General features: G+C 67.2%; 46 protein-coding genes and 1 CRISPR repeat array. Of the genes, 26 read left to right on the top strand and 20 right to left on the bottom strand.

Annotated elements, in window-relative coordinates:
• From cas3 to cas2e, 8 genes are all read left to right on the top strand, one after another.
• Positions 1–2,769, top strand: a 2,769-nt coding sequence (cas3, locus tag HCK04_RS35290; RefSeq protein WP_142651691.1) for a CRISPR-associated helicase Cas3', incomplete at its 5' end; no start/stop codon positions are given.
• Between the two features lie 117 nt (positions 2,770–2,886).
• Positions 2,887–4,515: a type I-E CRISPR-associated protein Cse1/CasA gene (casA, locus tag HCK04_RS35285; RefSeq protein WP_142651690.1), complete on the top strand. Its 1,629-nt coding sequence runs from the start codon at positions 2,887–2,889 to the stop codon at positions 4,513–4,515.
• A 47-nt stretch (positions 4,516–4,562) separates the two neighbouring features.
• On the top strand, positions 4,563–5,156 hold the full coding sequence (gene casB / locus HCK04_RS35280) for a type I-E CRISPR-associated protein Cse2/CasB (RefSeq protein WP_142651689.1): 594 nt from the start codon (positions 4,563–4,565) through the stop codon (positions 5,154–5,156).
• Positions 5,157–5,189: 33 nt separating this feature from the next.
• A complete protein-coding gene (cas7e, locus tag HCK04_RS35275) occupies positions 5,190–6,314 on the top strand; it encodes a type I-E CRISPR-associated protein Cas7/Cse4/CasC (protein WP_142651688.1) in 1,125 nt (374 codons plus the stop codon).
• Entirely contained in the window at positions 6,299–7,114 is an 816-nt protein-coding gene (cas5e, locus tag HCK04_RS35270) for a type I-E CRISPR-associated protein Cas5/CasD (RefSeq protein ID WP_205831110.1), read from the top strand. Before cas7e ends, cas5e begins: the two co-directional genes overlap by 16 nt.
• A gap of 6 nt (positions 7,115–7,120) precedes the next feature.
• Entirely contained in the window at positions 7,121–7,873 is a 753-nt protein-coding gene (gene cas6e, locus HCK04_RS35265) for a type I-E CRISPR-associated protein Cas6/Cse3/CasE (protein WP_142651687.1), read from the top strand.
• Positions 7,874–7,880: 7 nt separating this feature from the next.
• Entirely contained in the window at positions 7,881–8,912 is a 1,032-nt protein-coding gene (cas1e, locus tag HCK04_RS35260) for a type I-E CRISPR-associated endonuclease Cas1e (protein ID WP_142651686.1), read from the top strand.
• Positions 8,909–9,217 carry a type I-E CRISPR-associated endoribonuclease Cas2e gene (gene cas2e / locus HCK04_RS35255; RefSeq protein ID WP_142651685.1) on the top strand — a complete coding sequence of 103 codons (309 nt, stop codon included), beginning with the start codon at positions 8,909–8,911 and terminating at the stop codon, positions 9,215–9,217. The genes cas1e and cas2e overlap by 4 nt, the downstream gene beginning before the upstream one ends.
• Positions 9,218–9,235: 18 nt before the next feature.
• Positions 9,236–9,933: direct repeats of the CRISPR family, unit length 28 nt; unit sequence GTCGCCCCCGCGCCCGCGGGGATGGTCC.
• A gap of 68 nt (positions 9,934–10,001) precedes the next feature.
• Here the strand turns inward: cas2e and HCK04_RS35250 are convergent.
• Genes HCK04_RS35250 through HCK04_RS35240 form a run of 3 tightly spaced genes read right to left on the bottom strand, consistent with a single transcriptional unit; the run spans position 10,002 to position 13,992 of the window.
• A complete protein-coding gene (locus HCK04_RS35250) occupies positions 10,002–11,429 on the bottom strand; it encodes a mannitol dehydrogenase family protein (RefSeq protein WP_142651684.1) in 1,428 nt (475 codons plus the stop codon).
• A complete protein-coding gene (gene manD, locus HCK04_RS35245; protein WP_142651683.1) occupies positions 11,426–12,637 on the bottom strand; it encodes a D-mannonate dehydratase ManD in 1,212 nt (403 codons plus the stop codon). The genes HCK04_RS35250 and manD overlap by 4 nt, the downstream gene beginning before the upstream one ends.
• Before the next feature lie 14 nt (positions 12,638–12,651).
• Positions 12,652–13,992, bottom strand: a complete 1,341-nt coding sequence (locus tag HCK04_RS35240; protein WP_142651682.1) for an MFS transporter — start codon at positions 13,990–13,992, stop codon at positions 12,652–12,654.
• A 101-nt stretch (positions 13,993–14,093) separates the two neighbouring features.
• On the opposite strand from HCK04_RS35240, the gene HCK04_RS35235 reads away from it, so the two are divergent.
• Entirely contained in the window at positions 14,094–14,846 is a 753-nt protein-coding gene (locus tag HCK04_RS35235; protein ID WP_142651681.1) for a GntR family transcriptional regulator, read from the top strand.
• Between the two features lie 125 nt (positions 14,847–14,971).
• A complete protein-coding gene (locus tag HCK04_RS35230) occupies positions 14,972–15,979 on the top strand; it encodes a sugar kinase (protein WP_328855204.1) in 1,008 nt (335 codons plus the stop codon).
• A gap of 187 nt (positions 15,980–16,166) precedes the next feature.
• On the opposite strand, the gene HCK04_RS35225 is transcribed toward HCK04_RS35230, so the two are convergent.
• The 4 genes from HCK04_RS35225 to HCK04_RS35210 all read right to left on the bottom strand — a co-directional run bounded on the left by HCK04_RS35225 (position 16,167) and on the right by HCK04_RS35210 (position 18,307).
• The gene (locus HCK04_RS35225; RefSeq protein ID WP_142651680.1) at positions 16,167–16,598 is read right to left on the bottom strand and encodes a multidrug efflux SMR transporter; all 432 of its coding nucleotides are present in this window, start codon (positions 16,596–16,598) and stop codon (positions 16,167–16,169) included.
• A gap of 47 nt (positions 16,599–16,645) precedes the next feature.
• Positions 16,646–16,966, bottom strand: coding sequence for an SMR family transporter (locus tag HCK04_RS35220; protein ID WP_142651679.1), 321 nt, complete (start codon positions 16,964–16,966; stop codon positions 16,646–16,648).
• A gap of 199 nt (positions 16,967–17,165) precedes the next feature.
• The gene (locus tag HCK04_RS35215; protein ID WP_142651694.1) at positions 17,166–17,822 is read right to left on the bottom strand and encodes a DsbA family oxidoreductase; all 657 of its coding nucleotides are present in this window, start codon (positions 17,820–17,822) and stop codon (positions 17,166–17,168) included.
• A gap of 2 nt (positions 17,823–17,824) precedes the next feature.
• Positions 17,825–18,307 carry a nucleoside deaminase gene (locus HCK04_RS35210; protein WP_142651678.1) on the bottom strand — a complete coding sequence of 161 codons (483 nt, stop codon included), beginning with the start codon at positions 18,305–18,307 and terminating at the stop codon, positions 17,825–17,827.
• A 226-nt stretch (positions 18,308–18,533) separates the two neighbouring features.
• Between HCK04_RS35210 and HCK04_RS35205 the strand changes: the two genes are divergently transcribed.
• The 8 genes from HCK04_RS35205 to HCK04_RS35170 all read left to right on the top strand — a co-directional run bounded on the left by HCK04_RS35205 (position 18,534) and on the right by HCK04_RS35170 (position 25,127).
• Positions 18,534–18,980, top strand: coding sequence for a MarR family transcriptional regulator (locus HCK04_RS35205; protein WP_142651677.1), 447 nt, complete (start codon positions 18,534–18,536; stop codon positions 18,978–18,980).
• Between the two features lie 507 nt (positions 18,981–19,487).
• Positions 19,488–20,966 (top strand): AMP-binding protein, encoded by a 1,479-nt coding sequence (locus HCK04_RS35200; RefSeq protein WP_142651676.1) that lies wholly within the window; start codon positions 19,488–19,490, stop codon positions 20,964–20,966.
• Complete coding sequence (locus tag HCK04_RS35195) at positions 20,963–21,220, top strand: phosphopantetheine-binding protein (protein ID WP_142651675.1); 258 nt, start codon at positions 20,963–20,965, stop codon at positions 21,218–21,220. Before HCK04_RS35200 ends, HCK04_RS35195 begins: the two co-directional genes overlap by 4 nt.
• 96 nt (positions 21,221–21,316) lie before the next feature.
• A complete protein-coding gene (locus HCK04_RS35190) occupies positions 21,317–21,691 on the top strand; it encodes an ectoine synthase (RefSeq protein WP_142651674.1) in 375 nt (124 codons plus the stop codon).
• Between the two features lie 80 nt (positions 21,692–21,771).
• Positions 21,772–22,926 (top strand): acyl-CoA dehydrogenase family protein, encoded by a 1,155-nt coding sequence (locus tag HCK04_RS35185; RefSeq protein ID WP_142651673.1) that lies wholly within the window; start codon positions 21,772–21,774, stop codon positions 22,924–22,926.
• A gap of 25 nt (positions 22,927–22,951) precedes the next feature.
• The gene (locus HCK04_RS35180) at positions 22,952–23,638 is read left to right on the top strand and encodes a transglutaminase-like domain-containing protein (protein ID WP_142651672.1); all 687 of its coding nucleotides are present in this window, start codon (positions 22,952–22,954) and stop codon (positions 23,636–23,638) included.
• A gap of 28 nt (positions 23,639–23,666) precedes the next feature.
• Positions 23,667–24,476, top strand: a complete 810-nt coding sequence (locus HCK04_RS35175; RefSeq protein WP_142651671.1) for a maleate cis-trans isomerase — start codon at positions 23,667–23,669, stop codon at positions 24,474–24,476.
• A gap of 309 nt (positions 24,477–24,785) precedes the next feature.
• Positions 24,786–25,127 carry a YbaB/EbfC family nucleoid-associated protein gene (locus tag HCK04_RS35170; RefSeq protein ID WP_142651670.1) on the top strand — a complete coding sequence of 114 codons (342 nt, stop codon included), beginning with the start codon at positions 24,786–24,788 and terminating at the stop codon, positions 25,125–25,127.
• On the opposite strand, the gene HCK04_RS35165 is transcribed toward HCK04_RS35170, so the two are convergent.
• Both HCK04_RS35165 and HCK04_RS35160 read right to left on the bottom strand, forming a co-directional pair.
• Positions 25,120–26,055: a hypothetical protein gene (locus HCK04_RS35165; protein WP_142651669.1), complete on the bottom strand. Its 936-nt coding sequence runs from the start codon at positions 26,053–26,055 to the stop codon at positions 25,120–25,122. The genes HCK04_RS35170 and HCK04_RS35165 overlap by 8 nt on opposite strands.
• A gap of 42 nt (positions 26,056–26,097) precedes the next feature.
• The gene (locus tag HCK04_RS35160; RefSeq protein WP_142651668.1) at positions 26,098–26,514 is read right to left on the bottom strand and encodes a hypothetical protein; all 417 of its coding nucleotides are present in this window, start codon (positions 26,512–26,514) and stop codon (positions 26,098–26,100) included.
• Between the two features lie 469 nt (positions 26,515–26,983).
• On the opposite strand from HCK04_RS35160, the gene HCK04_RS35155 reads away from it, so the two are divergent.
• On the top strand, positions 26,984–27,667 hold the full coding sequence (locus HCK04_RS35155; protein WP_142651667.1) for a DUF2637 domain-containing protein: 684 nt from the start codon (positions 26,984–26,986) through the stop codon (positions 27,665–27,667).
• A gap of 108 nt (positions 27,668–27,775) precedes the next feature.
• Here HCK04_RS35155 and HCK04_RS35150 read toward each other — a convergent pair whose 3' ends face one another.
• The gene (locus HCK04_RS35150) at positions 27,776–29,434 is read right to left on the bottom strand and encodes a DUF6119 family protein (RefSeq protein WP_142651666.1); all 1,659 of its coding nucleotides are present in this window, start codon (positions 29,432–29,434) and stop codon (positions 27,776–27,778) included.
• Between the two features lie 163 nt (positions 29,435–29,597).
• On the opposite strand from HCK04_RS35150, the gene HCK04_RS35145 reads away from it, so the two are divergent.
• The 5 genes from HCK04_RS35145 (at position 29,598) to HCK04_RS35125 (ending at position 39,820) form a co-directional block, all read left to right on the top strand.
• Positions 29,598–31,673: an N-6 DNA methylase gene (locus tag HCK04_RS35145; RefSeq protein ID WP_142651665.1), complete on the top strand. Its 2,076-nt coding sequence runs from the start codon at positions 29,598–29,600 to the stop codon at positions 31,671–31,673.
• A gap of 87 nt (positions 31,674–31,760) precedes the next feature.
• On the top strand, positions 31,761–33,731 hold the full coding sequence (locus HCK04_RS35140) for a class I SAM-dependent DNA methyltransferase (protein WP_142651664.1): 1,971 nt from the start codon (positions 31,761–31,763) through the stop codon (positions 33,729–33,731).
• Positions 33,728–34,990, top strand: a complete 1,263-nt coding sequence (locus HCK04_RS35135; protein ID WP_142651663.1) for a hypothetical protein — start codon at positions 33,728–33,730, stop codon at positions 34,988–34,990. Before HCK04_RS35140 ends, HCK04_RS35135 begins: the two co-directional genes overlap by 4 nt.
• A complete protein-coding gene (locus HCK04_RS35130) occupies positions 34,990–38,175 on the top strand; it encodes a type I restriction endonuclease (protein ID WP_142651693.1) in 3,186 nt (1,061 codons plus the stop codon). Before HCK04_RS35135 ends, HCK04_RS35130 begins: the two co-directional genes overlap by 1 nt.
• A gap of 88 nt (positions 38,176–38,263) precedes the next feature.
• Positions 38,264–39,820, top strand: a complete 1,557-nt coding sequence (locus tag HCK04_RS35125) for a serine/threonine-protein kinase (protein WP_142651662.1) — start codon at positions 38,264–38,266, stop codon at positions 39,818–39,820.
• Here HCK04_RS35125 and HCK04_RS35120 read toward each other — a convergent pair.
• From HCK04_RS35120 to HCK04_RS35080, 9 genes are all read right to left on the bottom strand, one after another.
• Positions 39,787–40,968 (bottom strand): hypothetical protein, encoded by a 1,182-nt coding sequence (locus HCK04_RS35120; protein WP_185949098.1) that lies wholly within the window; start codon positions 40,966–40,968, stop codon positions 39,787–39,789. The genes HCK04_RS35125 and HCK04_RS35120 overlap by 34 nt on opposite strands.
• Complete coding sequence (locus tag HCK04_RS35115; protein ID WP_142651661.1) at positions 40,965–41,792, bottom strand: thiopeptide-type bacteriocin biosynthesis protein; 828 nt, start codon at positions 41,790–41,792, stop codon at positions 40,965–40,967. The genes HCK04_RS35120 and HCK04_RS35115 overlap by 4 nt, the downstream gene beginning before the upstream one ends.
• A gap of 18 nt (positions 41,793–41,810) precedes the next feature.
• Positions 41,811–43,046 carry a lanthionine synthetase C family protein gene (locus tag HCK04_RS35110; RefSeq protein ID WP_142651660.1) on the bottom strand — a complete coding sequence of 412 codons (1,236 nt, stop codon included), beginning with the start codon at positions 43,044–43,046 and terminating at the stop codon, positions 41,811–41,813.
• Positions 43,043–46,090, bottom strand: coding sequence for a lantibiotic dehydratase (locus tag HCK04_RS35105; RefSeq protein ID WP_142651659.1), 3,048 nt, complete (start codon positions 46,088–46,090; stop codon positions 43,043–43,045). The genes HCK04_RS35110 and HCK04_RS35105 overlap by 4 nt, the downstream gene beginning before the upstream one ends.
• An 81-nt stretch (positions 46,091–46,171) precedes the next feature.
• The gene (locus HCK04_RS35100; RefSeq protein ID WP_142567707.1) at positions 46,172–46,348 is read right to left on the bottom strand and encodes an FxLD family lanthipeptide; all 177 of its coding nucleotides are present in this window, start codon (positions 46,346–46,348) and stop codon (positions 46,172–46,174) included.
• Between the two features lie 58 nt (positions 46,349–46,406).
• Positions 46,407–47,615 (bottom strand): methyltransferase, FxLD system, encoded by a 1,209-nt coding sequence (fxlM, locus tag HCK04_RS35095; RefSeq protein ID WP_142651658.1) that lies wholly within the window; start codon positions 47,613–47,615, stop codon positions 46,407–46,409.
• Between the two features lie 239 nt (positions 47,616–47,854).
• Positions 47,855–48,103 carry a DUF397 domain-containing protein gene (locus HCK04_RS35090; RefSeq protein WP_142651657.1) on the bottom strand — a complete coding sequence of 83 codons (249 nt, stop codon included), beginning with the start codon at positions 48,101–48,103 and terminating at the stop codon, positions 47,855–47,857.
• Positions 48,104–48,248: 145 nt separating this feature from the next.
• Positions 48,249–48,584, bottom strand: a complete 336-nt coding sequence (locus HCK04_RS35085; RefSeq protein ID WP_142651656.1) for a hypothetical protein — start codon at positions 48,582–48,584, stop codon at positions 48,249–48,251.
• On the bottom strand, positions 48,581–48,760 hold the full coding sequence (locus tag HCK04_RS35080) for a hypothetical protein (RefSeq protein WP_142651655.1): 180 nt from the start codon (positions 48,758–48,760) through the stop codon (positions 48,581–48,583). The genes HCK04_RS35085 and HCK04_RS35080 overlap by 4 nt, the downstream gene beginning before the upstream one ends.
• A 920-nt stretch (positions 48,761–49,680) precedes the next feature.
• On the opposite strand from HCK04_RS35080, the gene HCK04_RS35075 reads away from it, so the two are divergent.
• Positions 49,681–50,565, top strand: coding sequence for an aminoglycoside phosphotransferase family protein (locus HCK04_RS35075; protein ID WP_260617521.1), 885 nt, complete (start codon positions 49,681–49,683; stop codon positions 50,563–50,565).
• Here the strand turns inward: HCK04_RS35075 and HCK04_RS35070 are convergent.
• Positions 50,559–51,950: a hypothetical protein gene (locus tag HCK04_RS35070; protein WP_142651654.1), complete on the bottom strand. Its 1,392-nt coding sequence runs from the start codon at positions 51,948–51,950 to the stop codon at positions 50,559–50,561. The genes HCK04_RS35075 and HCK04_RS35070 overlap by 7 nt on opposite strands.
• A gap of 605 nt (positions 51,951–52,555) precedes the next feature.
• On the opposite strand from HCK04_RS35070, the gene HCK04_RS41570 reads away from it, so the two are divergent.
• The coding region (locus tag HCK04_RS41570) for a hypothetical protein (protein ID WP_205831109.1) at positions 52,556–52,759 on the top strand (204 nt) is incomplete at its 3' end.

Here is a 52,759-nt window from a genome sequence, read left to right as displayed (position 1 = left end):
AAGTCGGCCGCGAAGGCGGCGGGACGTATGAACCTGCTGATGTGTCACCTTCTCGATACCGCTGCGGTCGCCGAGCAGATCTGGGATCACTACCTTGCCCCGTCGACCAAGGCCTGGCTGGAGGATGTGGCAGGAGGTCCTGGGCGCGGGCGCCGGTTCTTCGCCTGGATCTGCGGCATCCATGATTGCGGGAAGGCGACTCCAGCTTTTCAGCAGATGGACGAGGCGGCGGCGCGAGCAGTCAGGCAAGCAGGGCTGACCTGGATGTCCACCGGTCGGCAACGCTGGCGCCACGACCGGGCCGGCGGGAAGCTCATCCGGGATGTGCTGGGAGAAGCCGGGTGGGCCGACGACCATATCTCATGGATTTGGCCCTTGATCGCTGGGCACCACGGCAAGTTTCCTTCTTCAGGAAGCTTGATCGAACCTGTCCGTGCACGGGGTCATCTCCACGGCAAGGGCCCCGGATGGTGTCGGGTGCAGTCGGCGGTGGTCGAGGTCTTCACCCGCCAGTTGGGGTTCGAAGGGCTGAAGGAGGTTCAGCCCCTACGCGTTCCCAGTCGCGCCGATCAGCTGCATCTGAGCGGCTTGGTGGTGATGGCGGACTGGATTGCCAGCGATGAACGTCACTTCCCGGGGATCGATGATCTACGCGACGTCAGCCTGACAGTGTCCCGCGGACGCGCCGCCAAAGCGTGGGAGAAGTTGGGATTGCGAGGCGGCTGGGGGGCGCTCACAGTTCCCGGGAACGAGATGTTCCAGGACCGTTTCGGGCATGGTCCGCGTCTCTCCCAGGTGATGGTGATGGATGCCGTGCGGCGCATGGGTGGCCCAGGTCTTGTGATCGTCGAGGCGCCGATGGGGGAGGGCAAGACCAAGACCGCTTTGCTGGCGGCGGAGATCCTGGCTGCCCGATTTGGAGCAGACGGCGTGTTCGTCGGCATGCCGACCCAGGCGACCAGCGACCCGATCTTCTCCCAGGTGCGCGAGTGGGCGGGCAAGGTGGCGCCGGGTCTGGAGTCGCAGGTGGCGCTGCTGCATGGCAAGCGCCGTTTCAACCGGGAATGGCAGGCTCTGCTGGAGGAGGTCGGCGACAGCCCGGACGACATTTACGGCACCGTGGACGAGGACGCCCTGTACGGGATGTCGTCGTTCGACATCGGCGAGGTTCTTGAGCGGCGGGCGCCTGCGGAGTGGTTCTTGGGCAGCAAACGGGGGCTGCTGACCCCGCTGGTTGTGGGAACGATCGATCAGCTGCTGTTCGCCGCGACCCGCACCAAGCACGTGATGCTGCGGATGGCCGGCCTGGTCGGCAAAGTCGTGATCCTGGACGAGGTGCACGCCGCTGACGTGTACATGTCCCAGTTCCTGCTAGAGGGACTGCGTTGGCTGGGGCAGGCCCGCGTGCCGGTCGTCCTGCTCTCGGCGACGTTGCCGCCCGCCCAACGCCGTGCCCTGGTCGATGCCTACCTCGCCGGTGCCGCGTCGAGTGAGGATCCACCGGCACTCGACCTGCCCGCGCCAGGCGGTTATCCGAACGTCACCGCGGTCTGGCTGGAGGACACGGGTCCGCAGCGGCTGGTCGAGCACTGCTCTTCCTGGCGGGATGACCTCAGTGTACGGATCGAGGTGCTCTCTGAGCCCTCCCTAGCGGCCTCCGCACCAGACATGGGTACGGATGCGGTCGTCACGCTGCTGGCCGACCGTCTCGACGACGGCGGCTGTGCCCTGGTGATCCGCAACACCGTCGACCGCGCCCAACAGACCTACCAAGCCCTGCGTGCCCACTTCGGGGACGACGTCCTGCTCCTACACGGGAGATTGCACGCCGCCCATCGGGCAGACCGAACGGAGACCGCGCTCGCCCGGCTCGGGCCGTCGACCGAGCTCCGCCCCCGCACGATCCTGGTCGCGACACAGTTGGCCGAGCAGTCGTTCGATGTGGATGCCGACATCTTGGTCACGGACCTGGCCCCGATCGACCTGCTCCTGCAGCGGATCGGCCGGCTCCACCGCCACAACGACATCCCCCGGCCAGCGAAGGTTCGTGAACCCTGCGTCGTGATCACAGGATTCGACGCCCTCGGCACAGGTGCTCCGTGGATTCTCCCGGCCAGCGAAGCGATCTATGGCCGCTACCTGTTGCTACGCACCGCCGCCCTCGTCTCCGCGACCGGCACGTCATCCTGGGACATCCCCGGCGAGGTTCCCACTCTGGTCGCAGCCGTCTACGGGAACAGACCGGTCGTACCGGAGGCATGGGCGAAGGCGGAACGTGAAGCGTTCGCCAAGTGGGACTCAGATGAGAAGGCGCGCGCGGACAGTGCCCAGAAGTTCCTGCTGACGCGCTTCAGGGAACACGAGAACACGACCTTGGAGGGCCTGCACTACGCCGAGACCAAGGGCCCTGATGAAATCGTCCAGGCCATCGTCCGCGACGGCGAACCCACCATCGAAGTCGTCATCGTCCACAAGGACTCCAGCGGCTACGCCACCTGGACGGGACGGCGCCTGGGCATCAACGGGGAGGTGCCGGCTGACCTCCTTGATGAGGTTCTGGGCGGTACGGTTCGCCTGCCTGCCAAGCTCGCGACGGCAGCCGAAAATGAGCTTCAGCCGTTGGACGGCTGGCGAGACCACCCGTGGCTGCGCTACAGCCGTGCACTCAAGCTCGACCCGGCAGGACGAGCGCGTCTTGACCGCTGGAAGGTCCGTTACACCAGAGATCTCGGACTGATCGTGGGCAAGGGCAACAGTGACACGGGCTGAAGGGCCTGCGGCGCTTGGCCGGTCGCGAGCTGGAACCAAGCGAAATGTCGGTGCCCGCCTCTACGCTCACCCCTGACTTTCCTCGGTACGGCACTTCCCCCCGAAGGCAGGCCATAGATGGATCGGTTCGACCTGGTACATGACGGCTGGTTGCCGCTGCGGCGGCATGATGGCGCTCTGCTCGAGGTGGGCATCGAGAGGGCCCTGACCGAGGCGGACACCTTCACTGAGCTGGTGGTCGAGCTCGCGACGCAGGTTCCCGCGCTGCTGCGGCAGGTGCTGTTGCCGGTCGTCGCGGACTCCGTGGGCTTGCCGGCCGATCGTGCGGAGTGGCGCGGGCGTTTTGAGGCCGGGGCGTTCAGCGAGGCTGAGTGCGACCAGATCCGCACGTACCTGGCGAAGCACAGCGAGCGGTTCCAGGCGTTCGGCCAGACTCCGTTCGCGCAGGTGGGCAGCCTGGAGGCGGTCAGCGGGGAGACCAAGGGCGCCGGTCTGCTGGTGGCGACGGAGTCCACCGGCAACAATGTGCCGCTCTTCGGGGCGCGGACCGAGGCCGAGCCGCCCGCCCTGACGCCCGCGGAGGCGGTGCGGTGGCTGGTGCACGCCCACTGCTGGGACACCGCGGCGATCAAGACCGGCGCCAAGGGCGACAGCAAGGTCAAGGCCGGCAAGACAACGGGGAACCCCACGGGTCCGCTGGGCCAGCTCGGCGTGCTCATCCCTACCGGCCGCACGCTGTATGAAACCTTGCTGCTGAACCTGCCCGTCGGGCCGAGGTCGGCGTTGGGCACTCCGCACTGGCGGCGTCCCCCGGCGGGCCCGGTCTGGGCCGCCGCTGGCTATCCCGATGGGCTGCTTGATCTATGGACGTGGCAGTCGCGCCGGATCCGGCTGATCCCGGAGGACACGCCGCAGGGAGTGCGGGTCAGGCGGGTGATCGTGGCGGCGGGGGACCGCATGCGGGAGCTTCCGGAGTGGGAGCCGCACACCGCCTGGAAGTACGACAAGCCGGCGGCGAAGGCCAAGGCCGCCGATCGCAAACCGCGCCGGCACATGCCCGGCAAGACGATCTGGCGCGGTCTGGAAGCGCTGCTGGCCGTCCACCACAGTGACCTGGACGGCGGGTCGGTGGAGACGAGCAGCCTGCTGAGGCAGGCCGCCGATCTGCGAGCTGTTGGAGCGCTCCAGGAGGACTACCCGCTGCGCGTCGAGGCGTTCGGGATCATGTATGGCAATCAGTCGGCCGTCATCGAGGACGTCTACCACGATCTGATCCCGTTGCCGGTGGCCGCGCTGCAGGCGGACGCCGAGTTGTACGGGGTGCTGGTGGAGATGACCAGCCAGGCAGAGCAGCTCGCCCGGGCGATCAACCACCTGTCGGCGGACCTGCGCCGGGCCGCGGGACTGGACCCGATCCCGTGGGACAAGGGGCAGCGCCCCGGGGAGCAGCTGCTGCACCGCCTCGACCCCGTGGTGCGCCGTGTCCTTGGCCACGTGGGCGGCCTCGACGATGAACAACTGGAGAAGGTGCTGCTGGCCTGGGAGCAGGTCGCCTACCGGATCACCCGCCAGATCGCCGACGAGGTGTTCGCTGCGGTGCCGGAGTCGGTGTTCGCCCCGCGTCGCGGCAGCAGCGATCAGGAGGGGCCGGCCGCCAAAACCGGGCTCGGCCATGTCGAGGGCAAGCTGCGACGCGATCTTTCGGCCATTTTGCCGCGCGCCGCCGAGCACCGGCGTGCCGCCTGACCTCCTCCCCCAAACCCCCATTCAGCCTGTTGGAGCGTGATATCGCGATGGCGACCCCGTACTGGAATCGTGCAGCCGCCGACGGGACCTGGCTGACCGACACGCGAAGCCGGCGCCCGCTCGGCCCGCCACCGGGGGAGGACCTGGCCGCGATGCGGGCCGGTCTTGGCCGCGGCTTCGGCGAGGTCCCCAAGCTGTGGCCGTACTACACCGTCGAGATCGACGATGAACTGGCGCGCCGCGGCCAGGCATCAGTCGAGCAGAAGGCCGAGCATGCCGCCCTCGCCCTGTACGGGCTGCACCAGCAGTCCAAGAGCATCTCGATGCACCGCCCGGACGTGCGGCTCGGCACCGCGCTGGCGCGCTTGCGGGCCAGCGACCGGTTCAGCGAGAAGGCGATCGACGATCGCGTGGAAGCGGCGGCTACGACCACGACCCCCGAAGCGCTGCTGATCCGGCTGCGGGGCCTGGTCGATCTGCTCCGGGTCGTCAACCAGCCGCTCGACTACACCCGCCTGATGCGGCTCATCCGCGACTGGCACTACGACGACCGCCGCCGCGCCGCCCGCCGTGCCTGGGCCCTGGACTACCAGGTCTGGAGACAGACCGCACCGCAGGACGAGCCCCCGGCCGCGTTCTGACCTATCCCCCAACCGAGCTGATCGGAGACGACGATGTCCAAGCGCCAGTACGTGGACTTCCACATCATCCAGACGGTTCCCCCGGCGAACCTGAACCGGGACGACCAGGGCAATCCGAAAGAGGCCCGGTTCGGCGGGGTGCGCCGTGCACGGGTGTCGTCGCAGGCGTGGAAGCGCGCCACCAGGCGTGCCTTCGACGACAAGCTGCCCGAGGCCGACCACAGCACCCGCACCAAGCGCATCGCCGGGCAGTTGACCGAGCGCATCGCATCACGCACCGGTGTCGAGGCTGAGGCAGCGGCGCGGATCGCCGGGGCGCTGCTGGAACCGCTGGGAATCAAGGCTGGCAAGAAGGCAGGAGACACCGCCTACCTGCTGTTCTTCGGCTACCGGCAGCTGGACGACATCGTCGACCTGATCGCCGACGAGGCCAAGACCCTGGCCGGACTGGACGACGAGCAGCTGAAGGCGGCAACGAAGGACCTGCCGGTAGCCGACCGGCTCAAGAGCGGCCACCCGATGGGCGTGGCTCTGTTCGGCAGAATGGTCGCCGACATCCCCTCGTTGAATGTGGACGCCGCCACCCAGGTCGCCCACGCCATCTCCACACATGCGGTCGAGATCGAATCCGACTACTACACCGCCGTCGACGACGAGAACGAGGCCGACGAGTCCGGCGCAGGGATGATCGGCAACGTCGGGTTCAACGCCGCCACCCTGTACCGGTACGCCACGGTCGGCGTGCACCAGCTCGCCGACAACCTCGGCAGCGTGGAGGTCGCGATCGAGGCGGTTAGTCGGTTCGCCGAGGCGTTCGCGTTGTCGATGCCGACGGGGCACATCAACTCCTTCGCCCACCGCACCCGCCCCAGCCTGGTCGCGGTCGTGGTCCGCGACGACCAGCCGGTCAACCTTGTCTCCGCTTTCGAACGGCCCATCCGCAACGCCGATGGGATCGCCGCCGCCTCCGCCGCCCGCCTGGCCGAGGAGTACGAGCGCTCCAGCCGTCAGTGGGGTGACACGCCCGTGCATGTCGCGGTCTCGCACGCCTTCGACAACGACAGTGATTTCACCGCAGCGTTCGGCGCCAACCAGCCCTTCAGCCGGCTGCTGTCGGGCCTGAACGAGGCCCTGACCACCTCGTGGAAGACGAACTGATGGCCGAACCCCGCCACGAACAGGCCGTTTTGCTGCTGCGGCTGGCCGGGCCGCTGCAGTCCTGGGGCGACCAAAGCGCTTTCAATCGGCGCGACACCCGGCCGCAGCCGACCAAGTCCGGCGTGATCGGGCTGCTCGCCGCCGCCACCGGCCACCCCCGCCACGAACCCCTCGGCGACCTGCTCGGACTGAGCATGGGGGTGCGCGTCGATCAGGAGGGCACGCTGCTGCGTGACTACCACACCGTCAGCGACTACCAGGGCCGCCCGCTGCCCCAGGCCGGGGTCTCGGCCAAAGGCGTGCAGAAGCCGACCTCGCCCGCCAAATACACCCACATCACCCAGCGCTTCTACCTCCAGGACGCGGTGTTCGTCGCCGCCGTCGCCGGTCCCAAACCGTTGATGGAATCGCTGGCCGAGGCCGTCACCCACCCCGCGTTCCCGCTGGCGCTCGGGCGGCGCTCTTGCGTCCCCTCCCAGCCCATCCTGCTCGGCCTCACCAGTGAGCCGATCCTGGACGCGCTGACCACCCAGCCATGGCAGGCCGGCGAGTACGCCCGCGCCGAGTTCGAACGACAGCACGGGCGGCAGGCGTTCATCGATCGGATGGTGACCGTCGAGGCCGTCGACGGCGACCAGATCCTGCACGACGAACCGCTCTCGTTCGATCCGCGCGACCGCCGCTACGCCACCCGGCGCGTCACCCACCTCTGGCGCTCCATCCCCACCGGGTTCGACAACCCGGTCCCGCCGTCCGACGCTCCCTCCGCACATGATCCGTTCGCCCTGCTGGGCTGGTGACCACCGATGACCTACCTGTCCCGCATCAGAATCAACCCGCTGCGCGCCCAAAGCCGCGCCATGCTCGCCAGCCCCCGCGTCATGCACGCCTACGTCTGCGCCGGCATCCCCGGCACCCCCGACAGCGAGCGCATCTTGTGGCGGCTGGATGTCGACAACCCGCACCGGCCCCTGCTGTTCGTCCTCACCCAGTCCAAACCCGACTGGACCCACATCGTCGAGGCCGCCGGCTGGCCCGACGCCGACGACGAACACTTCGCCATCGGCGACTACACCCCTCTGCTCGCCCGTATCGCTCCTGGCCGCGAGTTCGCCTTCCGGCTGACCGCCAGCCCCGTGCAGAACACCAACCGCCCCGACAAACCGACCCCCACCCAAGCCGCGCGGATCGCCGCGGGGGACCGCCGCTCCTTCCGGCTCGCTCACCGCACCGCGACCGCCCAACTCGGCTGGCTCCTGGACCGCACAACCCGGCACGGCTTCGACATCCCGCCGGCGCATACCGACCCCGCCGTCCCCGGCCCCGCCGACGACAAGGCCCTACCTGCACCGGACGTTCGGCTCATCGCCCGCAACCGGCACGAATTCAGCAAAGGCGACCGGGGCAGGCGCATCACCCTGCACACCGCGACCTTCGAAGGCCGCCTGCGCGTCACCGACACCGCCCTGCTCACCGACGCACTGCTGGGAGGCATCGGCCCGTCCAAGGCCTACGGATGCGGACTGCTCACCCTCGCCCTGCTCCCCGGCGGTCAGTGAGCGGCAGATGGCTGACATCTGGTGGAAAGCCCACCCGCACGACCTGCACCGTGTCGCCGACCGTGTCTCCAGCGTCTATGTCGAACGCAGCCACATCGACCGGGACGAGAACGCCGTCGTCATCATCAACAAACGCGAGACCGTCCGCGTCCCCGCCGCGATGGTCGCAGTCATGCTGATGGGCCCCGGAACCCGCGTCACCCACGGCGCGATCCGCCTGCTCGCCGACTCCGGCACCACCGTGTGCTGGGTCGGCGAACAAGGCGTCCGCATGTACGCAGCCGGCCTTGGCCCCGCACGGGGTGCCAACCTCCTGCACCGCCAAGCTTGGCTCGTCACCCGTACCAAGGAACGCCTGAACGTCGCCCGCGCCATGTACGCGATGCGCTTTCCCGGTGAGGACGTCTCGACCGCGACCATGCAGCAGCTTCGCGGACGTGAAGGAGCACGCGTCCGCAAGCTCTACCAAGCGCATTCCCAGCGGACCGGCGTCGCCTGGAACCGCCGCGAATACCGCGCCGGTGACGCCCATGCCGCCGGCGACGACCTCAACCGCCTCCTGTCGGCCGCCAACGCCGCCCTGTACGGGATCTGTCATGCGGTGATCGTCGGCATCGGTGCCAGTCCAGGTCTCGGCTTCGTCCACACCGGATCGGCCATTTCCTTCGTTCTGGACATCGCCGACCTCTACAAAGCCGACTTCACCATCCCCCTGGCCTTTGATCTCGCCGCCAAGGGACTCACCGAAGAACGCGACGCCCGCATCGGCCTTCGCGACCGCATTGCCCAGACCCGCCTCCTGGATCGGATCGTCACCGACATCAAGAACCTCCTCGCCCCCGGCGAACCAGATGCGCTGGACGACGACCTGAACCAGCTCTGGGACGAACGGCTCGGCACCGTCGCGGGCGGCATCAACTGGGCCGACGAGTCCGACCTGGCCATCAACCTCGGCCTCAACCTTGTCCAGCCGAGTATGGGTGAAGACCACATCGCCGTCATCGGCCCCGAATTCGACACCCCCGGCCTCACGCCATGACCGTTGTCGTCCTCATCGCCGCTCCCGAAGGTCTCCGCGGCCATCTCACACGATGGATGGTCGAGGTCAACGCCGGAGTCTTTGTCGGCAACCCGAGCCGCCGTATCCGCGACCGCCTATGGCATCTGCTTGCCACCCGAATCGGAGACGGCCAGGCCATCCTGGTCGAACCCGCCAACAACGAACAAGGATGGACCGTCCGCACCGCAGGCAAAGATCGCTGGCACCCCACCGACTTCGACGGCCTCATCCTGTCGGCCCGCCGCCGAACCCAACCGAATGAAAACCGCCCCCAGGCCAGATAAACGTGCAGCTCAGCAAGTGTCGCCCCCGCGCCCGCGGGGATGGTCCCACGATCGTGCCGTACGCGCTCCGGTCGGCGAAGTCGCCCCCGCGCCCGCGGGGATGGTCCGTATCCATACTGCCGGGCTCCGGTCGCGCCACAGTCGCCCCCGCGCCCGCGGGGATGGTCCCCCGGCGTGGATCTCGGCGGCGCTGCCGGTTTCGTCGCCCCCGCGCCCGCGGGGATGGTCCCACCAGGTGCCGCAGGAACGGGGTTGCGCATCGGTCGCCCCCGCGCCCGCGGGGATGGTCCGTCGTCTAGCCAGATGTTGACGGCGCTCTGCTCGTCGCCCCCGCGCCCGCGGGGATGGTCCCGTCCCGACCCGCACGCCCGAGCAGGTGCGTAAGTCGCCCCCGAGCCCGCGGGGATGGTCCGAGCTCGCCGGGCGGCTGCACGCCCTGCTGAAAGTCGCCCCCGCGCCCGCGGGGATGGTCCTGAGTGCCAGTGCGAGCCGTGGGAGCGGCGCGAGTCGCCCCGCGCCCGCGGGGATGGTCCCCCTCGCCTGTATGTCGCGCGCCGAGTATGGTGGTCGCCCCCGCGCCCGCGGGGATGGTCCGGCGAACGGGCAGCTCGGCGTGTCCGACAAGCAGTCGCCCCCGCGCCCGCGGGGATGGTCCGAGCATGGCCGAGGCGTGGGACACGTACACCACGTCGCCCCCGCGCCCGCGGGGATGGGCCGCGGATCACGATCCGGAAGCCGGAGTCGTGGAGGCGCGCCAGGATGGCGGCGAGACGGAGCCGTCTACCTACGGAACAGACCCGAGCCGCGGCGGGTCGGCCAGGTGCGCGGCGACGGCGGCGGTGAGGGAGTCGTCCTCGGCGAGGTCGTCGGCGCCGATGACCGACAGCAGGGCTCGTACGGCGTCGGCGCCCCGCCGGTCGGCCCACGCCTGGCTCAGCCGCGCCGCGGCGGGGTCGTCGGGCTCGCCGTCACGGGTGTGCCTGGCCCACGCGGCCAGCGCGAGCTCCAGCATCGGCGTCTGCGCGCCCGCCGCGCGTAGCTCGCGCAGCGGGGCCAGCCAGCGCTCGGGCACCTTGAGCGAGCCGTCGGCGGCGATCTGGCGCAGCCTGTGCCGCATGGCGTGGTTGGCGAAGCGCTCGATCAGGGCGTCGGTGTACGCCTCGGAGGAAAGGCCGCCGGTCAGCGTCGCCGCCACCTCGGCCGTGTAGGCGCGTACGACCGGCTCGCCCCACGGCGTGTCCATGACGTCGGCCACGGTCTCGCACCCCGCGGCCAGCCCCAGGTAGGCCATGAGCGAGTGGGCGCCGTTCAGCAGCCGCAGCTTCATCATCTGGTACGGGCGGACGTCGGGCACGAAGGTGACGCCGGCGGCCTCCCAGCGGGGCCGGTCGGAGGCGAAGGCGTCCTGGACGATCCACTGGCTGAACGGCTCGCCCACCACCGCCCCCTCGTCCCGCAGGCCCAGCGCCAGCGCGGCCGTACGGAGGTCGGCGTCGGTGGTGGCGGGCACGATGCGGTCCACGACGGTCGAGGGGAAGGCGACCGTGGAGTCGATCCAGTCGAGCAGGCGATCGCGCTCCGGCCAGCCGCTCGCGGCGGCGTATTCGCGGACGAGCCGCCCGGTGATCTCGCCGTTGCCGACCATGTTGTCGCACGACACGACGGAGATGGGAGCCCCCACCCGCATCCGCGCACGCAGTCCGGCGACGAGCTGTCCTACCACGGTGGCCGGCGTGGGCGCCCCCGCCAGGTCGGCTCGCACCAGCGGATCGCCGACGGCGAGGCCACCGGTCGCCGGATCCCACCGATAACCCTTCTCCGTCACCGTGATCGTGACCACGGCCACGTCGGGGCTGGCCAGCAACGCCGCCAGCCGGTGCCCGTCGTCGACCGCGTGCAGCACCTCGACGACGGACCCGACGACCTGGACGGCGGGTCCGCCGAGCTCCCGCCGCGCCAGGGAGTAGAGGCCGTCCTGCGGGCGAAGCCGGTCCACGACCGTACGGCTGCGCTGGGTGACGCCCGCGATGCCCCAGCCGCCACCATGCGCGGCCTCGGCCGCCTCGGTGTAGACGGCCTGGTGGGCCCTGTGGAAGGCGCCGATGCCGAGGTGGACCAGGCGTGGTCGCAGCGAAGCGGGGTCGACCGCGGGGCGCGACGGCTCGGGCACCCGGGACAGCGTGGCTCGGGAGAGCCGGTCGGTGGTGCTCACCAGTCGTGCACCGAACCGTCGGCCCTGCGGCTGACCGGCAGATACTTCGGCTCGTACGGGAAGTGGGCGGCGGCCTCCTCGTCCATCTCCACGCCCAGGCCCGGCGCCGTGGAGGGGTGGAGGGCGCCGTCGCGCAGCTCGTACGTAGGGCGGAACACCTCGTGGGTGACCGGTTCGTGCTCCATGTACTCCTGGACGCCGAAGTTGGGGACGGTCACGTCCAGGTGCACGGCCGCCGCCATGCTGACGGGCGACAGGTCGGTGGCGCCGTGCGAGCCGGTGCGCACCTGGTACAGCTCTGCCAGGTTGAAGATCCGGCGGACGTGGGTGATGCCGCCGGCGTGTACGACGGAGACCCGGATGTAGTCGATGAGCCGCTCCGTAATGAGCTGCTGGCAGTCCCAGATGGAGTTGAAGACCTCCCCGACGGCTATCGGCGTCGTGGTGGCCTGGCGGATCTGACGGAAGGACTCCTGCAGCTCGGCGGGGGTGGGGTCCTCCATCCAGAACAGCCGCAGGTCCTCAAGACGCCGCCCGAGCCGCCCCGCCTCGGTGGGGGTGAGCCGGTGATGCACGTCGTGCAGCAGGTGGAAGTCGAAGCCGAACCGTTCGCGCACCGCCGCGAGGTAGCCGGGGGCGAAGTCCAGATATGCCTCGGTCGACCACATCTGCTCGTCCGGCAGCGAGGCGTTGGCCGGTTCGTACACTCCCCGGCCGTGCCTGACGCCGTAGCTGCCGGGGGTGCCGGGCACGGCGGCCTGGGCGCGGATCGCCTGGTAGCCGAGATCTCTGAAGCGCGCGATGTCGTCCAGCAGTTCGGCGACGTCGCCGCCGCTGGCGTGGCCGTACACCATGGCGCCCTCGCGGGCCTTGCCGCCGAGCAGCTCGTAGAGCGGCAGCCCGGCCACCTTGCCCTTGATGTCCCACAGGGCGGTGTCGACGGCGGCGATGGCGGTCATGGTCACGGGACCGCGGCGCCAGTAGGCGCCCTTGTAGAGGTACTGCCAGGTGTCCTCGATGCGGGCGGGGTCGCGGCCTATCAGCAGCGGCACGACGTGGTCGCGCAGGTAGCCGGCGACGGCCAGCTCGCGGCCGTTGAGGGTGGCGTCTCCCAGGCCGGTCACGCCGTCCGAGGTCGTGATCTTCAACGTCACGAAGTTGCGCCCCGGCGAGGTGACGATGACCCTCGCGTCGGTAATGGTCGCCATATATCCCGCTCCCCTCAGGCGCCCGTGGTCTGGACGGCGCGGGGCTGGTCGGCGTACTCCTTGCCGGCCAGGCGGCCGGGCGCCGTCTCGGGCATGAAGAACAGCGCGATGACGCTGATCAGCACGAGAGCGCCGACGTACACCGCCACCCAGCCGAAGGAGCCGCCACCGGCGATCAGCAGAGCGGCCGCGACCACCGTGAAGGGGCCGGAGGCGATCATCGAGCCGAACTGCCAGACGAGCGAGACGCCGCTGTAGCGGACCGCGGCCGGGAACAGCTCGGGGAAGTAGGACGCCTGCGGCGCATAGGTCCCCGCGTGGCCCAGCGCCAGACCGGCGACGAGGAGCAGCACGATGACGGCCATGTTTCCGGTCTCGATGGCCTTGAACGCGGGCACGATCAGCACCAGGTTCAGCACGGCGGCGGCCAGGTAGACCGGGCGGCGGCCGATCCGATCGGTGAGGCGGCCGATCAGCGGGATCGTGATGAGCTCGCACACGATCGCGATGATGACCGCGTTGAGCACCATGGAGTCGTCCACGCCGTGCTGCTTGCCGTACGAGACGAGGAAGACGGTGTAGAAGGGGAACACCGCGGCCTCGACGAACTTCGTGAACAGCCCGCCGAACACCTCCTTGCGGTGGTTGCGCATCAACAGGGGCAGCGGGGCGCTTTCCGCCTGCTTCTTCCTCCTCGCGGCCTTGAAGACCTCCGACTCGTCGATGCGCAGGCGGACGAACAGGCCGATGACCACGACGACGGCACTGAGCAGGAACGGCACCCGCCAGCCCCACGAGAGGAACGACTCTTCGGAAAGGGAACCGGTCAGCACCGCGAACAGCGCGCTGGGCACCAGGTAGGCGGCGGGGCTGCCGAGCTGCACGAAGCTCGCGTACCAGCCGCGGCGGGCGGGCGGCGCCGCCTCCATGGTGAGCAACACGGCGCCGCCCTGCTCGCCGCCCACCCCGAACCCCTGCACGAGGCGGACGAGCACCAGGATCGCCGTCGCCCACATCCCGATCTGCTGGTACGTGGGCAGCAGGCCGATGGCGAAGGTCCCCAGGCCGGTCAGCAGCAGCGTCGAGACCAGCGCCCGCTTGCGGCCGATCCGGTCACCGATGTGGCCCCAGACCAGGCCCCCGAGCGGCCGGGCGAAGAACCCCACGGCGTACGTCGAGAAGGCCGCCAGCGTCCCGACGGCGGGATCGACCTCGGGGAAGAAGATCTTGTTGAAGGCGAGCGCGGACGCGGTGCCGTAGATGAAGAAGTCGTAATACTCCGCCACGGTTCCGACGACGGACGCTCCGACGGTCCGCCGCAGGTCCCTCGGCGCGACTGCATCTCCATCGTTCATGAACGGCCTCCTCGCAGACGACTCAGATTACGTACTCGTTACGTGGTCGACTACCATACAAGTGCACCAGACACTTTTGTCTAGTGGTAAGAAGGACTCCTATGGCATCGAAGGAAGGACTGCAGGCCGCTCGCGCTCGCGGCAGGAACACCCGCCAGCTCGTGCACGAACTGCTACGGACCCAGATCATCAATCTCGAGCTGGAGCCGGGCGCGGCCCTGTCGGAAAACGACCTCGCCGCTGAGCTGAACGTCAGCAGGACCCCCGTGCGGGAGAGCCTGATCCTGCTGACCGACGAGGGGCTCGTCGATGTCTATCCACAGATGGGCACGTTCGTGGCGCGCATCAAGTTCAGCGACATCGCCTCGGCGCAGTTCATCAGGGAGGCTCTGGAGATGGCCGCGTTGCGCGAGGCGGTGACGCGGGTCACCGACCGCGACGTGGCCGACCTGCGCACCCTGCTCTCCGCGCAACGCGACGCGGAAGAGCGCGCGGACACCGAGGCCTTCTTCCAGCTCGACGAGGAGTTCCACGCGCGGCTCATGGCGGTCAGCGGCCACGGCGACGCCTGGCGCGTCGTCGGTCAGGCCAAGGCGCAGCTCGACCGGGCCAGGCGGCTGTCGCTACCGCTCACCCAGCAGCTCCACCTGCTGATCCGCCAGCACACCGACGTGGTCGACCGGCTGGAGGACCGCGACCTGGAGCTCGCCGAGGAGGCGCTGCGGCGGCATCTGCGCCTGGTGCTGAGCGACGTGGAGAAGATCAGGGCCCGGCATCCCGAGCTGTTCAGCGACGACGACGTGCCGGTCCGCCCGCGCCGCGAGACCCGGCGCTCCTCTGCCCAACCCCGATGAGCCCGACCCCGATGAGCCCAACCCCAATGAGCCCGAACCCCGATGAGCCCGAACCCCGATGAGCCCGACCCCGATGAGCCCGAACCCGATGAGCCCGTGAATCCACCGCGACGAGAGGAACGCATGTGAGCACCGCAGCGCCGGGGGAGGAACGGCTCCCTCTCGGAGGGCCGTCCATGAGCGAGCGGACCGGGGGGCTCGTCACCGTGGGAGAGACCATGGCCCGGCTCACCGCCGGGCGCGTCGGGCCGTTGCGGCACTCCTCCGACATGGCCGTCGGCATCGGCGGCGCCGAGAGCAACGTGGCGATCGCGGTGCGGCGGCTCGGTGGTTCCGCCACCTGGATCGGCCGCGTGGGGGCGGACGGCTTCGGCGACCTGGTGCTGCGAGAGCTGCGGGCCGAGGGCCTGGAGGTGCGCGGCCTCGTCGACGACCAGGCGCCGACCGGGCTGATGGTGAAGGAACGGCGCACCAGTAGTTCGCTCAGCGTCTGGTACTACCGGGCGGGCAGCGCCGGATCGCGGCTGCGGCCCGCCGATGTGTCCGAGGAGGCCATCGCACGGGCCTCGCTCCTGCATGTCACCGGCATCACCCCCGCACTGTCGGACTCGGCCGCCGATGCCGTACGCCATGCGGTGAGGCTGGCCCGGCACCATGGCCTGATCGTCTCCTTCGACGTCAACTACCGCTCACGGCTGTGGACGCCCGAGCAGGCCGGCAAGGGACTGATCGACATCCTGCGTGACAGCGACGTGGTCTTCGCCGGCGTCGAGGAGGCCGAGCTGTTCGTGTCGGCCACGGACGACCCCCTCGACCTGGCTGCCCGGCTCGCCGATCTCGGCCCCTCCCAGGTGATCGTCAAGCTGGGCGCGCGGGGCTGCGCCGCCGTCATCGACGGGCGCCGCCTGACGCGTGCCGCCGTACCGGTGGATGTCCTCGACCCGGTAGGGGCGGGGGACGCCTTCGTCGGCGGCTACTTGGCCGACCTGCTCGCCGGTGAGCCACCAGAGGTCCGGCTGGACACCGCCGTCACCGTCGGCGCGTTCGCCTGTACGGTCTCCGGCGACTGGGAGGGCCTGCCCACCCGGGCCGAGCTCGGTCTCCTCGCCCGCCGGGAGGACGTGACGCGCTGAGCAAGGCCCGGAGAGCCGCCAAGCGGTCCTCACTCCCGGCGTTGATCGCGGCGGTTGTCACTGGCACCCCGTTCGAGGCTTGGACCCTGACCATGCTCCCGACCGCAGGCAGTGCCTGGATCAGTGACCCGGCCCGGAGCGACCGCTGTTGTGGACAGTGGTTCGGCGGACGTGGGCTGAATCGCCCTCAGAGTTGCGCGCCGTGGGTCTTCTGCTTGCCGGCGAGGATGCCCTGGGCGTCCTGCGGCCCGGCCGAAGGCTCCCGGCTGTTCTCAGGCCTGTCGGCGAGCTTGAGCCAGACCACTCCGGCGATGATGATGGCCAACCACAGGGCCTTGACCGGGGTGAGGGTCTCGTCGAAGAAGATGGGACCCAGCAGCGCCGCACCGGCCGCCCCGATTCCTGCCCAGACGGCGTAGCCGATACCGACGTCGATGGTGCGCAGCGCGACGCTCAGCGCCCAGAGCGTCAGAAGGAAGAACACGACGGCGACCAGCGACCACTGCAGGCGCGTGAAGCCGTGGCTGCCACCGACGGAGAGCGCGTACCCGATTTCGAACCCTCCGGCGAGGAGGAGCGTGAGCCAGGAGCTGGCCGATGAGCGGCTGTTGTCGGACATGTACGCGATTCCTTTCGCGAGGATGGGGTCAGAGGCTGGCGGGATCTCTAGGCGACACCACTGAGCTGGAGGCCGACGACCCCGATGATGATGACGGCGATGCCCACCGCCTTGCGCCAGGTCAGGCGCTGGCCGAAGAGCAGCACGCCGAGCAGGGTGATGCCGACACCGGCGACGGACGTCCAGATGGCGTAGCCGACGCCCACGTCGAAGGTCAGCAGAGCCTGGCTGAGGAAATAGGTCGCGATGGCACCGCTGAGCAGGGTCGCGATGGTCCACTTGCGGTTCTTGAAGCCTTCGGCCTTTCCGGCCGCGATGGCGACGGTGATCTCGAAGATGGTCGCGATGGCGAGGTAGACCCACTGCATGAGCAGTCCTTTCGTTGATGGGGGCCGGTTGTGAGGCCGGCCGCCATGAGTTCGCCGTTCCATGTGAACGTGGTGGCACGGCAGAGCGCTGGTGCGCCAGGAGGTCGGGCGGAGTCGGGGTGGTCCGGTCGTCGGTGTCACCGTGAGCCGGTCGCACAGTCGGGCGCTGCGAACCCGGCCAGTTGAACGCCGGGTCGTGTCAGCACCCGTCGATGCCGCAGGCGGCGCCTTGGGCGACCGCCTGTTCGGCCTGGGCGTCGAGCACGGCCTTGCGGATCTGGGCTGCGGTGGGGACGCCTTCGATGCGGTGGCGCCCGCCGATGATGATCGTGGGAACGACGGAGATGCGGTGCGCCTCGGCGGTCCGCAGTGCCTCCTGGTGGGTCTCCGTGTACGTCCCGGATTCCAGCGCCTTGATGAAACCGGCCTTGTCGAGGCTCAGTTCTGAGGCGATGTCGGCGAGGACATCCAGTTGACCGATATCCCGGTTCTCCTGGAAGAAGGCCCGCAGCACGCGCGGAGTGTATTCCGCGGCCTTGCCGTGCTCGGCCGCGTACTGGTAGCCCTCGAACGCCAGCCGGGTGTAGGGCTGCGGTGAGACCGTGGGCAGAGTGATGTCCACGCCCATCCGCCGGGCCATGGGATAGACCGATCGTTCCCAGATCGCCGGCAGGTACTCGTCCTCCGGCCGCAACGTCGGGGTCGGGTAGGGCCGCAATTCGTACGGCATCCATTCGACCTCGACGTCGAGGTCGTGGGTGGCCTCGTGCAGTGGCCCCTCGGCCAGCATGCAGAACGGACAGACATAATCCGACCAGACTTTGATACCGACCTTGCTGGTCTGCGTATCGGTCATCTTCACCTCCGGTCCATGGCGAGGAATTCTTCGAACGGCTTGGTCCCCTCGGGGATCTGCAGCGAAGTGACCTTGATCGGCCAGGCCGCCGGGTCCTTGGCGAAGATCGAGTACGACCCCGAGTAGTCGAAGCCGTACCTGGCGGCCGTCTCGCGGTCGGCCGCGTGGACGATGTGGCCGACGTTGAAATACAGCGCAACCATGTAGCACAGCGCGCAGGGCTCTCCGGAGGCGATCAGCGTGGCCCCCGCGGTGGCGTGCAGCCCATACTTGGCGGCGGCCTCACGCAGCGCGACCACCTCCGCGTGCGCGGTGGGGTCGTTGTCCTCGCGTACCCGGTTGAAGCCCATGCCGAGGACACGACCGTCGTTGACCACCACTCCGGAAAACGGGATGCCGCCCTTGGCGACGTGCTCGCGGCTGATCCGTACCGCCGCACGGACGTATTCGATCAGCTCGCTCTCTGGGATCTCGGTATGGGACATGTTCGCTTCCCGTCTCAGGCCGTGGTCCGGCTCCGCCGGACGGCACCGCCGACGGTGGAGGCCAGGGACCACGGGCGGTCAGAGTCCCCGGCAACCTGCCGAACATTTGCTTGTACGTGCATGTTCGTAGCCTTCATGGGTCCCCCTGCGTGAGTCAAGCGAGTGGGTTAAGCTTGCATGAACATGTATCTTTGTGTCAACGCGCTGCCCGAGATGGAGCTGCTTCATGACTACGATCTCTCAGGCGCCGGCCGCCTCGTCCGACCAGGCCGTGTGGGGGAGGGTCCTCACCCTGCACGCGCAGGTGGAGCGTCAGCTCACCCAGGCCCTGCAGCGCAGGCATGGAATAGGGCTCTCCGAATTCCGTGCCCTGGAGTGTCTCGTCCAGGCCAAGGACGGCGAGCTGCGCATGCAGGAGCTCGCTGACAAGGTCGGGCTCGGGCAGAGCTCGGTGACCCGGCTGGTCGGCCGGCTCTTCTCGGCCGGCTTCGCCGTCCGGGACGTGTGTCCCGACGACAAGCGCGGCGTCTACGCCGTCATCGTCGATGCCGGCAGGCAGCGCTACGCCGAGGCGCGTGGCACCTACTCCGAGGTCCTCAGCGCGGCGCTCAACACCGCCGGTGCCACCCCGGAGCTGGGCAGCACGGTCCAGGCGCTGCGCGGCGCGGTCTGAGCGGCATCGTTTCCCCTTTCCGGGTTGAGCCCCCGGACGAATCGCCCGCCGAAAGCCGTCCCCCGGGACGGCTTTCGGCGTTTTCGTGCGTGGGGCGGGCGAAGATGACCGGTTTCGGTCAGCGGGGCGTTTCAGTCGCGCATTGAGGGCGCGCATTGAGGGCGCGCATTGAGGGCTTGCCGGCCGGCGCTCCGGTCTGGTCGCCACACCGAGCCGGAAGGCCCGCACCCGTGAAACCGGTGCGACCTCATCGTGCAGCCCGACCGTAAACATGCGCAGTCAAGTACCTCCGGACGGTTGACGAATCGGATCAAAATACATGCTTGACTATGCATTGATCGTAGGTACAGTTGATCACGGCTCGATCACAGGGTCGTGATGCCGGGTCGTGATGCCGGGTCGGTCGCGCTATGGCCGCAGGCACCGAGAGTTCTTTGGCGACTCGATCGCCGTCCGCCTCCGCTGTAATCGCTTCTCTCATGAACAGATGCAGGAATGGGGGAAACCGTGCCATCACCACGCCTTCTTGATGCGCTGGCCGCGCACGCCCGAGGCCGGCCCGACCAGGTGGCCCTGATCCGGGGCGAGCAGCAGGTGACGTACCGCCAGTTGGCCGGCGTCGCCGAGGACCTGTGCGGTGTCCTGAACAGTCTCGGGCTCGACCGGAGGCAGCCGCTGTGCGTGCCCGCGCACAAGACGCCCGCGACGATCGCCCTGCTCATCGGCGCCTTCCGGGCCGGCTACGCGGTCCTTGCGCCCTCGCCCGAACTGGGCTCCACCGCCCGTGCGGCGCTCGCCGCGCAGGCCCGGTGCTCCCGGGTGCTGACCGTGGATGACCAGGGGGTCCTTGCCACCGCCCCGGTCGTGCCGGACGAGCAGGCCGCACGGGACTTCGACGCCGTGGACCCCGCCACCGCACCGCTGCTGCTCACCACCTCCGGTTCCACTGGTACGCCGAAAATCGTCCCCATCCCTGGCGATGCCTTCGACCGGTTCGCCGACTGGGCGACCGGCCGGTTCCGCCTGACCCAGAAGGACACGCTGCTGAGTTACGCCCCCCTGAACTTCGACCTCTCCCTGCTGGATGTGTGGACCCCGCTATGGCTGGGCGCCCGAGCCGTTCTCGTCGAACAGGAGTTCAGCGCGGACGCCCGTCACCTGCAGGAACTGGTCACCCGGCACAAGGTCACCTTCGTCCAGGGCGTGCCCATGCTGCACCGGCTGCTCACCCAGGACGGCGCGATCCATCCGGCGGTCCGCACAGTGATCTTCACCGGGGACGCGCTGCCGCAGGCGCTGCTGCGGCAGCTTGGCACCGCCTTCCCCCACGCCGGCTTCCACAACGTCTTCGGATGCACAGAGACCAACGACAGCTTCATCTACGACGCCGACCCTGCGGAGGCCGGTGAGCGGATCCCCATCGGCCGGCCGCTGCCCGGGGTGCGGGCCCTGCTGCTCGACGACGAGGGCCAGGTCCTTCACGGTCCCGGTACGGGTGAACTTCTCGTGAGCACGCCGTTCCAGACCTCCGGATACCTGCAACGCTCCCGCAACGAAGGGGTGTTCGTGCCTGCTCCCGACGGCGGCGACGAGGTCTTCTACCGCACCGGCGACCTCGTCACCCGGGACGCCGACGGCCTGTACTGGCTGAAGGGGCGCACCGACTTCCAGGTCAAGGTCCGCGGGGTGCGGACCAACATGCAGGAGGTCGAGAACGTCCTGGCGGCTCACCCCGACGTCGCCGAGGCCGCCGTGGTGGCGATCCCCGACCCCGAGGCCGGCTACCGGCTGCATGCCCAGGTGACCCGTCGGCCCGGCACTTCGCTCACCTCGTTGCGACTGCGCCTGCACAGCGCCGAGCGCCTGCCCCGCCATGCCATCCCGTCCTCCGTGCACGTGGGTGACGCCCCGCTGCCGCGCACATCCACCGGAAAACCCGACCGCAATCTCATCAAGTCAGCACGACAGAAGGAGAACCGCGCATGACCTCCCTGGTTGACGAAATACGGGGATACATCGTCGCCGAGTTCCTCGACGGAGAGGACACGGCGGAGCTGACCTCGGACTTCGATCTCATCAACAGCGGTGTCGTCGACAGCCTGGGCGTGGTCCGGATCGTTTCGCACATTTCCCGGACCTACTCGATCCCGACCGACGACATCCCTTTGACCCCGGACGGCTTCCGCAGCATCGGCGCCATTTCGGCGTTCGTCGAGAACGCGACGAAGACCGCCGCCTGAGCCGGCGTCCGGATTCGGGCGGAAGACCGGAAGACGCTCCTGGAGCATCTCCCGAACATTTTCCGGAAGGCAACCAACCTCAATAAGGAGACTGCCATGATTGTCCGCAGCAGCAGTGAGATCGTCCCCGTCGAGTGGGGAAACGGCACCAGCTACCGCCTGCTCACCGAGGCCGACGGCATGGGCTTCACGGTGTGCGAGACCTCGGTCCGCAAGGGCACCACGAGCGCCCTGCAGTACCGCCGTCACCTCGAGGCCTGCTACTGCACCGGCGGCTCCGGCGAGATCGTCACCGTGTCCGGTGAACGCTTCAAGATCACCGAGGGCACCTTATACGCCCTCAACGAGCACGACGCCCACTACCTCGTGGCCTCCGATTATGAGGATCTGAGGCTGGTTTCCGTGTTCACCCCGGCCCTGCGCGGTGACGAGAAGCACACGCTGTCTTCCGACGGCTTCTCCCAGTACTGAGATTCCGCGATCCGGTCCGCCCCGCCGGCAGCGGGGCGGACCCGGCCCCGACCAGCGACGTACCGGAAGGCGGCACACCTATGACGTCCGCACCGTCGGCACCGCGCACCGCCGGCATCGAATGGGACCCGTACACCCTCACCGCCCCCTGGGCGGACGAACTCAACCAAGATGTCGAGGAGTGGGACGCCCGCGCGGAGTTCCCCTGGGAGAAGTGGAAGATAATCCAGCGCTCTGGACTGCTCGCCGTACCGTTCGCGACGCAGTACGGCGGCCGCGGCGGCACCCTGACCGACACGATGCGCGCCCTGGAGGGCCTCGGGCGCACCTGCCGCGACATCGGCCTCGGCTTCTCCGCCTCCACCCAGATCGTCAGCGTCGGCGTCCCGCTGCAGGCGTTCGGCGCCGAGGAGCTCAAGTCCCGTTTCCTGCCCGGGATCGTCACGGGCGATCTGGTCACCGCGCACGCCATCACCGAGCCGGGCAACGGCTCGGACGCCCTGAACATCTCCACCACGGCGACCCGCGACGGCGACGACTACGTCATCGACGGCGGCAAGATGTTCATCACCAATGCCCCGATAGCCGATCTCTTCCTGCTGTACGTACGGACCGCCGAGCCCGGCCCGTTCGGCCTGAGTGTCTTCCTGGTCGAGCGAGACACCCCCGGTCTCCGGGTAGGCGAGCCGCTCGACAAGATGGGGCTGCGCACCTCCCCGCTGAGCGAGGTGACGTTCGAGGGGATGCGTGTGCCCGCCGCACGGCGCATCGGCCAGGAGGGCGCCGGCTTCCTGATCCTCGACTATGTGATGAAGCGGGAGATCCTTTTCTCCTTTTCCCTCACGCTCGGCGAGATGGAACACCGTCTGGAGCGGGTGCTCGGGTACGCCAGGTCCCGCCGCCAGTTCGGCGCACCGATCGGTGCCTTCCAAGGTGTCGCTCACAAGATCGCGGACATGAAGATCGCGGTGGAGACCGCCCGCAAGTGGCTCACCGACACCGGCGCCAAGGTGGAAGCCGGCCAGGACGCCACGCTCGACATCGCCGCGACCAAGATCGTGGTCAGCGAGGCCAACAAGCGCACGGCGCTCGACGCCGTCCAGATCTTCGGCGGCCAGGGCTATCTCACCGCCACCGGCATCGAGCGGGACGTCCGCAACGCGATCGGCGGGACCATCTACTCCGGCACCAGCGAGATCCAGCGCAACCGCATTGCCTCCCTCCTCGGTCTGTGAGCCGAAAGCCGACGAAAGGGTGACCATGAACGCAGCGACTTCGGGCGACCTCCGACGGCTCACCGCGCCCACCGGCTTCCTCGACTACGAGAGCGACTCAGTCCAGTCGTTCATCGACGAGGCGGTCAGCGACCGCGGCGCGGACAAGCGCCGGCTGGCCGTCGAGCTCTACTACGCCGTCCGAGACGACGTCCTCTACGAGGTGTACGGGGCCGATCTGTCCCCGCAGGGACTGCGGGCCAGCCACACCGCGTCCGTCCGCGAGGGCTTCTGCCTGCACAAGTCGACGCTGTACGCGGCGGCCTGCCGGGCCGTGGGCATTCCCGCCCGGGTCCACTACGGCGATGTGCGCAACCATCTCGCCTCCGACCGGCTGCGCGCCCACGTCGGCGGGGATGTCTTCTTCCACGCTCTCAACTCCGTCTACGTGGACGGCAGATGGGTCAAGGCCACCCCGGTCTTCAACAAGATCCTGTGCCGCCTGTACGGGATGAAGCCGCTGGAGTTCGACGGCACCGCCGACAGCCTGTACCACCCCTTCGACGACCAAGGCCGCCAGAGCATGGAGTTCCTGGCCGACCACGGCGGCTTCGACGACGTTCCCTACGAGTTCGTGATGGAGAACATGCGCCGCAAGCACCCCAACTTCCTGAGCGCCGCCGGCACCGGCACGGTCCGTGGCGGCTCGCTGGCCGCCGAGGCGCCCGCCTGACCCGGCCCGACGACGAGGAGACGCCGAGATGAACACTATCCGAGCACAGAAGGACGGCTGGGAGGCCCGGGCGCGCATCGGCCTGGTCGTACCGCACGCGGACGTGGGCCCGGAGTCGGAGTTTCAGGTGATCGCGCCCGAGGACGTGTTCCTGCACGGCTCGCGCGTCCACTTCGGCGCCATGCGAGCCGGCGGCGAGATGGACCCGAAGATTCCGCACGACCCGGTGCGGGCCTTCGTCGAGCCGCCGCACATCGACCACGCGGTGGAGTTGCTGGCCGCCTCCCCGCTCGACGTGATCGCGCTGGGCTTCACCAGCTCCGCCTACGTCCTCGGAGCGAGCGGTGAGAAAGAGCTGTTCGACCGGCTGGGGCGCCACACCCGCGGCATCCCGCTGACCGGCACCACCGCTGCGGCCGTGACCGGCTTCGCCGCACTCGGCGCCCGCAAGGTGGCGATCGTCAATCCGCCGTGGTTCGACGACCGGCTCTCCGGGCTCGGCGCCGGCTACTTCACCGAGCAGGGCTTCACGGTCGTCCACCACGGCCCGTGCGGCCTGCCCAGCAACCAGAAGCTGATCACCCCGCACGCCCTGGCGGACTGGATTCGCACCACCGTCGCGGGGCACCGGCCCGACGCCGTCCTGGTCGCCGGGAACGGCATCCGCGCGGTCGGCGTCATCGACGCCCTGGAGCAGGAGCTGGACTTCGCCGTCCTGACCGCCAACCAGGTGCTGTTCTGGCACGCCCTGCACCTGGCCGGGGCCGGCGAGATCGCCCGGGGGATCACCGGCTACGGGCGGCTGTTCGAAACGGCGCCCGGGAGCGGTGCGTCATGAGCATGCTGCCCGCCCTGGCGACGAGTCCAGGCTCACCTTCCCGCTGCCAGAGCACCACGACCCTCCCCTGAGGGGGCCCGAGGTCGGCGGCCCGATCGTGCGGCCACCGAGGCGCACGACTGATCATGTCGATGTCCGGCGAGATCAGTGAAGGTGCGCGAAACCGGATCAAGGTCCGGGTCACGAGCTCGACGGCGCCCGCTCGCCCAGGTCCAAGGCGCTACCTGGGCGAGCGGTCGCCCGCCGTACGCGCATCACCCGGCTGACCCCTCGCTCAGGGTTTCACCAGAAGGCAGGTAAGAATGCCTCATGGCAGATCTTCTTTCTGGCGATCCCGAGTTCGATCGGATCAAGGCGGAGTTCCAGGCGACATCGCGAGAGCTCTCCGATGTCATGAACAGGATCGGAGAGGTGGTCGGCGAGGCGACGAGCCGGGACGAGAAGATCAGGGTGCGGGTGTCGGGCTCGGGGCAGTTGATCGGGCTTCGGATCGATCCCCGGGCCATGAGAACAGGCTCGCAGGAGCTGGCTGACACGATCATGGAAACGTCGCGGCGGGCGGTCGAGGACGCGGAGCGGAAGCTGCTCGAGGTGGCGCGCCCGTACTTCGGGGAAGAGCGCGCGCAGGAGGATCGCCGCCGCTTCACCTGATCCGCGGGATCAGGCTGCGGGTGCCGTGGACGATGAACTTCTGGTACATCTGGTCCTCCGTGAGCCCGGTCTCGCTGCCCGGCAGCGGGTTGTCGCCATGCTGCACGTCCAGGGTCATCGAGTACGCGGTCGAACCGGCCATGCGGGGGATGAACGAGCCGGTGTTCAGTTCGGCCCCGTTCGGCAAGGTGATGGGCGCGGCCAGCGACTTCAGGCCCGGGATATTCCGCATCACGGCCGCCGTCCCGTCGGCGACTCCGTTGAAGGCCACGTTCGCGACGAAGTTCTCACGGTAGGCGGTCGCGTTGTAGTCGAGCGATCGGACATCGGCGCCGGACATGTCGGTCTTGATGCCGGCCACAGTGTTGAACGCCAGCGGGATCGCCACCTCACCCACCGGATACAACAGGCTGTCCGTCACCCAGTACGCCAGGGTGGCGAGAGCCGGTAAAAGGAGGATCACCCACTTGTTCGAGAGTGAGATGAGCAGATTCGCCTGCTTCCGCATGATCGCCTGGTAGAGCTTCCAGGTGATCGGCTGGTAGGCGATGGTCCACATCATGACCATCGTCGAGTACGCGCAGTAGCATGCGATGAAGTAGTTGATCGTCTCGATGACCTCGGCGTAGGCCCGGCACGCGTTGGCCGCCTGCCGGACCTTGACAGAGGTCATGAGCACCGCCTTGCCGTAGTCGTCGTTCCAGAACCTCCGGAACGCCGCAGCCGCGTCGTCGGTGCTGGTTTGCCAGACTTTCTGGGCGGATTCGTGCGCCTGCTGGAAGTGCTTGTCGATCGCATCGGCGATCATGTCCAGTCGGTCGGCCGCCTCGCGGATCTTGTCGGGATCCCCGTCGAGGTATGAGACGCCGAACAGCGTCTCGGGCGAGAGCGCGCCGGACAGGCCTCCCGCCGCGCCGGCGGCGCCCATGGCGCCGAGGGTCACTTTCGCCGTGATTCCGAAGGCCATGGCTCAGTCGAGCTTCACAGACGTGGTGGGCGTGCTGATGTCGTCCGTGCGCTCGGCGTACTCCACCAGTTTCCGGATGGCCGCGTTCTTGTCCGCCATGCTCGCGTAGTCGGCCGCCTTGACGTTCGTACTCATCTGCCTGACGGACGAGCCGATCGCCTCGTACGACTTGCTCATGTTGGTCAGCGCCTCTGTCATGCTCTCGAGGGCGCTCTCGAAGCCGGGTTTCCCTTCCGCGCCACGGCGGAAGAGCCGAGCCGCTTCGTCACTGCCGAAATAGGGCAGCAGCGCGGCGAGCTCTTTCTGGAGAGGGGCGATCTCATCGAGGAGCTCCCCGCCCTGGCTGTAGATGGCCTGGCCACTCTCCTTCATGCTGGAGTGATCCATTTCCATCCCCTGGCCTGGCTGATCGGCGTCCACGCGTTCCTCCTCCAGTGTTTCTGTCTGAACAGGATCTACCTCCCTGGTTACCGCCAGATGTCCTATTCATTGAAAGTTGTGCACTGCCCCGGTTTTGATGGAGGCTCGATCAGAGGGGAAGATCGAGCTCAGGGCGTGGAAATCCTGCGCTGACCGCCGGAAATCTGCCGGAGAAAGGTGTGTCAGGTCGTCGCCGCGCCCTGGGCGACAAGGGCGACCACCCGCGCAACGTCTACCTGCCTGAGGACGCCGTCCTCCGGCGCGTCGACAGCCGGCTGTGCCAGGCGTCCGCGCCGCGGCGCCGGGGGCATCGTGTCGCCCATCCCTGGGCAAAGCAAAAGTGAGGGCCGAGGTGAATCTCAGCCCTCACATGATGAAAAGGTTCGTGTCCGAGGGGGGTCTGGAACCAAATCACTATGCGCGGATCGCTGCCGCTGACCTCTCCCTGGACGAGGAGGCCTGAGCAGCGATGGCCCCGAACTCCCTTGCGGTACGCCGCATCCAGCGTACGACGATCGCCGGTGTTTTCCTCCTGGCGGCGATCGCTGCGGTCGTCTCGTTCCGCCACATGCACGAGCTGTGCCTGCGTCACGGTGAGGATCGCCTGGCGGCGGTGCTCATCCCGATCGCCGTCGACGGCCTGATCGTCGTCGCCTCAATGTCCATCCTCTTGGCCAACCGGTCCGGCTTCCGTGGCGGCCTCCTGGCCTGGAGCCTGCTCGTGGTCGGCAGTCTGGCCAGCCTCGGAGCGAACGTCTCCATCGCGGAACCCAGCCTGATCGGCCGAATCATCGCCGCCTGGCCATCCCTGGCCTTGATAGGCAGCTACGAGCTCCTGATGTCCCAAATCCGCCGTTGTGCGGGAAGACAGGCACAAGTTGAAGATCTTCCTGCTCTCGACTCCGAGTCCGTCGCTGATCAAGACGCTGATCCTGCGGAGCAACAAGATGATCACGAGGAAGACGCCGCCTTGCCCGTTGGGATCAATGGGAACAGCCGGGTGCTTCAGAGAGAGGCCTGGCGGTGGGCCCAGCAGAAGCGCCAGGCCGACGGCGACTTTCCCAGCGGTATCGCGATCGCCCAGGCCTTCGCCCGCAGCCCCCGCTGGGGCCGCCTCGTCAAGAAGGCAGGTCTTGCTGGCGAGCTGAATTGACGTGAGCTGGACCGAGGTGCGCGGTCAGGGGGTGCATGACCGACCGGGCCGAGGAGCGCGGGTGGGTGCTCTCCTGTCGGAGGACTTGCCCCCAACAGGAGAGCGCAGCTACGCGGCCTTCTTGCTACGTGCGGGTTCGGCAGGGATACCGACAACCTCGACGGTCACACCATGCTCCCGCCCGAGCGTGTCGGCCATGCTCACGAGCGCGACCTGCGCGAACGGGTAGAGCGAATCGGGGGTCAGCTCCTTGCCCTTGAGGAGGATAGCCAGGACGATCTTGTTAGGAAGGAAGTCCTCCGGCACGGTCAGCCGGCCGCCGCTGAACTTCGCGACCTTGGCCCTGAACGCCGCGCGTGCCTCCGGCTGAAAGAACAGCGCCTGGGTCGAGACGAGGGCCTGGGTGAACTGATGGCTCAGCGGCTCAGAGCTGTCCGCCGCCTTGACGTGGACCAAGGTGTGCTTGTCGGTGAATCCGTCGCAAGCCTCGAATCCCCTACCCCGCCGATGCTGCGGCGTCCTGATGAACTTCCGGTCGAGGCACACGTACTTGTCCGACCCGAGGCGGTCCTGGACCCGGAGGTTGTAGTCCTTCTCCTCCTCCTCGCCGAGCCGCCACGGCGGCATCTCAAGCTCCGGCTTGTCCGTGATGAGCTCGTGCAGCCGCTGCCTGATCGACTCCACGTAAGTGGCGCCGCACTCATACCACTCGCCGTCACTGAGCTGGTAGATGCACGACCCGATCGACACCGTGGCCTCGATCCACCGGATGGCCTTGGCGCCGGCAATCCGTTCCTTGCCGTCACGGTCGGCGCACATCTCGACGCGCCCATCGCGCAGCGCGGTGACAGGGTCCAGGCAGTACTGCACCCTGCACCGGTACCGCAGGTCGTCGAGATCAAGGTCCTCCCTGACGATCGCGGTACTGCCGATCTTGATGCGGTACGAGCGCATCTCGTGACGCCGATCGGCAAGGTCGACCGGGACCACAACCTGAAGACGCAGGTCGCCGTGGCCACGAAGGCCGTCGCTCAACAGGGCATTGAGCCTGTCCCGCAGCTCACCAGGGGGCACGGGCTGGATCGCCTCGAGGCGCTTGAAGTCGGGCGGTACTTCCCGCTCGCTGATCTCGGTCAGCTGGCGCAGAAGGGCGAGGAACATCTTCGGATCCACGGGGATGGACAGGCGCAGGCCGTCCGCACCCTCGATGGAGACCGTCTTGCGATGGGAGAGACCGAGGTCAGACGCCCGGATCATTCCGCCGAGCCTCTTGACCAGTTCAGCATGATCGTGCAGGCCGATGCCGCCGATGGGGATGCCGCCGGGGACGAGGGTGGAGTCCTGCCGAGAGACACCACCAAGAGCCCGACGGACGACATCCCCGACTTCAAGAGGGTCGATGGCGCGCAGCGCGCAGCGAAGCCCGAAACCCGTCTCCTTGGCATCGCTGATCGACAGATATCCCTGCCCGAATCCGATGCCGTAGACGTGCTCGTCCACGCCGACGATGAGCACGGCTTCGGCGTCCTGCCTGTTGAGATCGAGCGGAATGCCGGTGAGCTGGGACAGGCTGGCGCACCAGCCGGTCTTGGTCGTCGGGAGCTGCCGGGAGTAGAGGAGCGCCGGGGCTCCGGCGATGTCGATCTGCACGACGTCGACTCCGGGTTCTGCGAGGCGGTCGACGGACGTGGCGTCGAACATCGCGTCTGCAGTCGGCGTAATGCCGGTGAGCCGGTACACGGTGGCAGGCAGGGTCGTGGGTGCCATCTGTTCCTCCACGGGGGTGGGGTAGCGGAAGCGGCTGGCCGCTTCCTGAGGGAGAGGTGCTTGCAGTTAGTATGACTGAAAGCACCGTTAGATAGTTCCCTCTTGGCAAACGAAGCTTCAAGTTGATACCGTCGGGACGGTTGCTTAGCGAGAGGGAGGTGCCGTGTCTCAGCCGTCCGTGCACGTAACCGCAGCTGAGATCGCACGTTTCGCCGGCGTCACGCGAGCGACTGTCAGTAACTGGCGGCGGCGCCACCCTGACTTCCCTGGCCCTGTTGCTGGTTCTGAAGCGAGCCCTCTCTACGACCTCACCGCCATACGCGCCTGGCTGAAGTCGCGCGGGCAGACGCCCACGGTCACGCCGATCGAGGAACTCCGGAACCTTCTGCGCCTGCGCATAGGCACGCCGGTCGCGACGCGGCTGCTCCCATTCGTGTACGCCACAGCCCGACTTGACTCAGCCGAGCAGGCCAAGCTGGCGAAACTGACCGACAACGACCTGGCCATCGCGGCGACCCGTGCAGTCACTGCTCACGCCGCCGATCTGCCCGTCACCCAGGGTGAAGACTTCGGCCCTGACGATGCTGAATTGCTGCGGGCCGTACTGAACGGCCTCCTTGCCGAAGGTGGTCAGGCGGTCCTCGACGTTTTGGCCGAGCGGGAACTGACAGACACCCACTCGATCGGCGCCTACCGCACCCCACAGCCGCTCGCCGATCTCATGGCACAGTTCCTCCATACCGACAACGGCTCTTACCCGGCAATAGTGTTCGATCCGGCCTGTGGCACCGGGAGCCTCCTGGAGGCGGCAGGCCGGCAAGGTGCGATTCGGCTCCTAGGCCAGGATCTGCTCGAGGTTCAAGCCCTACGTAGCGCTGTCCGCCTCAAGATCGCCCTGCCTGGCCGACACACGGTGATCCAAGCTGGGGACAGCATCCGCGCAGACGCTTTCGCTGACTTGCAAGCCGATGCAGTTCTGTGTAGCCCGCCTTTCGCTGATCGGGATCGGGGCCATGACACACTGATCTACGACCCACGCTGGACATATGGCGTGCCACCCCGCGGCGAGAGCGAGCTGGCCTGGGTACAGCATGCGCTGGCCCATCTGGCTCCAGGTGGGTATGCCGTACTGCTCCTGCCACCGGGGACGGGCTTCCGTTCCCCCGGAAGATCGATCCGGACTGAATTGCTCAAGGCGGGAGCATTGCGTGCGGTCATCGCCCTGCCGCCGGGCATCGTCGTCCCGCTGCACATTGGTCTCCACCTGTGGGTGCTACGCCGCCCCGACCAGAACCCGCCCACGGACTCGATCCTGATGATGGACCTGAGTCGCCAGTCGGACCGCCGTGAGACGATTGACTGGACCTCCCTAACCGATACGGTTCTTGCATCTTGGCGCTCCTATCTGGGTGACCCTGCACACTTTGAGCCCGTTCCTGAGTTGGCTCGGGCCGTGCCGGTGGTCGAGTTGTTCGGTGACAACGTCGACCTCACCCCCGTCCGGCATTTACACCGAACGAAGCTGGACCCCGCCGAGGCCTCTCGTCAGGCGCGTGCGCTGCTCGAGCAGCTTCATCGGAGCCTTGGCGATTTTTCGGCTGCGATAGATGCCCAGAGCTGGGCCGACAGCGAAACCGAGGGCAAGACATGGCGTACTGCCACTGTGAGTGATCTCGCTAAAGGCGGGATGCTCGTTGTCCGGCGCACGGTACGTGACACCTCTGACACTCCTCTATCAGAGGAACACCGCACCCGGCCCGTTCTCAGGAGCCGGGATGTCGCAACAAGCAGCCGCGCTACCGGCGTGGCTGACGAGGACCGAGCCGCGCCGCCGATTGTTGTAGAGACCGGTGATGTGCTACTGCCCAGGGTCGCCGCGCGTGAGCAGATAGCTTGCCGAGTCGCTGATGAGGATGATGCGGGCTGCCTGCTCGGACCCAACCTCACCGTGCTTCGCGTTGATCCGACCCGCATCGATCCGTGGTTCCTTGCCGGATTCCTGCTGTCCGAGGAGAACCTCGTCGCCGCCACAGGTTTGCGGCAGGACGTCTCTCTCGAACCCAGCAGACTCAAGGTGCCGCTGTTGCCGTTGCATGAACAACACAGGTACGGCAGAGCCTTTTACAACCTGAACTGGCTGGAACACGCTGCCCGTAAGGCCCGGAATCTGGCTTTTAACACTGCGCGGACGATCTCCGATGGCCTGACTCGGGGTGCGCTCGCGCCCCCGGACTCCTGATTTCGCAATCCGGTGGACACACTCGTGCGTCTCCAATAGGAACCAGACGTTGAAGAACACCCTCTGACAAGCAAAGAGAAGGACCCCTTGGACCTCGGCAAGCACTCTCAGCTGTCCAACCACGCCTGGGCCGTCGCCGACCTGCTGCGCGGTGACTTCAAACGGCACGAGTACGGCAACGTCATCCTGCCGTTCACGGTCCTGCGCCGCCTCGAATGCGTCCTGGAACCGACCCGAGACAAGGTCGCCGACGCTTACGAGGGCGGGGAGCGGCGGGAGTTCTTCCTGCGCCGGGCGTCCGGGCACAGCTTCTACAACACCAGCCGCTACACACTGAAGAAGATCGCCAGCGACCCTCAGCATGCCGCCGCCAACCTGGGCAAGTACGTGGCGGCTTTCTCCGAGAACGCCCGCGAGGTGCTGGAGAAGTACGACTTCGCCCAGCAGGTCAAGAAGCTCGACGAGGCGAAGCTCGTCTATCAGATCGTCGGCAAGTTCGCCGACCTCGACCTGCGGCCTGAGATGGTCGCAAACCAGCAGATGGGCTACGTCTTTGAGGACCTGATCCGGCGCTTCGCGGAAGCCTCCAACGAGACTGCTGGTGAGCACTTCACCCCGCGCGAGGTGATCGAGCTGATGGTGAATCTCCTCATCGCCCCCGACGCCGACCTGCTGCGCGAGAGCGGCGTCGTCCGCACCGTGCTCGACCCGGCATGTGGCACCGGCGGCATGCTCAGCGCCGCCGAGGAGCACATCACCGCCTTCAACCCTGGAGCCACGGTCAAGGTGTTCGGGCAGGAGCTCAACCCCGAATCGTGGGCGATCTGCCGATCCGATCTGATGATCAAGGGGCAGGACCCGGACAACATCGCCTTCGGCAATTCCTTCACTGATGACGGTCACCGGCGCGAGAAGTTCGACTACCTGCTCGCCAACCCGCCGTTCGGCGTTGAATGGAAGAAGATCAAGGACCAGATCGAGACCGAGCACAAGACCGAACCCGACGGCAAGTTCCGGGCCGGCCTGCCTCGCATCAACGACGGCTCGTTCCTGTTTCTGCAGCACATGATCTCGAAGATGAAGGCTCCCGCCGTCGGCGGCAGCCGCATCGCGATCGTCTTCAATGGCTCCCCGCTGTTCACCGGCGCGGCCGGCTCAGGTGAGTCGGAGATCCGCCGCTGGATCCTGGAGAACGACTGGCTGGAGGCGATCGTCGCGCTGCCGGACCAGCTCTTCTACAACACCGGGATTTCCACCTATTTCTGGATCCTCACCAACCGCAAGACCCCCGATCACCGCGGCAAGGTCGTCCTGCTGGACGCCCGGGACTACTGGCAGAAGATGCGCAAGTCCCTCGGCGACAAGCGCAAGGAGATCAGTAAGGACCACATCAAGGAGATCACCCGCCTGTACGGCGAAGCCCTCACAGTGGCCGACGACCCCGATCATCCGTTGCACAGCAAGGTCAGGGTTTTCCGCAACGAAGACTTCGGCTATCGCCGGATCACCGTCGAGCGCCCACTCAAGCTCCGCTTCGAACTCACCGAGGAGACCATCGAAGCGATCCGCAAGTCTGCCAAGCTCGACACTTACCTCGACGCCTGGAAGCTGGCCGATGCTCTACAGCCCCTCGTCGGGACCACGTGGGCGACGAAGGAGGAGGCATTTGGCGCCATCGAGAAGGCCGCGGTCGCGGTCGATCTGAAGTGGCCGGCCAAGGCGCCGTTCCTGGCGACACTGCGAGACCTCGTCGGCGTCCGCGACCCACAGGGCGAGGTCCAGTACAAGAAGAAGGACGTGATCGAGCCCGATCCGGAGTTGCGTGACTATGAGAACGTCCCGCTGGAGGAGGACGTCGAGGAGTACCTCAAGCGGGAGGTCCACCCGCATGTCCCCGATGCGTGGATCGATCATGACAAGACGAAGATCGGCTACGAGATCCCCTTCACCCGCCACTTCTACGTCTACACCCCTCCACGTCCGCTCGCTGAGATTGACGCTGAACTGAAGTCCCTCGAGGCCGAGATCCAGACTCTCCTCAGCGAGGTGACCGAATGAACTTCCCGAAATCTTGGGATATCCGTCGTTCCCGTTTCTGTGTTTCTTTGCGGGACGTGCGCGGAGAGGAAGCTCCCCTCGCGTCGGCAACAAAGGATGGCGTATTTCTCCGTGATGATCTGGAGATCTCGGTATGGAATCCGCTCTCGAATACCAGTAACTATAAGCTGGTAGAGTCAGATGATTTTGTAATCGGCTTGCGCTCATTCCAGCACGGAATTTCTCATTCTAAGGTCCGCGGAAACGTCAGTCCCGCATACACGGTCCTCCGCCCTGGGGCTGACGTCTACGCCGGGTACCTCAAGTACTACTTTAGGTCGAGCCTCCTTATCTCACAGCTCGCGAACATCACGCAGGGAATCCGTCAGGGGCAGGCGATCGACATTGAGGCCTTCCGTAATCTTCTCCTCCCAGTCCCTCCGTTGTGGGAGCAGCGGCGGATCGCGGACTTCCTCGACGCCGAGGCCACGCGTATCGACCGCTTGATAGAGCTACGGCAGCGACAATTAGTGATTCTCGCCGACCGCTATGCTTCTTCCATATCTGAGATCACCACTCCAGGGATTAGTGCATCCCGGGACCGGAACGCCAAGTGGCCGTGGCTTCCAGTTTCGCTCCAGACCGCGCGGCTCGGCTACTTGGCTCGGGTTCAGTCAGGCGTTACGGTGCACGAAGCGCGGGAACGGTCCGGCGAGGATGCTGAGTTCCCATACCTTCGGGTAGCCAACGTCCAGGGTGAGAGAATTGACCTCAGCGAGGTCAAGTCAATTACGATTCCTGTTTCTATGGCGAGGCGATCGATGCTACAGCCAGGCGACTTGGTTATGACGGAGGCGAACGGGAATCCAGACAATTTGGGGCGCGGAGCGGTTTGGCACGGAGAACTCCCCAACATGGTTCATCAGAACCATGTCTTTGCCATTCGCGTCAATCGAGAGTATCTGATTCCTGAATACGTTTCGGCTCTTCTTGCGGCGGCTCATGGGCGTCGATACTTCCGGTTCACAGCCACACAGGTCGGAATCGCGACGACCAGCAGTAGCAAAGTCTTGGATTTCCCTGTCCCCGTTCTATCGCTCGACGCCCAAAGGCATGTCGTTGCAGAGTGCGATCGAGTGCGGGCGAGCGTAGACCGCGCCAAGGCAGCGCTGATCCGGCAGGTGGATTTGCTTGCAGAACGCAAGCGGGCGCTGGTTACAGCGGCGGTGACGGGGCAGTTCGACGTAGCTTCGGCGAGTGGGCGTGGGGTGGGGGCGTGATGGGGGCGAATCACAAGGAGGAGGCGTTTCGGGAGGCGATTCTCGCGGGGATGCGCGAGCGGGGCTGGGAGGTCGGGCAGCCGTCGGACTACCGGGCCGACCTCGGCTTGGCTACCGATGAGCTGTTCACGTTCATCGGGGCCACACAGATCGACGCATGGAACGAGCTACTGGCGCTCTACGGCGATGACGCCGAGGCGGCCCAGCAGGGTTTTGTACGGCGGTTGAACCAGGCGATTGCTGCCGAGGGCGTCCTTGAGGTGTTTCGTAACGGGGTGAAGGATCGTGGGGTGCGGATCCGGCTGGCGTACTTCAAGCCGAACCTGGTCGAGTCCGACGATGTGCTGACCAACTACAGGGCGAACCGGCTGACGGTCATCCGGGAGGTCGCCTACGCGACGAAGAAGGCCGACCAGGGGCATCGGCTGGACTTGGTGCTGTTCGTCAACGGGATCCCGGTGGCCACGGCGGAGCTGAAGAATCCGCTGACCGGTCAGGGCGTGGAGCAGGCCAAGAAGCAGTACCGAGACGAGCGTGACCCGACCGAGCTGATCTTCACGCAGCGGGTGGTGGCGAATTTCGCGGTCGACCCGGATTTGGTGTTCGTCGCGCCGAAGCTGCGCGGCCGGAACACGCAGTTCCTGCCCTTCAACACCGGATCGGAGGGACCGGGCGAGTCCGGCGGCGCGGGGAACCCGGTGCCGGCCGAGCCGGGCAAATATCCGACCTCCTACCTGTGGGAGCAGGTGTGGGAGCGGGACAACTGGCTGGACCTGCTGGAGCGCTTCGTTCACCTGCACAAGGAGAAGAAGAGCACCGCCGGCTCGATCCTCTTCCCGCGGTTCCATCAGTGGGATGCGGTCAAGAAGCTGACCGCGCATGCCGTACGGCACGGAGCCGGGCAGAACTATCTGGTCATGCACTCGGCCGGGTCGGGCAAGTCGAACACGATCGCCTGGCTGGCGCACCGGCTGAGCGCCCTGCACACGTCCACCGACGTCCGGGAGCTCGACCCGGGCGCGGTCGCCCGAGGCCTCAAGCCCGGGGTGCCGGTCTTCGACAAGACCATCATCATCACCGACCGGCGGAACCTCGACGCCCAGCTGCGGGAGACCGTGGGGAGCTTCGAGCAGACCGCTGGGCTGGTCGTGAAGATCGACGAGAAGCGGGGGGCGAAGTCCACGCAGCTTGGCGCCGCGCTGTCGAGCGAGACCGGAAAGATCATCACGGTGACGCTGGCCACGTTCCCGGTGCTGGTGGAGTATCTGAAGGAGAACCCGACCGAGATCAAGGGGCGTACGTTCGCCATCATCGTGGACGAGGCGCACTCGTCCCAGTCAGGGGAGGCTGCCAAGGCGGTCCGGGCCGCGCTGCGGGATCTCGGCCTGGACGCCGAGGACGAGGAGGCGGGCGCCACCTCGGTCACGGCGGATACGGCCAAGACGGACACGACGGTCAAGGCGAAGCTGGAGCGCAGCGCCGCCGACCGTGGCAGGGCGGCCAACATCTCCTACTTCGCGTTCACCGCGACGCCGAAGGCGAAGACCCTGGAGCTGTTCGGCACCCCGGTCAAGGTCGGCGGCGAGCTGAAGTACAAGCCGTTCCACACGTACGCGATGCGGCAGGCGATCGAGGAGAAGTTCATCCTCGACCCGCTGCGTAACTACGTCACGTACGACACGTACTGGAAGCTCGTCAACAACAACCCCGACGACCGAGAGGTCGAGAAGTCCAAGGCCAGCCCAATGCTGGCCAAGTATGCCCTCACCCACGACGCGACCGTCGCCCAGCAGGCAACCGTCATCGTCGAGCACTTCCTCGCGCACACGCGTCGCCGGATGGGCGGGCGAGCCAAGGCGATGGTGGTCACCGCTTCCCGGCTGAGCGCGGTGCTGATGTCGCGCGCCATCAAGGAGGAGTTGGAGATCCGGAAGGCCGGCGTCGGGGTGCTCGTGGCCTTCTCTGGCACCCTTGACCTCGGTGATGAGAAGGACATCACCGAGGTCAAGGAGAACGGTGGCCTGTCTGAGGACGCTCTGCCCAAGGCGTTCGCCTACACGCGGGCCGACGACAAGGCGGTGAAGGCCGGCGGCAAGGGGCGTCCGGAGTACCGAATCTTGGTCGTCGCGGAGAAGTATCAGACTGGCTTCGATGAGCCGCTGCTCACGACGATGTACGTCAACAAGAAGCTGTCGGGCATCGCCGCCGTACAGACCCTGTCCCGGCTGAACAGAACCGCCGAACGCCAAGGCAAGTCACAGACGGACCTGGCCGTCATCGACTTCGTCAACGACGCGGAGCAGATCAAGGAGTCGTTCCGGCCGTACTTCGAAGAGGCCATGACGTTGCCGTCCGACCCCAACCTGCTCTACACGGCGCAGAGCAAGGTGATGTCGGCTGAGCTGCTGTACCGGCAGGAGATGCTGGCATTCGCCGCGGCGCTGCTGGAGGCCGACGAGGTGAAGCTCTCTGCTGAGAAGCTGCACGCAGAGCTCTACCGGTTGCTCGCCCCGGCGGTCGGCCGATTCAAGGATCTGCTCGACAGCGACGACGAGCACGACCGCGCCCACGCGGAGACCTTCCGGAGCGACCTGGACGGCTACGTCAGCAAGTACGGCTTCCTCTCCCAGGTCATTCCGTACCGGGATGTCGACCTGGAGCTGCTGTACGTGTACGGCCGCTATCTGCTGGCTCGTCTGCCTCACGGGGCCAAGGGCGACGTGGACCTCGGCGAAGTCGACCTCACCCATGTGCGGACCGAGCAGACCGGTGTGCACGATCTTCGTCTCACTCCGGAAGGCGCAGCTGACCTCAAGGGGTTCGGTGACGGATCTGGTCAGGCCAAGGATGAGGAAAAGTCTCTTTTGTCGGATCTGATCGAGCGATTCAATCAGAAGTTCGGCACGGACTTTACCGAACAGGACCTTATTGTCCCATTCAACGAAGCCGTTGCCGACCCGAAGGTGCGGCAGGCCGCGGTCGCCAATGTCGACCCCGAGAACTTCGGCCATGTCTTTAACGACATCTTCGAAGGTAAGGTCGCCGACCACGTCGACAACCTGCGCACCCTGGGGGACAAGTTCTTCGACAAGGATCCGACTTTCCGCGAGGCCCTTACCAAGACGGCGCGCCGGGCAGCGTGGCGTCTGATCCGTGCGCAGGAAGGGCTTGACGACGTGGCCTGATTTTGGCGTATCGCCCTCGCTGGACAGTCTTGATCCGCTTAGAGCACACTGCTGATGGAGGGTGTCCAGCGAGGCTTGCGGAGTGAGATTGCCGACTGAATCTGTCGCCGGTCGATACGAGCTGATTAAGAAAATCAGCACCGGGGGAATGGGAACAGTCTGGCGAGCCTATGACTCCGTCCTCGATCGCGAGGTCGCCGTGAAGGTGATCCGTACGGACGTCATCACGTCTACACGCGATGCTAAGGAGCTTGCGGATCGCTTTCGCCGAGAGGCCCGCATCACCGCCCGAATCCGTCACCAGGGCGTCCCGCAGGTATACGACGCGGTGCTCACGGAGCCCTATGACCAGCTCTATCTGGTCATGGAGTACATCCACGGCACCAGTCTCCGCACCTACATTCGCCCCGGCACTCTCCTGCCGGTGCCCTGGGCAGCCGCGATAGCCGCACAGATTGCTACCGTCCTGTCCCACGCCCATGCCGTCCCGGTCGTTCATCGCGACCTCAAACCGGACAACGTCCTGGTTACCGCAGACGGCACGGTCAAAGTGCTCGACTTCGGTATCGCCGCGATCCTACGGCCCGATGCTCCCCGACTGACCAGGCTCGGCATCCCGATGGGGACCAGCCGCTACATGTCTCCTGAGCAGACCAGAGCGAGCCAAGTCACTCCGCAAAGCGATCTCTACGCGCTCGGATGCCTGCTCCATGAGCTGCTCTCCGGCCAGCCTGTGTTCCCTGGCCCGACCGAGGAACTCTTCTGGGAACAGCACCGGCAGGCCCAGCCGAGGCCGCTTCGCGCGCTGCGACCCGATATACCGGAGGATTTAGAGAAACTCGTCCTTGAACTGCTGGCTAAGAGACCGGAGCAGCGCCCAGCCGACGCCTACGCGGTCTACAACAGCTTGCTGCCATTCCTACCGCCCCCAGGCTCGGCAGCACCGGAGGCGGATCATAGTTTGGGCAGCTGCCCAGACCCGACCCGTATGTATCGGCGACCGAACGCGCCACGCTCTCCCGACGTTCCCGCTGACAGCCCCAGCTCCACGCTCGCCCCCAGCCTGGGTGCCGTGATCGACACGAGGATGCAGGCCAGCATCACGGAGGTCAACCGCCAGGTCGAGGCTCTCCTCCGAGAGGAGCGCTTCATTCAGGCGGCGGATGCCCTTGAGTCACTCATCAGATCGATATCACTGACGCTCGGCGTTCGACACCAACGCGTACTAGGTCTGCGGGCGAGACGGGCGGCGATCCTCTTCGTAGGTGGCGACTATCGACGGTCTCTGCCGGAGTTCGATGATCTTGCAAGCGTTTACGAAAGAAGTGAAGGGCCGACGGGGAAAAACGTGATCATCTGCCGTCACCAAGCAGCCGCCTGCCGCGCGGAGCTCGGCGACGTCACGCTCGCGCTCGGCCAGTATCACGAGGTGCTGGACCTGGTCCGGGCTAAGGAAAGCGACACATCCGAGACAGCAAGGGAGATCCGCCGCAGCATCGGCGCTCTGCTGGCCGTCAAGGGGGATGACCAGGAGGCGAGAGAAGTCCTCGCACCCCTGCTGGAGGACCTGCTCCTTCTCTTAGGCCCAGACAATCCCGAAACTCAAGAAGTTCAGGAGATGCTCCGCCGCCTGGACGAGGACTGACGAGCCACGAACTTCCTCCTGAGTGTCGGGATCAAAAGCCCGTCAAGCTCACTCACCAGGAGCACGGTTCTTCCTATCGCTGAGCTACTCGTTGCCAGCGCAGCTACGAGCTTGCTCATGAGCGCCTCCGGTAGCCGTCCGCGTCCCAGCCCGCTCATGTTGAGTATGTGGGTAAGAGCAACGGTGTCATCCTCTCCTAGCGACGTCGCGAACCCGGGGTGTCCGAGCAGTTCCCGGGCGGCATAGCCATCCTGGGACGCCACCACCCACGTAGTCAGTCCGTTGGCCAGCCCACGTACCTCTGGACATTCCATGCCGCCGACAGCGTCGATTATTGATAAGCCCAGCCGGGTACGGAACACGACCAGGCCGGGCGCAGCGTGGTCGAGCCTCCGATAGCGTTCCAGCAGCGTGGAGAGGACCTCGCTCTCCGAACCTTGAGGTCGGCAGAGCACGGCCAGGCATGCGGTTACGGCGTCCTCCCAAGGCTCGCCGGGCTGGGTGACCTCCAGCAGGTCCCTCGCTGCGACGAGTTCGCCCGCCAACGCGTGTGCGATGACGGCGACCTGGCGGCCGTCGAGCATGCGCTGGCCGATGCCGTTGTGGTGGCGCAGGTGATCGAGGGCGTCCTGCCATCGGGCTGCGGACGTCAGGGCCCGAGTGCCGTCGGCGAGATGGACGGTCCACAGCCATCGGAGGAGCTCCTGGTGATCGTCCGCGGTGGCGGTGAGCTCGGACACGGGCACAGTTAGCCCATCAATGACGGTGTCGGTGCTCGTCGCGACCGCTTCGTACAGGCTGTTGAGCATCTCGAACGCGCCGGTGCCGTCGCCGGCGCGGATGCGCAGACGGACGAGGTTGACGAGGGGTTCGAGAGCATAGCGGGCGGCGGTGCCGTCGAGGGGGCGCACACGCAGGTAGATGGCCGCGTGCTGGTGGCACCAGTCCCGGGCCAGTTCGGGGAGGCCGAGGTCGCTGGCCAGGAGGGCGGCCTGGTTGAAGACGGCCGAGGCCGTCGATCGATCGCTGCTGCGTTCGGCTGAGCAGGCTAGATCGCACAGGTGGCGTACGCGTGCTTCGAGTGGGGCGCAGGCCGGACGAGGCCGGGCGACGAGCGGAAACCGCGCGAAGGTCTCTGTGAGATTCATCCGTGCCAACCCCCGTCTTGAGAGAACCTGCTGAACACCGTGTGGATCGCGAGCGCGGCGATGGCTGACTGATCGCTGTTCGGAAGTCCCGCCCGGTTCGCATGGAAGATCACATGGTGGGCGAGGACAGCGCGGAGCCCGCGCAGCAGCCGGCCCTGAGCGGCGAGGTCGGCCAGGGCTTGGCCGGCATCCTCGAAGGCGGACACCCACGAGCGGTAGGCGGCCAGTGGAGCGCCCTCGGCATCACACATGGCCCGCACATCCACGGTCAGTAGGCGGCGCATGGCCCGGGACAGTTCGGCCTCGCGTTCCGGCGGCCAGACAGTCTCGCCGGGCCGGTGCTCGGCGACCTTGGCCCAGACGTCGCCCTGCTCGTACCAGTCGAGGCCGGCGGCGCGCATCAGCACGGCGGACAGCAGAATCGCCGTCTCCCGCCGTCCGAGCGCGGAGGAGGGGTAGGCGGCGCGAGCCAGTACGTGGCGGCTGTCGCGGTGGAACAGCTCGTGGGCGACCTGCATGGCCTCTGGGCCGCCGAAGGCATGCGTTTCCGGTTCGTAAACGAGGTGCCTGACGTCGTCGATGTGTCGCTTGCTCTTGAGGTCCTCAAGACGACGACGCAAGTGGGCATCCGCCTGAGCAGTGTTACGGCCAGGCAGGTAGCGCACGCGCCAACAGGGTGCCTTGCGGATGAAGAACCAGGCCGTGATGAATCCTTCGGTCTCCGCCTCGGTCATCAAGGGAGCGAGGTGTGCCACGGCCGTCTGCTCGGCTGTGGTCCAGTTCGGGAAGGTGACGTTGACCTGACGCCAGGGGCAGGGGTCCATCGGGGTCAGCTCCTGTGTTCAGGCCAGCAAGAGGAAGGCGTCCCAGTCCGACGCGACGGCGTCGAAGCCGATGGTGTGCAGGGCGAGTGCGGCCCCCGCGGCACCGTCCAGGAGTTCGGGGTCGGTCTGGGGACGGCTCAACTGTGCGGCGAGCTGGGTGGCCAGGCGGGGGAGTTCGGCAGCGATGTCTGGGGTGCCGGCGTCGGTGGCCATCCGCCAGGCGGCTTGGAGTAGTCCGGCCTTCCCGTGACAGAGCCCGATCTCGGGAAGCAGACCGAGCTGTGTGGGACTACGGAGCGCGGCGAGCATCGCGTCCTCCGCGGTCTGTTGTCGCTCGGTGTCTCCGAGCGCCATGCCGGCCAGCTGCTGAGCGCGGGCCGTACCGGCGATTCCGTAGCACCAGGAGGGCCGGGGCCGCAGCGACGGCCTAATGTGCTGCTCGCGGACCTGGTCCATGGTGATGAAGCCGGGCCACCACGGTCCCGCATCGTCCTGCTGTCGCCAGAGATCGGTCCACGCGCAGATCCGCTCGATCGCGTCGGTCATCCCCGCCACGGGCATGTTGCGCAGCACGGCCAGCGACAGCAGGGCCAGGACCGAGCCGATGCCGTGGGATAGGCCGAAGTTCCCGTGTCCTTGCGGGTATTCCGGGCTCGGCTCGCCGTTGGGCGCGACGTTCGTCCACCACGGCGGAAGCTCAGTCCCCGAGGGCAGCGGTTCGGTCAGACGCACCAGGTAGGACAGTACATCGTGGCTGATCGGGTGGTCCGGGTGGCATCGCAGGTGGTAGGTGCCCAGGCCGGTCAGCCCGCGGATCAGGTCGAACTCCTTCATCACGGGCTGGTCGCCTCGGTCGATGCGTGCGTGCGCCGCCGCCAGGCGCGTACGGGTGATCGTGATGACCGCCTCGTCCAGGGTGGTCAGTGCGTGGCGGTATCTGCCCGACGAGCCGGCGGCTGTGTGCGTGACGAAGGCGAGGGCCGGGGCGCCGAAGAACAAGCCTGCGTTGGCCGCCGCGGTCAGCTCTCCGGAGGCGGCCAGCGACAGCCAGGCGTGGGCGGTGCTCCAGTCGCCGACGCCGGAACGCGCGCGTTCGATGTGCAGCAGGGCGATGCCCGCCGCGCCGCCGGCCAGCGACTGCGGCCATGCCCGTCCTCCGATTGGAGGGGAAGTGGTCCACATGTTGCGTGGGTCGGACAGCGCGTCGGCTATGGCCTCGCCCACGGCCATAACGTCGGACAGGGTTCCGATCATGATCCTCTCCTTGATCGGGCTGTCCAGCTCAGAGCTGCGGCACGGGCCAGATGTAGGCAGACGCGTTCGTCCTTCAGGGAGGTTCCGGCCATGCGGACGTGGTGCAGATGCAGAAGCTCGGGCAGCAGAACGGCCGTTGGGCTCGTTCCGGTTTCCTCGAGTGCGCGCCGGTAGGCGGCCAGCGCTTGCCGTCGCCGGGACCAGCAGGAGACGAGCTGTACGCCTCCGGGCTGAGCATCCAGGTCCCGGTGATCGTAGGGGTTGGCCAGCGCGAGGGCCTGGTCGTAGAGCGCGCGGGGCGGGGCAGAGGGCTCAGCCGTGGCGTGTTCGATCAGCCAGCGCAGGGACTTGGCAGTGTCGCCGATCATGGCGGTGACGATGTCGAACATGCTCGCCGCTGTCAGAGCGCGTACGTCGGGGCCGCCTCTCTCGGCGCTGGCGGTGAGTTGCGCGAGGGCCGCGGCCGAGTCCGCGGCGAAGTACGTCTCGGCCTCGGCCAGTGCCGCTTGACCGCCGAAACGGGCCGTCTCGGGGAAGTCGGTGTCCCACTGCACCCGCGCGATCAGGCCGGCGCGACGAAGCGTACGAGTCCATTCGCCTACAAGCGCGAAGCGATCGGCGGGCACCGTCAGCCGCAGGCGCAGATGCTCTTCAGGGTCCTGGTAGCGCAGGAACCACCACTGGGCCCGGTCACCCAGCTCTTCGAGCAGGCGCGGCAGGTGGTGAATGAGGATTCTGCTTTGACGGTCCGGATGGCCGTACAGCTTGAGGTAGAGATGTCCCTCGCAGCCGGGCAGGTGCCCGTGGTTGCGAGTGACCACCTCTGCTCTGCCGAGCCATTCCGGCGTCCTCGCGGGCTTCCGGGCGGAGACCAGCGGCACGACGATCTCGTGCACGTGACCGCCGATCCATCCCGCCGCGTCGGTGCCGGGGGTTGCGCGTAGCACCGCGGTGCCAGTTCGCCCCAGTTGGGCGCGCAGCAGTGACCGGTGGGCGGGTTCGCACAGGTCCAGGCCAAGGCGTTGATCGCCATCGCCGAGGTAAACCCTCTGCGGCAGGCCGACCTCGTCCCGCCAGACGGCCAGAGCCGCCTCCCACTCCTGCCCTCCGTGCAGGTCGGCGGTTGTGAGTAGCCAGCGGGCGGGGGACAGGATCGTACGTCCGTAGCGCAGCGCTGGGAGGAACGGCAGGCCGGCGGCGGCTCCCCAGTCGAACGAGACGCACGGAACACTGAGCGCGTTCGTTACCTCGGTCAGGAACCGGACCAGCGGATGAGTGCGCTTGACCGGCTCAACCGCGTTGAGCACGAAAGGTTCCACCGGGCGACGCTGACAGCGAGAGACAAGGTAGAGGCGGTGTATGTCCGCGGTGAGGGCGAGGTCCTCCAGCGCTATGAGCCCTTCGCCGCCGTCGTGGTACTCGCCCATAGGGAGCAGGTGCGTTGCGACGCGAGGGGCGCGGGCCACGTTCTCTGTCTCTATGTGCAGAGCGGGAGAAGAGATCTGCGCTCTGAGCGCGCCGCGGACCGCAGTGGGGAGCTCCGCGTAGAGCGCGGACATCCGCGCGCCTGCCTCGTCGTCGAACAGGTGCAAGAACCGCCCGGTCGTGGTGCCGGTCGTTCGCGACACCCCGATGATCGCGAGCGTGAACGCCCCTTCGCTGAGAGAGCGAACGCTTGGGGCGTGGACGCGAATGGTCAGTTCGGTGGTGGGCTGATTCGGTGCCTCAGAACCCGCGACCTCCAGATCTGCCACCGTCGTCTCATCCAGCAGGATCTCGCGCTGGCCACGAAGCGCGGCCTTCTGCGCCAGCGCCAGCAGCTTCACGTCCCGCTCAGACAGCGCGGCCGAAGGCGGCGACGGTGCGCCGAGGTAGCCGGCCGGGTATCCGAGTCCGATATCCGGATCGACGGCGTCGAGGACGGGCACCAGGGCCCGCGGCCCGTAGCGCTCCAGGAAGCGGCCATGCCAGGCGACCCAGCCGGCGCCGAGGTCTGAGCGACGGGCGAGCCGTACGAGCACGCCGGCGGCCTTCGCCGCCTCGGCGGCCACCGACTCCGGAACCGCAAGGTCCAGGTCGACCCGCAGATCGACCGCGAGCGCGGACCCCGTTACGGGCGAAATGGCGGCCATGTCGGCTGCAAGGCGCGCGCGACGGCTGCGCGCTATCGCTGAGGTGGGAGCGTCGTCATGCTGGGCAAATTCCTGAGCGATCCGGCGTAGACGGCCGACGGTCTCGGCCACCCCAGCGAGCTCCACGCCTGCCGTCTCCTCGAGTTCAGACAGGAGATGGCCGAGGGGGTCGGCTGCGGTCATCGGGGGGCGCAAGCTTGTGACGAGCAGGCGTTGCGCCGCCAGGTCCGCCAGCAGGCGGTCTATGACAGCGGCAGGGACGCCCGGGAAGTCGGCCGCGAGCTTCTCTGCCAGCTCCCCCAGCCGGATCGGGCTCTGTGACAGGCTCATAGCCGTCCGGATCGGCGCGGTGGCGCGTACGCTCACGTGAGTCGGCTGGTCGCGAGTCGCCCCGGCGGGACGGTGCTCCAACACCAGCTGGCCGTCACGCTCGAACACGAGATTGTTGGCCATCACCTTCAGATGCGGTCGCAGCGCCGGTTCGGCTTCCAGACGCTCGATGACACTCGCCAGCCACGTGGCGTCGACCCTGGTTACAGCGCGGTGGCCGCTACCGATATGGGTCGTGGGCAGGGTGGCGATACGAGCCGGGGCGACACCGGCGAACAGGCCGAACGGCGTCGCGCGTCCTGAAGCACGAAGCAGGTAGCGCATGACCGAGAGCACCGCCCGGCGCATGGCAGGCTCAGAGACGTCCCGCCCTTCACAGATCTCGCACACTCGGTGCGTCAGAACGGGGCTGGCCTGCTCCAACGCGGCCAGGAAGCCGGGCATCCGCATGGTCTCTCGCAGCCACTGCCGCCAGGAGTCCGGTTCGGCCGCTTTCCCGCTCAACTCTGGCCAGGATCTGGGCGTTCTGTGCGCCGACCAGACGGCTGCTCGCACGACGACAGCGTCGAGATACTCGTACATGTGCCGCTCCCGGAGACGGAAAGCGCCCGGCCGGCGCGGCGACCGGGCGCCCGGGGTTTCAGAGGGTCGGGGCGTCAGCGCCTACGGGCAGGTGGTCGAGCAGGCGGACTGGCAGGTCGTTCCGCAGCCGTCGTCGGTCATCCGGATGAGCTTGTCCGCGGCCGGGCCGGACTCGACGATCGAGACGTCCAGGTCCCACTCCCCGAAGTCCTCCTCTCCGGCCTGCGTCGCCGGTGCGTTCTCGATCTGAATGGACATGAGAACCTCCTTGGTGGTAGTGCAGGATTCCCGGTTCTCCCTGTTGGAGCCGGGCGCTTCAGGGCCAGGAGACGACGACGGCTCCGTGCCGCTTGCTGATGAGCCCTCGGGAGGGGAGGCTCGTCGGGGCGGTCTTCGGGACGTACTGGATGCGCGCGGCGCCGCGACGGCGGTAGTCGCTCGCCCATCGCCGCAGCAGTTCCACGTACTCCGCCGTGACGGCCTCGGCTTCCGGGCCGTGAGCGAAGACCCCGCTCTCGAAACCGCCCGTCTCCTCGTTCGGCCGTTTCGTCCGGTAGGCGAAGCTGCCGCCGCTGATGAGGGCAGGAACGCCCCTCGTCACCGAGGGGGCGAAACGCCCCTGTGCAACGAGTTCCTCGCTGGCGTGCAGCATGGCGACCTGCGGCGCGTTGGTGAGGAGGAACAGCTCCAGCTCGTCGGGGAGGTCGAAGGCTGCCCCTGACCAGCGTTCCAGCCTGGGGGAGTCGAGTGCCTGCCCCAGCGCCTCGACGTCGAACCGCTGTGGCTCTTCGTCGACCTGCAGCACGACCCCTTCGGCGAGCGGCACGATGTGCTCGCTGAACGAACCCGACCCCTGCATCGGTACGAAGGCCGACAGGCAGTAGCTGCGGCTCACCAGGATGTCGTCGCTGCGGTCGAAGGCGATGGTGCGGGTCCGCCCTCTCACCCGCAGCGGGACGACGATCCTGCCGACTATGGAGAGTTGGTCCACCCATGCCGGGGGAATGTCCCAGGCCCCCGCGGTGACGATGATCCGGTCGTACGGCGCTTGCTCCGGCACACCGTTCTCGGCGTCGGCCAGCACCACCTCGACACGGTCGTAGCCGGCTGTCTTGAGGCAGGTGCGGGCGCGCTCGACGATGTCGGGGTCGATGTCGACCGAAACGACTTTTCCCTCGGCTCCGACGAGTTCCTGAATCAGAGCGGCGTTGTAACCACCCGAGCCGATCTCCAGAACCCGCATGCCGGGTTCGATCTCGGCCTGCTCCAACATGACCGCCTGGATGTGGGCGGCCGACAGAGAGCTCAGAGCCAGGCCGCTCGCGTCCCTCTTGATCACCAGGGCGCTGTTCGCGGCGTACGCCGCCTCCAGCGGCTCCCCCAGGGCGAACAGATGCCTGGGTACGGTGGCGAGGGCCGCGGCCACGGGCTCGGATATGACCGCGTCCATCTCGCGCAGCTCGCGCACCATGGCGGCCCGCAGCGAGGCTGCGTTATCGGCCGCGTCCATGGGCGGTGTAGTCATCAGCGCTTCCTTCACAGGTTGACGGGCGGCGGGCTCGCCGCCCCGGTGATCGTGGTCCCTTGGCACAGGCCATGTGGCCTTCTCGCCAAACCTTGAGGCCGTACGCGGCCGGTCTTGCGGGGGCGCCGGTACGACGTTCGCCGTCCTCGCGGGCGAGGGGCAGCAACGGTGTTCGGAAAAAGCTTCCTCGTTTGCGCTGGCCATGGGCCCGCAAGTCGGATAACGGTCACAGCCAGGCGCTACACGAGCGAAGACGGAACCTGGGCGGTCACCGCCAGTCGTTCCCGATCGAACACGCCGTCCCGGACACCGCTGATGAAGGCATCCCACTCGACGGCGGTGAAGACGAGGGCGGGGCCATCCTGGTCCTTGCTGTCCCTTACGGCGATGTTGCCGTCGGTGAGCAGCGCGACTTCCACACAGGCGCAGTTGTTGGCGCTGTGCGGGCTCTTGTTCCAGCCTGCGCCAGGCAAGTCGGTCGAGAGCATGTGTTTCCTCCTTGTCTGAAAGGTCTTCCACGGCCCGGCCCAGGCGTTGCATGCGGGTACGTTCTGGGCCGGGCCGGATGCTCGACGGTGCGGGAGACGGGGGCTGCCCCTGTGGGCGAGGGGCACTCGACCGCGCCGCCGAGGGCTATGGGGTGGCTATTTCGCTCGTCGGGGCTCGGCTGGATATCGACGCGATGTCGACGTTCACGCCGGCGAACTCCCAGCCAGTGTCGATGAGCTCCTGCACGCGCATGTCACACCACTGCATCGGGAGGTCGTCCATGAGGGCGGCTCCGTCATGGAGTACGTCGTCGCCCTGTGTCCAGTGTTCGCGTGCGCCGGTATCGGCGATACTCAGCCGGTACTCCTGCGGCTGGCCGTCGGCGCCCACCCGTCGGAACCGCAGCGTCGTGGTGGCACCCGGCCGAGGTGGCCAGATGCCCTTGAGGCACAGCACAAGCCAGAACAGCGACACGTTCACCCGATCCGTACCGCGTGAAGGCCCACGTGCCCGCGAAGTTCCCGGTAGCGCTGGGCGATCTTGCTGGCCGCCTGCGCGGTCTCGTGCAGGAGGAAGGCGGCCGTCTTGGGCTTGCCGTCCGCACCGAGCTCTCCAGTGCTCCAGGAGATCTTCCCCGCACGGAACCAGACGGACAAGTCGCCGAGGCGGAGGAGCGCGACCCCTCGGTACGTGTGGATCTGCCCGCCACGGATGTTGTGCGTGGCTGCGAGGTGGGTGTCCAACTGCCGAGCGGCGGACTCTTCACGCCCCGGTGGTCTCGAGGCAGTCAGGTATGCCATGTAGTTCTCCTGAACAGGTACGGGCGGACGAGGCGGGGCCTTCGGGGGAGTCGGCTCCTGGTGTGCCGCCGGTGTTTCGGCCGACCTCGGCGAGGACGTGTTCGATGCGATCGGCCGCGGCGGGGATGTCGTCGACAGCAGCGATGAGCGCCGGCCACGGGAACCAGTAGTGCCAGGCTCCGTCCGAATCGGGCTTGGCGAGAACCTGCTCCGTAAGCGCCGGAGCCGCGGGGTTTATCACCTGAAGCCGGGGAATGCGATTGAGAGAGGCGACGACTCGGGCGGAGAAGTTCCGGCTTCGCAACTCCTCAGCCAGTGCCTCCAAGGGCTCCGCCGCGGGGTGGGATGTTGACATAGACGATCTCCGATGGACGTGTCAGACGCCGGGACAGGCTCTGCTCCCATCAGGCCGAAGGGTGCGGATGGCGACGGGCCGGCTGAGCCCACCGCGTGAACGGCAGGGGTGGTGCCTCGTCGTTCTCGTTCAGCAGCGAACTGCTGTGCGTGTTGTCCATGACCGACAGCCAACCGCGTGGGAAGGGCGTCCGGGAGCGCTCAGCGACTCTGCATCTGTGCAAACCGATGTGCATTCGAGCTGCCCGCCACCAGGGCCTTACTGCAGGGACGGAGCCCCAACTACGCTGCGGCCTATGGAGCGTCAGCCCGACACTAGGGCTCGCCGACGTCATCGATATGGCTGGCGTCTCCCACCTCGGCCTGGCCAGTCGCCGCGGGCAGTGCGTGCGGTGAGCGGAACGAAGGAAAGCATTTGATGGGTGGTCGCCCTGTTGTTCGCTGATATCGCTGTCGAGGCCGCGCGTGAGGCTGCCCGGCGTGCCGGTATTGATGATCAAAAACCAGAGGTTGTCCGTATCGGCGATCGCGCCGTGTTGCGGCTGGCCGACGGACACATCATCGCCCGCGTCGCCAGGAGCCTCGATCGCCTGGATTCGTCTCGCCGTGAGGTTGAGGTCGCTCGGTGGCTGACGGCTGAGGGGCTCACGGTTACTCGGCCCCTGGAGGGTGAGCAACCGTACATCGCAGCCGGAACGGTGGTGTCTCTGTGGCACGCGGTGGAGGGCGACTGGACTGTCCCGGCTGACCTCGCCGCGGTGTTGCGACGCTTACACGCCCTTCGGCCTCCGCCCGACCTCGCGTTGCCCGAGTTGGAACCGTTCGAGCGACTGGATGAGCGAATAGAGTCCGCGCCTGCCCTCACGGCGGTCGACCGTCTGACCTTGCGGACGCTGACCCGTACTCTGCGCGAGGATCTCGCCGACGTGACGTACGTGCTACCGCGAGCGGTGATTCACGGCGACGCCAACATCGGCAATGTGCTGAAGACGTCTTCCGCCGAGGTGGTGCTGTTCGACCTGGAAGGGCTGTGCTGGGGACCGCCCGAATGGGACCTGGCGATCACGGCCGTTTACCGGGATCTGGGGTGGCACACCGACGCCGAGTACGAGCGGTTCTGCGAGGTGTACGGATTCGACGTGACGCGACTGCCTCGGTACCAGGTGCTGCGCGCTGTCCGAGAACTGCGGATGACATGCTGGCTGGCGCAGAAGGCCGGCGACAGCGAAGAAATCGCTGCTGAGGTACGCCGCAGGATCGCCGACCTGAAGGAGCCGGACAGGCCGCGGCACTGGCACCCTTACTGAGCTGCGCGGAGCCGACGACCTCGCAGCACAGGCCGGGCCTGCTCGGTGAAGTCGATGACCGCTGGATGATCACTGTGAGCACCCATGCGGTTATGCAGGTCACGAAGGTACGCAGTACAGCGGACCGACGCCGTTTCTTGAATCCGGGGCAGGACCCGTACGGCGATGTGGCATGCCTGCTCCACGTCACCCTGATCGACGAGACTGGTGGCGAGCACGATCCGCGAGAAGATCCGGCTCCGTGCATAGCCTCCGGCGGCTGGACTGGTTTCGGAGACGGACAGGCAGTGGGTGGCATGACGGTATGACTCCCTGGCGTCCCCCAGGTCCCGGAAGCAGTGCGCGAACTCGTCGGCCAGCTCGGACTCGTCGAAGTACGCGATCCACTCAGGCTCCTCGCCGGGCTTATGCTCGTTGAACGCCCTGGCGGCGGTATCGAGAGCCGTGAGGCACTCCCCGGCCCCGTCGGGGAGATTGGCGGCGGCGCGGGCTTCCATCGCGGCGAACTGCGCTCTGAGTAGTGCGGGAGCTCGGCCTTTCACATCGTGCTGTGCAGCGCGAGCAAGATGGAGGGCCTCTCGGTATTCGCCCAGGTAAGTGGCCTGATGGGACATCGCGGACAGAATGCTGGCACCGAGCATCCGGTCGTCGGCGTGATGGGCCAGAGATAGCGCCTGCAGGAAGTAGCGGCGGGCGAGGCCGTGCCAGCCGCTGTCGTAGGCCATCCACGCCACGGACAGGCAGAATTCGGCAACCGCGCTGAACAGTGACCGCCCGACGGCGGAAGTGTACGTGCCGTTCAGCAGCGGGACGATTTGGTCGAGCAGGTATTGAAGGGCGGCCGAGCGAGCGTGCGCGCCGCCGAAACGGTTGTCCAGATCGGCGAACATGGTCGTGGTGGAGCGGATCGCTTCGACGTCGCTCATCCCCACCCTGCGACCCGCCGATCCACTCGGTGGCTGGGCCGGAGTGGACAGTAGCCATCCGAAGGCCGCCTGGGTGAGGGCCCCTACATTTACCGTGCTTCGCAGGAATTCTCGCCGCTGTGCGTCAGCGGTAACCAACTGAGCCAGCGTGTCGACGAGGTCGGCGGGGACGTCAGAGAAGTTGAGCCCGATCTCCGGTGAGGTGGTGCTGCCCTCCAGCCCGATGTCCGCCAGGGTGACCCGGCGACCCAGCTTGCGGCTGAGTGCTTCAGCGATCAGAGCAGCGGTGACGCCTCGTGGCTTCTGGCCTTCGATCCATCGTGCGATCTGCGTATGGGAGGGCCGTACAGGCACGCGCCATTCCTTTGCGACCTGGCCGATACGGCTGGCCAGGCCGAGGTGGGAGACACCGGCCTGGTCGATGACGTCCGCGAGCCGGGTATTGGGCTGACGCTCCATATAGCGCAGCGTAGTTGTGCAAGGTCTTTGCGGTAAGGCCATGACGGTCAGCAGGGCGGAATGCACAGCGGTTTGCACAGATGCAGACCCAGTGAGCGCTCCCCTGCGGCGTCGCCGCGCAGTTGGCTGTCGCTCATGGACGGCATGGGCAGTAGCGCTCCTGGACAGGCACGGCAGGCGTGCTGGCCCTGCTGTTCACGCCACCGCCTCGGCCCCACGCCATCAGCGCCCAGGACCTGAGCGCCGAGAGTGACCTCGAACCCACTGTTTCTCGGGCACAGAGGCAGATGCATGATAGTTGACGGCATCGGCCGATAAGGGCATTTTCCCTGGTAGGGGTCGCTCGCTGCGGCTACCTCAATGTGTCCTACTGGTTAGTTCTCTCCTCTGGCCTCGATGAAATTCGCCATCTAGCCTGTAGCTCTCTGCAACGATCTAATTGCTTTGAGTAAAGGGCTCTGGTGGTGGCGACAGTCTGTCGATATTCGAAACGGCTCACGCTGGTCGTTCTCGCGCTATCGACTTCGGCTTGTGCGGCAGACGAGGGGGCACTGCCGCAGCCGTCTCCCACGGCTTCGGCGACCATCTCGCCGCAGCCGGGCGCTATGCCTAGCGAAAAGGCGGAGGAGGCGGTGCTTGCCGCATACAAGGGCATCTACTCCGCGGGTCGGCGTGCCGAACACGCCCCTGACGGGCAGCGCAAGCCGATCATCGCCCCGTTCGCGACCGAACCCCTGCTGAGCAGAATGCTCCGCGGCATCGTCGCCCTTCGGGCCGGCGGAAGATTCACGTGGGGGATGCCGGTGTTC

This window comes from Microbispora sp. CL1-1 (genome assembly GCF_012034195.1).
Lineage (GTDB): Bacteria > Actinomycetota > Actinomycetes > Streptosporangiales > Streptosporangiaceae > Microbispora.
This window is presented reverse-complemented; position numbering and strand designations above follow the sequence as displayed.

Coding starts and splice junctions, on each gene's coding strand:
- HCK04_RS35110 (WP_142651660.1), bottom strand. CDS start 43,046: ATGATCGGAACCCTGTCCGACGTTATGGCCGTGGGCGAGGCCATAGCC.
- cas6e (WP_142651687.1), top strand. CDS start 7,121: ATGACCTACCTGTCCCGCATCAGAATCAACCCGCTGCGCGCCCAAAGC.
- HCK04_RS35070 (WP_142651654.1), bottom strand. CDS start 51,950: ATGGAGCGTCAGCCCAATACCCGGCTCGCGGACGTCATCGACCAGGCC.
- HCK04_RS35215 (WP_142651694.1), bottom strand. CDS start 17,822: ATGACCGATACGCAGACCAGCAAGGTCGGTATCAAAGTCTGGTCGGAT.
- HCK04_RS35240 (WP_142651682.1), bottom strand. CDS start 13,992: ATGAACGATGGAGATGCAGTCGCGCCGAGGGACCTGCGGCGGACCGTC.
- fxlM (WP_142651658.1), bottom strand. CDS start 47,615: ATGACTACACCGCCCATGGACGCGGCCGATAACGCAGCCTCGCTGCGG.
- manD (WP_142651683.1), bottom strand. CDS start 12,637: ATGGCGACCATTACCGACGCGAGGGTCATCGTCACCTCGCCGGGGCGC.
- HCK04_RS35190 (WP_142651674.1), top strand. CDS start 21,317: ATGATTGTCCGCAGCAGCAGTGAGATCGTCCCCGTCGAGTGGGGAAAC.
- HCK04_RS35180 (WP_142651672.1), top strand. CDS start 22,952: ATGAACGCAGCGACTTCGGGCGACCTCCGACGGCTCACCGCGCCCACC.
- HCK04_RS35175 (WP_142651671.1), top strand. CDS start 23,667: ATGAACACTATCCGAGCACAGAAGGACGGCTGGGAGGCCCGGGCGCGC.
- HCK04_RS35210 (WP_142651678.1), bottom strand. CDS start 18,307: ATGTCCCATACCGAGATCCCAGAGAGCGAGCTGATCGAATACGTCCGT.
- cas2e (WP_142651685.1), top strand. CDS start 8,909: ATGACCGTTGTCGTCCTCATCGCCGCTCCCGAAGGTCTCCGCGGCCAT.
- HCK04_RS35235 (WP_142651681.1), top strand. CDS start 14,094: ATGGCATCGAAGGAAGGACTGCAGGCCGCTCGCGCTCGCGGCAGGAAC.
- casA (WP_142651690.1), top strand. CDS start 2,887: ATGGATCGGTTCGACCTGGTACATGACGGCTGGTTGCCGCTGCGGCGG.
- HCK04_RS35165 (WP_142651669.1), bottom strand. CDS start 26,055: ATGGGCGCCGCCGGCGCGGCGGGAGGCCTGTCCGGCGCGCTCTCGCCC.
- HCK04_RS35195 (WP_142651675.1), top strand. CDS start 20,963: ATGACCTCCCTGGTTGACGAAATACGGGGATACATCGTCGCCGAGTTC.
- HCK04_RS35090 (WP_142651657.1), bottom strand. CDS start 48,103: ATGCTCTCGACCGACTTGCCTGGCGCAGGCTGGAACAAGAGCCCGCAC.
- HCK04_RS35100 (WP_142567707.1), bottom strand. CDS start 46,348: ATGTCCATTCAGATCGAGAACGCACCGGCGACGCAGGCCGGAGAGGAG.
- HCK04_RS35130 (WP_142651693.1), top strand. CDS start 34,990: ATGGGGGCGAATCACAAGGAGGAGGCGTTTCGGGAGGCGATTCTCGCG.
- HCK04_RS35105 (WP_142651659.1), bottom strand. CDS start 46,090: ATGTACGAGTATCTCGACGCTGTCGTCGTGCGAGCAGCCGTCTGGTCG.
- casB (WP_142651689.1), top strand. CDS start 4,563: ATGGCGACCCCGTACTGGAATCGTGCAGCCGCCGACGGGACCTGGCTG.
- HCK04_RS35150 (WP_142651666.1), bottom strand. CDS start 29,434: ATGGCACCCACGACCCTGCCTGCCACCGTGTACCGGCTCACCGGCATT.
- HCK04_RS35170 (WP_142651670.1), top strand. CDS start 24,786: ATGGCAGATCTTCTTTCTGGCGATCCCGAGTTCGATCGGATCAAGGCG.
- HCK04_RS35135 (WP_142651663.1), top strand. CDS start 33,728: ATGAACTTCCCGAAATCTTGGGATATCCGTCGTTCCCGTTTCTGTGTT.
- HCK04_RS35205 (WP_142651677.1), top strand. CDS start 18,534: ATGACTACGATCTCTCAGGCGCCGGCCGCCTCGTCCGACCAGGCCGTG.
- cas7e (WP_142651688.1), top strand. CDS start 5,190: ATGTCCAAGCGCCAGTACGTGGACTTCCACATCATCCAGACGGTTCCC.
- HCK04_RS35120 (WP_185949098.1), bottom strand. CDS start 40,968: ATGAATCTCACAGAGACCTTCGCGCGGTTTCCGCTCGTCGCCCGGCCT.
- cas1e (WP_142651686.1), top strand. CDS start 7,881: ATGGCTGACATCTGGTGGAAAGCCCACCCGCACGACCTGCACCGTGTC.
- HCK04_RS35225 (WP_142651680.1), bottom strand. CDS start 16,598: ATGTCCGACAACAGCCGCTCATCGGCCAGCTCCTGGCTCACGCTCCTC.
- HCK04_RS35115 (WP_142651661.1), bottom strand. CDS start 41,792: ATGGACCCCTGCCCCTGGCGTCAGGTCAACGTCACCTTCCCGAACTGG.
- HCK04_RS35155 (WP_142651667.1), top strand. CDS start 26,984: ATGGCCCCGAACTCCCTTGCGGTACGCCGCATCCAGCGTACGACGATC.
- HCK04_RS35220 (WP_142651679.1), bottom strand. CDS start 16,966: ATGCAGTGGGTCTACCTCGCCATCGCGACCATCTTCGAGATCACCGTC.
- HCK04_RS35185 (WP_142651673.1), top strand. CDS start 21,772: ATGACGTCCGCACCGTCGGCACCGCGCACCGCCGGCATCGAATGGGAC.